This window comes from Chromobacterium fluminis (assembly GCF_011602385.1).
Taxonomy (GTDB): Bacteria; Pseudomonadota; Gammaproteobacteria; order Burkholderiales; family Chromobacteriaceae; genus Chromobacterium; species Chromobacterium fluminis.
The window spans coordinates 1-42,627 of sequence record NZ_JAAOMA010000044.1 but is presented as its reverse complement, the minus strand read 5'-3'; the positions used below and the strand labels follow the sequence as shown (position 1 = coordinate 42,627).

The window sequence follows — 42,627 nt, the reverse complement described above, 5'->3', positions numbered from 1 at the left end:
GCAAAATGGCGGGGGCTGGATTGGCGGGGCAGCTGCTTAAGGCGACGGGCCTGGCGTCCATGTTCGGTGACGACGGCGGCGCGGGTGGTCAGGGCTTCTTGCTTGAGCTCGCGCCGGCAAAGGGCGCGCCGTTCCGCTTTGAGTTGGGCAAGGCCGCGTATGACTCTTTCGCGCGGGACACGGGGTTCAATATCGCGGACCAAGAGCGGCTAACACGCCTGCCGGCACAGCAGGCAGTGGCGAAGGGTAAGGACACCATCAGTTTGCGCGGCGCGATCTACCTGGCGCGGCACGGTGCCGGCCACATAGACCGCTTGCGCGAACTGGGCGCCGCGTTGGAGCCGCTGACGGTAACGACCGGTTACGGCGACTACCTGGGGCGCTGGTATCTGTCCCGCTTGCAAGAAGAGCAGGGCTATCTATTTGCCGACGGCGCCCCGCGCAAGCAGGGCTTTACCTTGGAGTTGGTCCGCTATGGCGATGACTATCAGAACGTCTGACGGCGACATGTTGGACGTGTTGTGCCGGGCGCATTACGGCTACGACGAAAGCGCGGTGGAACAAGTGTTGGAGGCGAATCCGGGTTTGGCGGCGATACGAGAGCCTTATCCCAGCGGGGTGTCTATCTCGTTGCCGGATATCGAGGCGCCGGCCGGCGATGTTGTGACGTTATGGGAGTGAGCCATGAGGCCGATTTTTAAGGTGCTGCTGACCAGCTCCAAGACCAAGCCGGCGGCGGACATGGAGGGCAAGCCACAGGACATTACCAAGCTGTTGGCTGACCGTTTGATCAGTCTGCGCGTGACGGACAAGGCGGGGCTGGACAGCGACGAGCTGGAAATCACGCTGGACGACCGTGACGGCGCGGTGACGCTGCCGGAAACCGGCGCGGGTTTGGAGGTGAGCTTGGGCTATCAGGAAACCGGGTTGACCCGTATCGGGCAATTCCGGGTTGATGAAGTGGAGTCCAGCGGGCCGCCGCAAACCGTAATCATCCGCGGCCGTCCGGCCAATCTGGCCGGCTCCATTCGGCAGGCGCGGCGGCACTCCTGGGAGGGGGTGCAACTGGAACAGATCGTGAAGGACATCGCGGCGCGCAACAAGTTGAAGCCGGTATGTCGGATCAAGGCTACGGTGTCGCGGGTGGATCAGATGAATGAATCGGACTTGCACTTCCTGACCCGCATTGCGCAGCAGTACGACGCCACTGCCACGGTAAAGGGTGGCCAAGTGCTGGTATTGCCGCGCGGCGGGCAAGCCAAGAGCGTCAGCGGGAAAGCGCTGCCGGTATTGGTGCTGACCCGGCGCGACGTCACCAGCTGGCATTTTAAGCGCAGCGACCGCGCGGCCGCCGGCGGGGCGGTGGCGCGCAGTCACGACAAGAAGACCGGTAAAACCCTGTCCATCTATGTGCCGGATGCCGAGCACAAAGAGAAGTCGCCGCGCGTCATTCGTCACGGCGCCGCCAGCAAGGGCGCCGCTGGCGCGGCGGCCAAGGCGGCCAGCAACCGCGCGCGCCGGGCTGAACTAACGATGCAGCTGCGCTTGCCTGGCCGGGCGGAGGTGGTGGCGGAACGGCAATTGCGCACGCAGGGTTTGAAGGCCGGTATTGATCATTTGTGGACCGTGGACGCGGTGGTCCACGACTACAGCCGCAGCGGCTGGGAAACCAGCCTGGAGCTGGTGCTGAACAAAAAAGCAAAAGGGAAAAAAGGCGGCAAGAAGGGGCGCAAAACCAAAAAACCGGGCGTTGTACTGGCGCCAAACTAATAAGGAAAAATATGTCTGAGCCTGTTTCTAGCGGTGGCGCGGCGGTAATGGCGGGAGTGTTGGGCGCGGCGTCGCTGGTGCCGTATCTCAATGACGGGGTGTTGTTCGCGTCGTTTGCCGGTGGTGCCGTGTTTGTGCTGAGCGCGAGGGATTACAGTTGGGTCGAGCGCGTGGTTTATCTGTTCGTCTCGGTTGTCATCGGCACGATCTGCGCGCGCTTCGCTGCCGGCATCATCGATGCGGCGGTCGATGCGATAACCCAGCGCGACTTGACCGTGCCGGACAGCGCCGGCGCGCTGCTGGCTAGCGCGGTTTCTGTGCGCATTCTGCAAGGCTTCATCCGCCGTTTCGAGTCCGGCCCGCCCGTTGCGCCGTGGGAGATCAAAAAATGACCGCTATTGCTGTTGTAAATGCCGTGGTGTGCGTTGCGATCTGCGCCCGCTTGTTGATGTTCCGCCGCGAGGGTGCGCGGCATCGGCCATGGGCGTGCTGGCTCGCTTACGCGCTGATCCTGGCCAGTGCCTGGGCCGGCTTTGAGGGCGTGGTGGGGCGCGCGCAAGTCGGCCCGGCAGGGCTGGTAATCAACCTCTTTCTCTGCGTTGCGGTGTTCCGCTCGCGCGGCAATGTGTGCGACGTGCTGCGACGGCCGCAGCCGTACCGCTAAGCGCTTTCCATCCATTCAATCCAAGCCTCGCACTGCGGGGCTTTGTCATTTCTAGAGGGTAATAACATGAAAATTCTTGTATCTGCTGGCCATAGCAATGTTGATCCCGGTGCAGTGGCTAATGGCTATCGTGAAGCCGATATCGCCGCCGAATTCCGCAACCTGGTGGCGCATGAGCTGCGCCAGGCCGGCGCGGACGTGCTGACGGACGGCGAGGGCAGCGACAACAAGCCGCTGGCCGAGGCTGTGAAACTGGCCGGCGGCGTCGGTCTGGCGGTGGAGTTCCATTGTAATGCGGCGGTTAACCCCCAGGCGCGTGGCGTTGAGTCGATCTCGCTGCCGGGGAAGCGTGACGTTAGCCAGCGCATCAGCGCCGCGATAGCGGCTGTGCTGGGCAGTCCGTTGCGCGGTGAGCGCGGGTGGATAGATCAAGCCGCGACGCCGCGTCAACGGCTTGCATTCGTCAATGCCGGCGGCGTGATCGTCGAATTGTTTTTCATCAGCAATCAGGCGGAGATGGGGGTGTATCAAGCCAAAAAAATGGACCTGGCGCGGGCAGTCGCGGCGGCACTGCTGGAGGTCCGCTAATGCGTGCGCTGGCGTTCAAGGCGCCGCTGGGTCTGATCCGCCGGCGCATCTATGGGCAAGTTCTGCTCTTGGGGGGAATGAAATGAACTGGAGACTGATTCTTGTCGGCATTGTGCTTGCGGTAGTCGCTGCGGCGGGCTGGCACTATCGCGCCGTATTAGCTGAACGGGACGCGGCGAGCCAGCGCGCAGCGGCCGCAGAAAAGGCAGCGGCTGCGGAGAAGGCGGCCAGGGTGAAGGAGCAGGAAATCGCTCGTAGCGACAACGCGGCAGCCGCCGCTTATCAGAAGGAACTGGAAAATGGGAAACTTGAACAGCAGGGGGCTGTTGCTCGTCTACGTGCTGCTCTCCGGCTGCGCGACCAGCGCGCCGCCGGTGCCGGAAATCTGCCCGAAGCTGCCGCCGGCGCCGGCGGCCGTGATGGAGAAGCAGCCGCCGAATTTTCTGGAGCGCAGCGAGCAAAACTTGTTGAGGCTCTTGAGCGATTTGGGATTGAGCAGTACGCCATTGCCGGCGACGCCAACAAAGCGGCCGGGCGGCTCAACGCCTGCCAGGTGATCCTCAACTCAGATCGCGCGCAGTAATGCCGTGACACACCGCCATCCAGATATGATGCCGGACCGGCAGCGCCATGGGCTGCTGATTGCTGCCAGATGTAAGCCATTCTTGCAGGCGGCTGGCAGGCCACAGGCAAAGTTTGGACAGTGCAGCGTATGTTAGCGGCTGACCGGTGGCGGCCAGGTGGTGGGCGGATATGGCACGGTAGAAATCCGGCTGGCTCAAGTCCATGACGGTGTGCCATTCTGGCCTGACGCTTGCCGGGAGCGGCCGCGGTTTCTTCGATGTGCGGTAGCGCGGGATGCCCAACTGTTTGCGCTTGCGGGTGATGGTGCGAGCGGGAATGCCTGCCTCTCTTGCCAGCACGCTATCTTTGACAGACCCAAGCCGCTCCAAAATGGATGCAGGCCAGTTGATCGCTGTCTGCGATTCGGGGTGTGCGGGAATCCCGAGACGGGATCGCCGCTGTCTGACGAGGTCAAGACTCACGTTCAATTTAAGCGCAACGGTCTTGTCGCTGCTTTGGCCGAGCATGGCATCCATTTCCGGCGTCCATTTTGTGTGCGGAGCAAACGCAGGGATGCCAAGCCGCAAACGCTGGGCTCTAACCGCTCCCAAGGATCGGCCTAGTTTTTTACCCAGACTTGCATCGGGCATGGTCCCCAGCTGTGCGATTTCCTCGTCAGTCCATCGATACCACACGACCGGGACCGTTGCAGGGATGTTGAGGCGAAGCCGCTTTCGCCTCACCACGTCCAGGCTTACCCCCTTCAATTTGCCAAGCTCAGCATCGGACACCTTCCCCAGCAATGCCAGCTCATGATCGGACCACTCGATCTGACTGGCTGGGCGGTGTCTGTCCCCTGACAGGCCCAGGCTATTGGCCTTCGCTCGGATGGCCGGCGCCGAGCGCTGCAAGAGCGCTTGTAACTTTTCAGCCGGCATGCGCCGGTAGTGCTGGCGGAGGAGGGCTATTTCATCCGGCGTCCATGTGGCCTTCATTTTCGCCCGCTTTCCGGCAAGGTGGCCGCGTCGATCTGGTTGCTGAGCCATTCCATGCCCAGCGCCCGCAACTTGTCCCAGCGTTCCTGAGTGAGGCGAATACTGCCGGATTTAGTTGGGTTCTTCGATGCCTTGCGGCCGGCACCAGGGCGCGCGCCGCCATGCAGGGCTGCGCCTGTTTCATCGTTTGTTGCGCGGCTGACCTCTGGGGGGTGGTTGGATTTCATGCTGCCGCTACCTCTTTCAGTTCTTTTTCACGGCCCAGCATCTCCACCATATAGCTGGCGCCTTGTTCGTCGGACACGCGTACCGCGCGGAAACCGAGCAAAACGGCGGCGCGGGCGGTGGCGTGCTGGATGTCCCAAGCGGCGTCGCCCAGGTCTTCCGGTCCAACATTGGACTCGATATCGTAGATGGATTTGGACTCGTCGATTAGCGCCGCGGCGGCGTCTTCGTCGATGTCGTAGCGGGCGGCCACTTCAGCAACCAAGCTGTCCAGCTTGGCGGCGTCTTCGTGATAGAACAGCTCGCCGGCGCCGATGCATTCCGATTCGTCCAGCTCGATGGAGTAAGCTTTGTAGCTACTGGCGGTCATTGCATAGACATGGCTGGAGAAGAACAGGAAAGAGCCATAGTGACCGTGGGTGTTGATCTGGCTGATGGCTTCAGGTGAGGTGTGAAACAGTTCCATGTTCTGCTCCGTGTGGCGTTTTGTTGCTTGAATTATGTGTTACCAAATTCAAAAAAGCAAGAGAAATCTAGCAGCGATAGTTGGATGATCTAGCAGATCAGTGCTTGCAGATAAGGTGGCGTGTGGGCAATGCGTGCTGAGGGAGCGGGTTCTGGTCAATGTGATAGGAAGTGAGAAAAAATGAACTTTGTCAACTGATGTGGGGCCTATAGTGTAGGCATACTTGCAGTGGAAGCTGAGTGCGGTCGATGAAACTATGGTGTATGCATGATGCAACATCATTTGTGGCAAGTGCACATAACTGCTTGTTGGTTAGGGTATGTGAGTCCATACTCTGATGGTTCAATCGAAATGTCTATGTGGAAGTTGATGTTTTGATTGATCTTTTTGTTTACAGCGATTTCTTGTTGCAGTATCATTGACCGTTTTGTCTTATCTGACCGAGTGGAGATTATCATGGCAGCGAAGCCAAGAGTGTTTGAACGTACCCCTACACTAAGCCAGGGTGCGAGTCAGCGGCTGGTTAGTGCTGTTCTGAACAATCGGCTGTCTGAGTCGCGTCAAAATGATCTAACAAAGTACGCCCAGCTTGCTCAGCAAGCGTTTGTAAAAGGTGGTGACTATAGCAAGTAGATCATTAAAAAAGCGGTGTTCATGATATTTTCATGATTACATCAGTGTCTTTTTTTTGTAAAATGGCCAGTCTTGCCTATGCTGCGGACTGGCCATTATGTCGTTTGATTTTGTGTTCGTGCCTGTAATTGGAACTGAGGATGTTCAATTAGAGAGGTTCTCTTGTGGAAATGAGCCGTTAGATCAGTTTCTCAAACAAGAAGCGAGAGACTATGCGGAGCATGGTATTACTACTACGACAGTAGTGTGGGTTGAGGGAGATATGGCCAGTCCGGCTGCATTTTTCTCTCTGTCCAATGATGTTGTTCGGCTGACAGGAGGCGAGACAGGGGAGTTGGGTTTACCCTTTTTGCCTGTCACGAACAACTTCCCTGCGGTCAAACTGACAAAGTTTGCCGTGGCTCAAGCATATCAAAGAACTGGTCTTGGCCGTGAACTGATGAAGTATATTGAGGGTATGGTGTTTGTTGCGAAGGGTATGTCAGCTGTGCGCCTTCTTACTCTTGATTCATTGCCTGAAGATCATGTTCTAAACTTCTATGCTAGTAATGGCTTCATGAGGTGTGAGCATGAAGATAGGCAGAGAAGACACCAAAGACGGCGTCAAACAATCCCAATGTTTAAAGACTTGTATGTAGCTCCATGATGGGCTGATTTGTGGTTGGGCTGTCTGAGCTTCTGGCCTGAGCTTGGTGCAAGGTTAAGAGAAGCCCGTCGATGAAGGCGGGCTTTTTGTTGACAAGAATAATTTGCCTGCGTGGTTAATTTTTCAGGGCCGTATCTCCAGCGATCTGCTGGATAATTTCATTTGTCCAGGCAAGGGTAAGGCATAATCCTTTATTCCTTATTCCCCATTTTTTGCTTTCTCTGCCAGCATATCCGCCATAAATGTTATAAATGGCTTCCTCGTAAAAGTTCTCAAAAGCATCTGAATCGTCTCTTAAGTGCAGGCTGAGGTCCATTTCTGAGCTGCATTGAGAATTCAAATACCTCAGTAAAGATCGTTTCTCGATTGCTTTGTGAATATCGTCAATGGTGATGGAGTCGTGCTTTCCTGAGTCGATGGCGCTGTTGATCTGGAGGATGAGTAGAGTAAGGTAGCTGACTTTCATTGGTGTTCTTTCTGGCTATGGGTGTTCACCTGTGCGCCTCCTTGTGTTTGCTCTGTCAATAGGCTGTCTTCCAGAGGGCTTGGCGAAGCGTGCACGATTTAAGGGTGCTTCTTGAGGCGATAAGCCTTGCCTTCTATCATATCGAAAGCTGAAAAAAAATGACAATGGTGCAGCCGGTGCAGCCCAAAGTTCGCCAAGCAGATGTGTCATTGAGGCAGGCCGCTATTGTTGAGCCGTCCCCGGCGGCGCAGGATGGACGCATTGTTATTTTTCGGTAGGCTCGGGGGGGGTGAAAATTGTGTGGGAGTTTTGCAGGAACTGTGATTCTGTGTAATGCCAAGTAACGCCAAAATCTGGCTTGTAGCGGCAAGCGGCGATTTTGTAACTACTTGTTTTTTTAAGGGTTTATCTTTGGTTTTGCTGCACTCACCTACATGGGGTGCAGGGGGTCGGAAGTTCGAATCTTCTCGCCCCGACCAAAGAATTCCAAAAGTATCAAATATTTAAAGCTCTGCATTTGCAGAGCTTTTTTTATTTTCCCCTCCAAATATTAGAAATCCTTCTAATTCCATCCCCTTCAATGAGTCGAATTCGGCGGGCGATTTTTATTGCCCGATAGACGGCGGCGAACCATTTGTTTCGGCGCCTGCCGTATTCCTGTGGCCGCCGCGGATGCGCGCGGCGGCGTGTCGCCGACTTTATGTGAGGATTGCTATGTTGCATGTAGTTGCCGTGATTACCGCCAAGCCGGGACAGCGCGCCGCGATTTTGAGCGAGCTGAATGCGATCGTGCCCCTGGTACGCGAGGAAGAGGGCTGCATTGAATACGGCCCGGCTCTGGACCATGCGGATTCTCCGCAGTCGTTTGGGGCGGACAGCTTGGTGGTCATGGAGAAATGGGCAAGCAAGGCTGCGTTGGACCTGCATCTGGATGCACCGGCGCTGCGGGCCTTCATCGCCGCGACCGAGGGCGCGGTGGCCGGACTGTCCGTGCATGTGTTGAACCCGGCCTAGCCGGGCATACTCGTCCTCAGCCGGCTTTGCCGGCTATTTTTTTGGGCGGAGCTCGGCCAGCGGCGCTTCTATGGGCAGCCGTTGCAACTCGCCGTTGAAAAAGCTGCGTTCGCCGCGGCGCAAGGAGGGCAGTAAGGCTTGGAGGCGGGAGAGCGCGTCGGCGGCTTCCCGTCCGGCGCCCTGTTCATGCAGCAGGAACCAGGCGGCTTCCAGCAATAGATTGGCTTGTTGCAAGGGCGGGAAGGCGGCGTTGCCGGCTAGTTGCTCGTCCAGCGCCAGGACTGCCGCCGAGGACCAGCGGCTGAAGCCCTTGGCCGGGGACAGCGAAGCGTGCAGGGGGTGCAAGGCAGCGATGGCGGTTTCCAGCGCCAGCGGTTGTTGTGCACGGAAGGCGGCCAGGCTGCGCGAGCGCGGCGGCGGGCAGTTGCCGCGCGCGATGCGCAGGATGAAAATCAGGTTCCAGGCGGAGCCACTGCCGTAGCCGAAACGGTCGCAAATCCATTCGGACAGCCCGAGCCAGCGCATGGCTTGCAGTTGCACCGCGCCCACCTGCTGTTCTCGTTCCGGGTCGATCAAACCTTGCTGCCAGAACAGCCACAAGCACCAACCGATATTGGCGGCCACATGTTGGGCGGCGTCGATCGAATCCGCCTCGTAAGCCGCCTCCAGCGCGCCGCTCAGCGCTTGCAGGGCCGCTCCGGCCTCGTTTTGCTGACGCGCTATGCCCGCGCCGCTGGTGGCGGCGTGCTTGTGCAACAGCGCCATCAGATTCAGGCATTCGAAACGTACCCGCGGGTTGTAGCGGAATACCGGTTGCAGCTCCGGCGAGGTTTGCAGATGCTCCAGCATGGTCTGGGCCGCTTCGGCGTCGCCGTGGGTATAGCGTTCCCAGGCCCTGACGATGCAGGCCATCGCGGCGAAAGTCGGGTGGGCGTGGTGGACGCTGCCGGCGTCCAGCACGCGGTCCAGTCGCTTCAGTGCGCTGCGGCTGCCGTCCAACTGGGCGCTGCGGCGCCAGGCCAGGCTTTCCTTCATCAAAGCCAGCGCCTGTTGAAAATCGTCGCCGGCGAATTGGCGCGCAACGTGGAAGGATTCCGCTACCTGACGGCTGGGACGACGCCCGAAACCGTCGTATTCATCGCGGATCGCTTGCGCCATCTGTTGCCAGAAGCGCATATCGCGCATCAGGTAGGACAGGTCGCCGGCCGAGCTTTCCGGCCTCTCCCGGCGCAGGCCAAGAAAGTGTTCCAGCCAATCCCGTTCCACCTCGGCGCCGTCGGCGCGGAAGCGCAGCCGCGACGCCATACCGGCCGCCAGCCAGAACGGACCGCGGCTGCGCCCGTTCAAGGGCAGGGTGGAGATGGGCTGGCTGTGCGCGGCTCCCCAGCCCGCTTGCACGCCCCAGCGCGCGAAATCGGCGAAAGCGCGCGAGATCAGCATGCGGATATTGTTTTGTCCAGGGAAGCCGAGCCGCAAGGCGGCGGCGGACACCGAGCCGTCGCCGAAATGGTGGGCATGCCAGAGCCGGGCCAGCAGCCAAACGGACTGGCCGCGAGCGGCCTCGCCCTGGACTCGGTAGGGCGCGGATAACTCGATTTCGATGATGTCGGGCGTTTCGATCATGGTGGGGTTGGGTCGCTTGCGGATTGGGCCGAGCAGGGCTCCGGCGGGGCCTGAGGCTGGGGTTGCCGCGGAAGGAATGATTCTACCGCTCCTCATTGATGTTTTGATCGCGCCGGATCGTCGTTTGCTTCGGCCCGGCGGCGTCTCGCGGCTCACCAAAGCCTGTCGATGTCCCCCGGATGAAGCGCAATCTCGCAATGCTCGAAGCGCGCGGCCATTCGCTTGGCCTTGTCGCTGAAAAAGCTGGCCATCGTCGCTTTGTCGAATTGGCTGCTGGGAAACGGCGAGGCCGGCGTGCCGCCGATCAATACGGCGCCAGGCAGTTCGCTCCAGCCGCAACGTTGGTAAAAGCGCCGCAGGGGCCGGTCGCAAGTGAAGATGCCGAGATCGGCGCCGTTGGCTTGCATGGTTTCGCGCGCGGAGGCGGCCAGCAATCGCCCCAAGCCGCGGCTGCGATCCTCGGGCTGGGTGACCATGCAGCTGATGCCGCTGGCCTGGAAGTCTTCTCCCGCGTGGCTTAGCCGCTTGCTGAGGATGTCCAGCGCCGACAGTACCCGGCGGCTCTCCACCAGCAACAGCGACAGCGGGGCGAGCGCCGGATCGTGAATAGGCTCGGGGCTGGTCGGCGGCTCGCCGGGCCAGGCCAGATTTTGCAGCTCCAGCACTTGCATGCGCAGTTCGGCGGGCACTTCCGCTTCGGGAAAGATCAAAATCTCCATCGGCTGGCTCTCCTCGCAATGGACGGGTATGGTCGACCTTCATGATAACAGCGTTGGCGGCGCGGCCGAGCCTGAGTCGGTTGGCCGCAACAAGGAGAGCACATGTCCTCACGGTCTCAAGCCTGTTTATGGCTGGATCAAAGCCCAGCCGAGCCGTATTGGCCGCCGCTGACGCAATCGGCGCGCTGCGATGTGGCGGTGATCGGCGGCGGCTATACCGGCCTTTGGACGGCTTACTACCTCAAGCGGATGGCGCCGGAGCTGGATGTGGCGGTGCTGGAGGCCGAAACTTGCGGCTACGGCGCGTCCGGGCGCAACGGAGGCTGGCTGATCGGAGGGTTGGCCAATCAGGATGCCCATTTGCTCAGCCTGGACGGCGAGCTGCGCGAACAAGCGCGGCGGCGGCTGTTCGGCATCGTCGACGAAGTGGCCGAGATATTGGCGCGGGAGCGCATCGATTGCGACTTTGCCCATGGCGGGGTGTTGTACGCGGCGGCGCGCTACCCGGAGCAGGAGGCCATGGGACGGAGTTGGCTGCGCGAGTTGCGGCGGGCGGGGCACGGCGAAGCCGACTTTCGATGGCTGGACCGCAAAGAGGCGCAAGAGCAGCTAGGTGCGCGCGATGTGCGCGGCGGGGTGTTTTCGCCGCATTGCGCGGTGATCCAGCCGGCCAGGCTGGCGCAAGGACTTGCACGGGCCGTGGCGCGGCTGGGGGGGCGGATTCATGAGCGCAGCCCGGTGCGCCGGCTCGTTCCCGGCGTGGCGGGACTGGACGGCTGCGAGTTGCGCGCCGACGTCATCGTGCCGGCGCTGGAAGGCGCGGCCGGGCAGTTTTCGCGCTTGGGGCGTTGTCTGCTGCCGGTGCAGAGCCTGCTGTTGGCCACCGAGCCGTTGTCGCCAGCTCAATGGGACGAGATAGGCCTGACGGATCGGCAGGCTTTCGGCGATTTGAGCCGGATGGTGACTTACGGGCAGCGCAGCGCGGACGGCCGCCTGGTGTTCGGCGCGCGCGGAGGTTACCGGCTGGGCGGCCGCGAGCAATGGGATTTCGATCCGGGCAGCGCTGAGTTCGCTTGGCGCGAGCGTCTGCTGCGCCAGTTGTTCCCGGCGCTGGGCGCTGCGGAGGTTGAATACCGCTGGGGCGGCACCTTGGGCGTGGCGCGCGCTTTCACGCCCTATGCGCTTTACGACCGGCGGGCCGGCATCGCCATGGCCGGCGGCTACGGCGGCGAGGGCGTGGGGGCTGCCAATTTGATGGGGCGCACGCTGGCGGAATTGATCCTGGAGCGGGACGGCGATTTGACCTCCATGCCCTGGGTCATGTCGGAAGGGGGTTTGGAGCAGGTGCGCCGCTGGGCCCCGGAGCCGGTTCCCTGGCTGGGCTATCATCTGGTGCGCAGCGCCTACGCGCTGGAGGAGAGCTTGTGCGTCGGAGGCGCCGCGCCGGCATGGGTCAAGCGGAGCGCGGGCAAGTTGGCCGCGGCGATGGAGTCCTTGCTGGCTTGAGGGCGGGAATGCGATATGGCCGCCGCTCATGTTGCGACGCACTGCCCGTTGTCTGGGTCTGCCGTCAGGCGTTCTCCGTTGGGGGTGTTGTTGATCGATGCGTTGTCCGGGCTGTTCAGTCGGTTCAAGAACCATTGTTATCGCTGAAGGCGTCCGCGTACCCGCCCAGCAACTGGGTTGGCGTCTGGCCGAAGGCCTGGCGGAAGGCGGCGATGAAGGCGCTGGGGCTGTCGTAGCCGCAGCGCCAGGCCGCGACGCCGACTTTTTGGCCGGCCGACAGATATTCCAGCGACTTCAATAGCCGCAGCCGGCGGCGCCAGGCTTGGAAGCTGAGCCCGGTTTGTTCCGGAAACAGGCGGCTCAGGCTGCGCCCGCTGAGGCCGGCCCATTGCGCCCAGTCGTCGCGCGAGCGCGGGTCATCGGGCGCTTCCGTCAAGGCGTCGGCGACTCGGCGCGCGCGCCGGTCTTGCGGCAGCGGGAGGCTCAGACTCAAGGGCGGACATTGCTCCAATTCGTCCAGCAAGACCTCCAGCAGCCGCTGTTCCCTGGGGAGGGGCGGAACGGCGAAGTCCAGCGCGCGCCGCATGATGGCAGGGGGCAGCGCATCGCAGGCTATGGCTTGCGCGCAGGCAGGAAGCCGGACGCAGACCGTCGCGGCAAAGCGCAGGCTGATGCCGTCTATCAGGCCGTGGCGGTGCGAGGCGTGGCGCACGCCGGGAGGAATCCAGACCAAGTGGCCGGGCGGCAGCCAGAACCGGCCGCCGTCGGTGGCGATGCTCAGCACGCCGTGGCGCAGCAAGCTCAGCTGGCCGCTGTCATGGCTGTGCCAGGCGTCGGGGTCGGCGGTGTCGTGAAGGATGCGGTTGGCGGCGAGCAGCATAATTTTGGCCTGTTTGAGCTATTTATTGGCATTGTAGCGATAACGCGCCGCCGCAGCAGGGCGTGATACTGGCCATTGTGGCGGCGAGGCATGGGTCGCGCCGCCCTTTGTCGACATCATGTCCCCACTTAAAGAGCGTGCTCACGATCTCGCGAACATGAGCGAGACAAAGCATTGCGGCTGAGAAAGCGGAGTGTACCGGTGGTGCATGAGCATTTCGAAGGGGTATTCACCGTGCGATGTCTCACGCAGCGCGGCAGACCGTAAACAGGCTTAAGGAGCAAAATCATGCAAAACACCGCCATCTCTGTGGTGAGAGAATTATTTGAATGCGCATTGCTGTGTCCGGAACTGGACGAAAGCCGCTTGGCGCGACTAGTGCACCCGGACTACCGCCAACAGGCGGACGGCCGCAAGCTGGATTACGCGGATTTCGTCAAACACCTGCGCCATCTGAAGCAGGAGTGCAGCCGGGTCGGCCTTGAAATCCTGAGTTGGGCAGAGCAGGGAGAGCGGCTGTTCACCCGCCATTTGGTTACCGCGGACAAGCGGGACGGCGGTCAGGTGCGGATGCTGGTCATCGCCGAGTTCCATGTGCGCGACGGCGTGGTGCGCTCCTGCGACGAACTAAGCCATATGCTGGGCGGGGCGGCCGAGGATCGGGATCTGGGTTCTCGTTACTGACGACGGATTTGGCCGGGTATATGGCAGCCCGGTCACTTTCGGAGCGGCGGTTATCGATATTCAATGTTGCTTGGCCGCATGACTTTTAATTCAGGTGTGCGCGTTCCTTGAATCTCGGCCGTATTGTTTTGAATGCAATGGCACTCCGCTTATCTATTTCCAATGAGATGAATCTTGGAGGGAATGACGGCGCAGCGGTTTATCGGCAAGGATAAAAAAAATGGACCCGACGGGTCCATTTCGATATGGCGGCGATTGAATCAGGCTTCCGGAACGTTCAGCGAGTTGATGCTGAAGCCGGCGTCGACATAAGTGATTTCGCCGGTAATGCCGGAGGACAGATTGGACAACAGGAAGGCGGCAGTATTGCCCACTTCCTCGGTGGTGACGTTGCGGCGCAGACAGGACTGTCCGGCGGCCATGGCCAGCAGTTTGGAGAAGCCGGAAATGCCGGCGGCGGCCAGGGTCTTGATCGGGCCTGCGGAAATGCCGTTGACGCGGATGCCGTCCTTGCCCAGGCTGGCGGCCATGAAGCGCACCGAGGCTTCCAGGCTGGCTTTGGCCAGGCCCATCACGTTGTAATTCGGAATGGCTCGCACCGCGCCCAGGTAGGACAGGGTCAGCAGCGCGGCGTTGCGGCCTTGCATCATCGGGCGCGCGGCCTTGGCCAGCGCCGGGAAACTATAGGCGGACACATCGTGCGCGGTCTGGAAAGCTTCGCGGCTCAGCGTATCCAAAAAGTCGCCTTCCAGCGATTCGCGCGGGGCGAAGGCGATGGCGTGCACCAGGCCATCCAGGCCGTCCCATTCCTTGCCGAGATCGGCGAACAATTTATTGATTTCTTCGTCGTTCTGCACGTCGCAGCGGAAAACCAGCTTGGAGCCGAAATCCGCGGCCATTTCGCGCACGCGGTCTTCCAGTTTGTCCACCACATAGGTGAACGCCAGTTCCGCGCCTTCGCGATGACAGGCCTGGGCAATGCCGTAAGCGATGGAGCGGTTGGAGATCATACCGGTAATCAGAATCTTTTTGCCTTGCAGAAAGCCCATTTGGAGTCCTTCTCGGAATAAACAGCTGCGCATTATACCGAAGCCTGGGCGTTTCAGCAGCGGCATTGTCGGCCAGGTCAAGTGGTTCCAGGTGGTATATAAGGAAAGAGCGAAGGGCGGGCCCGGTCGCGCGCTCCGGATTTCCGGTTGCTCCGGCACTCCGCGCTTGCTACCATCACACATCAATTGCAGTAGATGCACCACCAAAATATTTAGCGAGGAAACCATGAGCGATCTCATCCACCACGTAAGCGATGACAGTTTCGATACCGATGTTCTGAAAGCCGACCTGCCGGTACTGGTCGATTACTGGGCCGAGTGGTGTGGTCCGTGCAAGATGATCGCTCCCATCCTGGACGAAGTGGCCAAGGAATACGAAGGCCGCCTGAAAGTGGCCAAGCTGAACATTGACCAAAACGAACTGACGCCGCCGAAATTCGGCATTCGCGGCATCCCGACGCTGATGATTTTCAAAGACGGTCAGGTTGCCGCCACCAAGGTGGGCGCGCTGGCCAAGAGCCAGTTGACCGCCTTCATTGACAGCCAACTGTAAAGCGTCTATTCTCCAGCAAAATCTCAAAACGGGTAGCGATTGACGCGTTGCCCGTTCCATTTTTACGCCACCCTCCGAATTCAGCGTTCCGCTAAATCGTTACCGAGTCGACCTACGGCTGCTATGCACTTATCTGATCTAAAACATCTTCATGTTTCCGAACTCGTTGAAATGGCCATTTCCAACGAGATCGACGGGGCCAATCGACTGCGCAAGCAGGACTTGATCTTCGCCTTGCTGAAAAACCAGGCCAAAAAAGGCGAGAGTATTTTCGGCGAAGGTACCCTGGAAGTGCTGCCGGACGGTTTCGGTTTCCTGCGCAGCCCAGACACCTCCTATCTGGCCGGCCCGGACGACATCTATGTCAGCCCGTCGCAGATTCGTCGCTTCAACCTGCACACCGGCGATTCGATCGAAGGCGAGATCCGCACCCCGAAAGATGGCGAACGCTATTTCGCGCTGGTCAAGGTGGACAAGGTCAATGGCGAGGCGCCTGAGAACTCCAAGCACAAGATTCTGTTCGAGAACCTGACGCCGCTGTTCCCGACTGAACAATTCAAGCTGGAGCGCGACATCCGCGCCGAGGAAAACATTACCGGCCGCATCATCGACCTGATCGCACCGATTGGCAGGGGCCAGCGCGGCCTGCTGGTGGCGCCGCCCAAGTCCGGCAAGACCGTGATGCTGCAGCACATTGCCCACGCCATCACCGCCAATCATCCGGACGCGGTGCTGATCGTGCTCTTGATCGACGAGCGTCCGGAAGAAGTGACCGAGATGCAACGCTCGGTCAAGGGCGAGGTGGTGTCGTCCACCTTCGACGAGCCTGCCACCCGCCACGTGCAAGTGGCCGAGATGGTGATCGAGAAGGCCAAACGCCTGGTTGAGCACAAGAAGGACGTGGTGATTCTGCTGGACTCCATTACCCGTCTGGCGCGCGCCTACAACACCGTGGTGCCGGCTTCGGGCAAGGTGCTGACCGGTGGCGTGGACGCCAACGCGCTGCAGCGTCCCAAGCGCTTCTTCGGCGCCGCGCGCAACGTGGAAGAGGGCGGCAGCCTGACCATCATCGCCACGGCGCTGATCGATACCGGCAGCCGCATGGACGATGTGATCTACGAAGAATTCAAGGGTACCGGCAACAGCGAAATCCATCTGGAGCGTCGCATGGCGGAGAAGCGCATTTTCCCGGCGCTGAACATCAACCGTTCCGGCACTCGTCGCGAAGAACTGCTGATTCCGCAGGATCAGTTGCAGCGGATCTGGGTGCTGCGCAAGCTGCTCTATCCGATGGACGATCTGGAAGCGATGGAATTCCTGCAGGACAAGATCAAGGCCACCAAGTCGAACCAGCAGTTCTTCGACTCGATGCGCCGCTAAGAGTGTTTCAAGCAGAAATGCTCAGCAATGTGCCAGGCTCGCCGCCTGGCATTTTTTTTGCCCGCGTTCGCCGGCGCCGCTTAGGCGGTTGGCGCGCGGGTTTTTTGTTAATAGCGATGGCGGCGCCGACAGAGAGGCCATGATTTGGCCTAAGATGGAGCAAGGATGTCGCCGGAGCGTTGGCCCGGCGAGTGGATGACGGCAGGGGACAATAATATGTGGTCGATGGAGGCGGGAGAAGCGGCCGACTGGATTGCCGGTCGGCTTTCGGCTTATGACTTTACCGGCAGGGTGGGCGATTTCAGTTTCCGGCCGGCCGATGGCGGGCTGCGGCCGGCGGCGGTGCTGGTGCCGCTGGTGTGGCATAGCGAGGGGCCGACGGTGTTGTTGACCCGGCGCGCGGAAAACCTGCCGGCGCATGCCGGCCAGGTCAGCTTTCCAGGCGGCAAGCTGGAGCGGGACGACGGTTCCGCCGAGCGCGCCGCCCTGCGTGAAACGCGGGAGGAGACCGGGCTGGCGGAGAGCCATGTCCGGCTACTGGGGCGTTTGCCGGACTATGTGACGATTACCGGCTTTGTGGTGACGCCGGTGGTGGGGTTGGTGTTGCCGCCGTTCGAGCTCAGCCCGGAGCCGGGCGAGGTGGCCGAGGTGTTCGAAGCGCCGCTGCCGCTTTTGATGGATACCGGGGCCTATGAGCGCCACAGCCATCAGGGGGACGACGGCCAGCTGCGGGCTTATCTATCGCTGGACTGGCAGAGCCACCGCATCTGGGGAGCCACCGCGGCGATGCTGTGGCTGTTGTCCGACGCCTTGGGCGTGGCGGGGCAGGATCGGCCGCCGTTCAGGTCATGTCCAGATCATTGAAGAGAATGTTGCGGCCGGCGACCTTGGCTTCGTAAAGCAGGCGGTCGGCGCGCGTCAGCATCAGTTCCGGCGTGTCGTGAGGCCGCCAGTCGGTCAGGCCGCCGCTGAAGGTCACGCTCTGGTCCACCAACGGGAAGCGTGTCTGACTCAACACCACTTGCACTCGTTCCATTACTTTTTGCGCGTCGCGCAGCCGGGTGCAGGGGAAAATCACTAGAAACTCTTCGCCGCCCACCCGCGCGCTGATATCGGTGTTGCGCGTGGTGTCGGTCAGCGCGTTGGCTACGGCCACCAGTACGTTGTCGCCGGCCTGATGGCCATGACGGTCGTTGAATTGCTTGAAGTGGTCAATGTCGAATACCGCTATGGTCATTGATTGGCCGTAGCGTTCGCAGCGGCTGATTTCGTCTTTCAGCATCATGTCGGCGTAGCGCCGATTGTATAGATGGGTCAGCGGATCGGTGGCCGCCATTTCGCTTAGCTGCTGGTTGCTTTCCTGTAATTGCTCCTCTAGCTGTTTGCGGCTGGAGATGTCGTAGAGCGCCACCAGCGTGGACGGAGGGGTGCGCTCGCCCAAGGGCCGCAGGGAGACAATGACCCAGAGCCGGCTGTGGTCCTCCAGTTCTAGCTCTATTTCCTGATTCTCGATTTCCTGGCCGGCTTCCAGCCACTGTTCCAGCGGCTGCAGTCGAAAAGGCAGGTTGAGAATGTCCGAATCTTCCTTGGTCCCCGGCGCGCGCGGCGGCAACTGCAGCATGGCTCGCGCCAGCGCGTTGGCGCGCTGGATGCGGCGTGTTTTGGGGTTGACCAAGAGCAGCGCCAGCGGCGCGGTGTCCAGGATCAGCTTGGCTTCTTCCTCGCTTTGCCGGATCAGGTCCGTACTACGGCTCAGCAAGGTGTGCTGACGCAGGTTGGATAGATAATTGCGCAAGGCCAGCAGCGTCATGCCGGCGATGAACAGCCAGCCCAGCAGCGCCAGCATCGCCTTTTCCTGCACCGATCGGGTGAAATCCTTGCGGGCGATGCCCACTGCCACTTGAAACGGGTAGCGACCCGTCTGGCTTTGGCTGTATAGGCGGGTGACGCCATCGATATTGGACGGCGCGCTGAATTGCGCCTGGTTGCCGTCGCGGCTGAGCAGTTTGGCCGGCTGTAGCGGCCGGAACTGCCGTTCCAGCCCCTTGGGCGGTTTGGGCCAGCGCGCCACCATCAGCTGGCGTTGGTCCAGCACCAGAATTTCCCCGTGTTCGCCCACAGTGACGCGTGAGACTTCGTCCTGGAAAAAATTGTTGGCGATGACGCCGGCGGCCATGCCTATGACATTTCCGCTGTCGTCGCGCAGCTTGCTGGCCAGGACGATGCCGTGTTGCTCGGGGTTGTGTTGGGCGGCGGTGTAATTGTTTTCCGGGTCTTCGTTTCGATGCAGCCAGCGGCAGAATTCATTGTGAGGCTGTCGCACGATGGTGGCCTGACGGCTGGTGAAGATGGCTTGGCAGGCGCTGTCTATGATTTCGATCCGGCTCAGATAGGGCGCCAGCTGCAGTTGCTGTTGCAGCTGTTGATACAGTTTTTGTTGTCCGTCCTCGCTGCTTTTTCCGGTGTGCAGCAGGGTTTGGACTTGTGGCAGTTGACTTGTGTTTTGCAGGATCAACCCGGCTTCGCTGACGCCGGCTGCCAGCCGCTCGGCCAGCAGTTGACTGAGGCCGTTGGCCTGTCGCAGCGCGTTTTCCTCTTCCTGGTGGTAGGTGTTGAGCAGTTCCAGGGCCACCAAGGTCAGAGTGGCAAGCAGGAAGAGGATGGAACCCCAGATCGCATAGCGTGCCGGGCGCTTGTTCCGTTTTCGGAGGTTGAAGTCCATGACGCTCGTTATTGGGGGTTATGAACCAGTTATAGCGCTAGGCGACGAAGTATGACAGGGGCCCACCGCCAGCGGGCGGGCCTGGGGAGCGTCAGGTCGCGGTGAAGCGCATCGAGAGATCGACGGCGCGGATGTCCTTGGTCAGCTTGCCCACGGAAATGCGGTCGACCCCGGTTTCCGCTATCGCGCGCACAGTGTCGAAGTCCACCCCGCCGGACGCCTCCAACAGCGCGCGGCCGGCGGTCAAGCGCACTGCCTCGCGCATTTGCTCCAGCGACATATTGTCCAGCAGCGCCAGCTTGGCGCCGTGGCGCAGCGCTTCCTCCAGTTGTTCCAGCGTTTCCACCTCGATCTGCAGGCTGACGTCGGCTGGGGCCAGCTGTTGCGCGGCCCGCAGCGCGGAGGCGATGCCGCCGGCGGCCATGATGTGGTTCTCCTTGATCAGGATGCCGTCGAACAGGCCGACGCGCTGATTGTCGCCGCCGCCCGCCGTTACCGCGTATTTTTGCGCCAGCCGTAGTCCGGGCATGGTCTTGCGCGTGTCCAGTATCCGGGCGCGGGTGCCTGCCACGGCGTCGACGTAGCGGCGGGTTTCGCTGGCGACCGCGGACAGGGTCTGCAGGAAGTTGAGCGCGGAGCGTTCCGCGCTTAGCAGCGCGCGCGCCGGGCCGGCGATGTTGCACAGCACGGCGCCGGCGGCGACTTGCTCGCCTTCTGCGGCCAGCCATTCCACTCGGCAACGGGGGTCGACCTGACGGAAGCACTCGTCGAACCAGGCCTGGCCGCACAGCGTAGCCGCCTCGCGCGCAATCACGCGCGCCGCGCCAGCGCTGTGTTCGGGAATCAGCAGGGCGGTCCAGTCGCAACGGCCGATGTCTTCGGCCAGGGCGGCGGCGACGTGCTGGGCGATCAGGTGAGGGGCGGGCAAAGCGGGCATGCGGGGCTCTCCAAGAAAACGTCATTGTACCCAATGGAGACGGGTTGGTGCGCATGCTCTGGTATCATTCGAAATGGATAATCAAGCCGATAGGTAGGTCATGGATTTGCCCGCATCGTTTTTTCCCGACGTCGCGCTTTGGCTGAGCAATGGCGCGGCTTTATCTTTGTTGGCGCTGGCGGCGCGGCGGGTGGCCTGGCGCGCTTTGCCCTTGCCAGCCTGCAACGCCTGGATGGGTGCCTGCGTGTTGGCGCTGGCCCTGTGGCTGTTGCGCGGCGGCGTGGCGCCGGGCTTGTCCTTCCATTTGCTGGGCGCCGGCTTGTTCACCCTGCTGATGGGGCCGTGGCTGGCTTTGCTGGCGCTGGCGCTGCCCTTGCTGGCGCTGGCTTTGAGCGGACAGGCCGATCCGCAGGCGCTGGGCCTGAATTATCTGAGCATGATTGTGCCGCCGGTGGCGCTGTCCGCCGCGGCGCTGCGCTTGAGTCAGCGCGCCTTGCCCAGCAATCTGTTCGTTTACGTCTTCGTCAACGGCTTCCTCGCCGGCGGGGCCGGCATGTTCACAGCCGGTTTGTCCGGGCTGTTGGCCTTGGGGCTGGCCGGCGCCTATCCCTGGGACCAGTTGCTGGAGGAGACGCTTCCGTTCTATTTTTTATTGTCATGGTCGGAGGCCTTCACCACTGGTTTGCTGGCGGCGGTGTTGGTGGTTTACCGGCCGGAATGGGTGGCCACCTTCGACGACGGGCGCTATCTGGGACATAGACGCCGCGCGCCGTGAGAAGGGGTTTACCATCCGCTGCGCGTCGCGAGCGGCGATACGGCGAGTACGGTTTCAGAGTGCTGATGAACCAACTGCGCATTCTGCTTCTTCAAGCGCAACGCCTTGTCTCGCTTGGCTCGCAATATCGTAAGCAGCCTCTGTTAGAGCCTGTTCAAAGTCTCGCGAGCTAGGGCGAGACAAGGCAAAAACGGCTGAAAAAGCGGAGTGTACACACGGTACATGAGCATTTTGAAGCCGCTTTCAACGCCGTATCGCTGAAGTGCAGCAGGCTATGAACAGGTTCTTAGATGCTGGATCAACATAGGAGAATGTTATGCCGTTTGCGTTATGGAGCATCTTGCTGGCGGCTTTGCTGCCATTGATCTGGGCCGGGGTGGCCAAGGCTGGTTCGCGGGTGGACAACCACAAGCCGCGAGAGGCGATGGCCCAAGTCAGCGGTTACCGACAGCGAGCCAATTGGGCGCAGCAGAACGCCTGGGAGGCGTTCCCGACCTTCGCCGCCGCGGTGCTGGTGGGGTGGGGTATGCATGCGCCGTCGGCGTTTCTGGACGCCGCCGCCGCGGTGTTCATCGCGGCGCGGGTGGCGCACGGCTTGTTGTATCTGGCCGACCAGGCCAGCCTGCGCTCGCTGTCCTGGCTGATTGGCCTGCTGACGGTGGTGGCGATCTTCTGCAAGGCCGGTGGCCTGTTCTAGCGCTAGACGGCGTTCAGCCAGCCGTTGGCGCGCAGCGCGGCCTGCACCTGGTCCAAGCCTTTGGTGTGAAAAGCTTGCCAGCCGGCGCGGCGGGCGGCGTCCACGCATTCTATGTTGTCGTCGAAAAAGGCGATGCGTTGCGGGGCCACGTCCAGTTCCTGCTGTACATGACGGTATACCTCGTCGTCCGGCTTGCGCAGGCCGATCAGATGGGAGGCGAATAGCCGGTCGAAATGGTGCAGCAGATCAAATTCGCGTTCGATTTTGTCCCAGTGCAGCGCGTTGTTGTTGCTGAGCACGGCCAGGCGATGGCGGCCAAGCTGGGCCAGCATTTCCGCCGCGCCGGGGAAGGCGCCGCGCAGCCAGCTGTCCAGTTGCGCGGTCATTTCCGCCGCGTCGATGTCCAGTCCCAGGTGTTCCGCCATCGCGGCGCTAAACGCTTCCGGCGTGCAGGCGCCGGTGTCCAGCTTGGCGATCCACGGCGTTTCCATCCAGAAGCGCCGGGCTTGTTCCGGGTTCAGCTTGCCCTTAGAAAGCCGCACTAGCGGATCGATGCCGTTCCAGTCCACCAATACCCCGCCCAGATCGAATACCAGCACATCTACGCTTGAATTCATCGTTTCGCCTTTTGTCGAGAGCGCGAGGGTTTCGCGCCAGCTGTTTTAGAGAATGATGGGTTCCGGCTCCAGCTCCACGCCAAAGCGCTGTCGGACCTCGGCGCGCACCTTGTCGGCCAGCGCGCGCATCTGTTCGCCGCTGGCGGCGCCGTGATTGACCAGCACCAGGGCCTGGCGCGCGTGCACGCCGGCGTCGCCGTCGCGATGGCCTTTCAGCCCGCATTGGTCGATCAGCCAGCCGGCGGCCAGCTTGACCTTGCCGTCGGCTGCGGGGTAGTGCGGCATCGCTGGATGGCGCGCCAGCAGCGCCTGCGCCTGTTCCGCCGGCAGCACCGGGTTTTTGAAGAAGCTGCCGGCGTTGCCCAGCTCGGCCGGATTGGGCAGTTTGCTCGAGCGGATGCGGATCACCGCGTCGCTGACGTCTTGCGGCGTGGGCGCGGCAATGCCGGCGGCGTCCAGTTCTTGCTGGATGTCGCCGTAGCCGGTGCGCAGCCGCGGCGCGCGCGACAGGCGGAAGCGCACCGCGGTGACCAGCAGGCGGCCGGCGGCCTCGTGTTTGAACACGCTGTCGCGATAGCCGAAGCGGCAGTCGGTCTTGTCCAGCGTCAGTTCGGCGCCGCCGTGATCAAGGTCGGCGCAGACCACTTGATGAATGTAGTCCTTGGCCTCGACGCCGTAGGCGCCGATGTTTTGAATTGGGCTGGCGCCGACGGTGCCGGGGATCAGGCTCAGATTTTCCAGTCCGTACCAGCCCTGGCTCAGGGTGTGGAGCACGAAGCCGTGCCAGTTTTCGCCGGCGGCCGCTTCGACGATCACGTCGTCGCCGCTTTCTTCCAGCAGGCGGATGCCGCGCAGCTCCAGTTTGACCACCAGGCCGGCATAGTCGCGGGTGAACAGCAGATTGCTGCCGCCGCCCAGCCACAGCACCGGGCCGGCGCGGTAGGCCGGGCTGTCCAGCAGCGCCGGCAGATCGGAGAGCGCGTCCAGTAGGCAGAAGTCGCGCGCGCGCGCGTCCATGCCGAAGGTGTTCAGCGATTTGAGCGGATGATGGTGGCTGTAGCTCAGGCTCATGGCGCCGGTTCCGTTTGAAGTTGTCGATGCAGGCGGCGGCGGCTTTCGCCCGCCAGGTAGCGGGTCAGGAACAGCGCGGCCACGCTCAGGCTGATCACCAGCGCGGTCCAGAAGCCGAACACGCCCATGGGCTTCTTGGTCAGCCAGTCGGTCAGGCCCAGGGTGATGCCCAGGCCCAGGCCTACGCACCAGAACGACAGGATGTGAATGACCATCGGCACCGTGGTCAGCTTGTAGCCGCGCAAGGCGCCGGAGGCGATGGTTTGGGCGGCGTCGGTTAGCTGGTAGACAGCGGCGAACAGCAAGAGGGTGGAGCCCATCGCGATCACGCGCGGGTCCGGCGTGTACATGCGCATGATGGGTTCTCGGAACAGCAGCACCACGAGCATCGCGCAGAAGGCCATGCTCAGACCCAGCAGCAGGCCTACTCCGGAACTGAAGCGGGCGGCGCGGTAGTCGCCGGCACCGACATGATGGCCGACGCGCACGGACATCGCGGTGGCCACGCTCTGCGGCAGCATGTAGATGATGCTGGAAAAATTGAGCACGGATTGGTGGGTGGCGACCACCACGGTGCCCAGTTCGGCAATCAGCAGTGCGATGAAGGAGAACAGGCTGACTTCCACGAAGAAGGACAGGCCGATGGGCACGCCCAGCTTGAGGAAGCCGCGGTACATGCGCCAGTCCGGGCCGCGCAGGCGTTCCAGCAGCCGGAACTGGCGGAAATTGCGGTGCCAGCTGACATAGGCGAGCAGGGCCAGACAATTGAACCAGAACACGATGCCGGTGGCCCAGCCGCAGCCGGCGCCGCCCAGCTTGGGCAGGCCGAACAGGCCGTGGATCAGGATGTAGTTGAGCGGAACGTTCAGCGCCAGCGCCAGCAGGCTGACCACCATGATGGCCTTGGGGCGGCCCAGGCTGGACGCGTAGGCGTGCAGCGCGCGGTGGGTCATCGCCGCCGGCATGCCCACCGCGGCGCCGGTGATGAACAGCATCACCTTGTCGATCACTTCCGGCGGCAGGTGCAGCCACAACCGCAGCGCCGGCTCCAGCGCCACCATCATCGCCGCGCCCAAGAGGCCGATCAGCAGGCCGAACCACAGGCCCTGGCGCGCGGTGTCCTTGAATTTGTCGTGCTCGCCGGCGCCCAGCTGGTGAGCCAGGATGGGATTGAGCGCGGTGACGATGCCCATCAGCGTGACGTAGAAGGTGATGAAAACGCTGGCGCCCAGGGAGACGGCGGCCAGATCGTCGGTGCTGACGCGGCCCGCCATCACGGTGTCGACGAAGGCGGTGGCCACCTGCGCGATCTGAGCGATCATCATCGGCAAGGCCAGCCGGCTGATTTGACGGGCTTCCAGCAGCACGGCCCCGCACGGGGCGCGATTGATTTCAAACAGCATGGGAGTAGGGCGGGATGGCTCGGAGAACTGGCCATTATACCGGCTGCGGGGCGGGCTTGTCTTTGTCGCGCCATGACAATGGGGCGGCAAGGAGCGAGACGGACGCGCGGAGCGCTCCCGGCGGAGCGGGAGCGGGCGGTGGTGTCAGATCAGAAGCGCGCGGGAGGGTCGCGGCGCAGATCGCAGCTGATCAGCAGTTCGCCGCCAAAGCGGGCGTTGATGCTGAGCGCGTCCACCAGCGAAATGTCCCGCACGGTCAGCTGTTCGCCGTTGCGTTCCAGTTCGTAGCCCAGTTCATGGGCGAAATCCGCCAGCTGTTGCAGGGCGGGGGCGTCGGCCGGCGTGAGCGGAGAGGCGCTCAGGCTGCCGCAAAGGGGGCGAGGTCTTCCCACGGCGTCGAAATTGGCAAAAGAGAAATCGGTATAGCTATCTTGCAGGCAGTCGTACATGGCGGTCTCCAGTTGGTTCGGTCGCGGTTGGCGCGCCGGTTCTGGGTTTCGCCGGCGACGCTTTAGCAGGATTTTTGGGCGCCCTGCAAGTTGTCTTTAACTCGGCGCCTGCCGCGCATGCCCGAAACAGAAACGGGGCGCGGCTCATGCATCGATCCGAAGCGATTGGTTTGCTTAACTGCCTGTACGGGTAAAACAAAACCCGCCTACGACTAAGAGCGCAAGCGGGTTGACCGGTTTGACGCTTTAGCTGGCATTTGTTAAGCGCCCGCAAGCTGTGTCAAATCGGCGCATGAACGTCAGCCTATGCCTTTGGCTTTTGGCTGTCAATCCCCTTGCGGGGCGTCCTCGCGCCAGTCGGCCAGCCAGCCGCGCCAGTGCGGTTCCGGTTGCGCGGCGACGGCGGCGCGCAAGCTTTGTCTACAGGCTTGATGGGTGGCCGGGGCCAGCGCGCCCTCCACCCATTGCTGGCGCAGCCACAGCAGATGGCAGCTGGCGGCCTGGCGCGCATTGTGTTCGGCGAGCGCGCCGGCGTTGCCGGCTCGGTACAGTTCCCAGCGTCGAGGACCGTTGAGTTCGGCTTCTCCGGGCAGGCCGCACAGACGAGCCAGCTCGCCCAAGGGAGTGGCCAGTTCGGCATGGCCGCCGCTCAGGATCTCGCTCAGCGCGCAATGCGCGTCCGGCGTCCGGCCGGCGCGGAGCTGTTCCGGCAGTTGCAAGCCCAGCGCCAGCGCGCGATGGAGCAACACCGGCAGTTCCAGCCGAGAGCCGTCCCAACTGATCAACTGCGCCCGGCTGTCGCGCAGCAGGGTTAGCCAGTCCGTCAGCATCGCGGCTTCGTCGCCGGCATCGACGGCGAGCCGTTGGACGAGGCGGGTGTGTCCATCCTGCTGCAGTACGCCGGCGATGGCGATCACGCGGTGCAAATGGAAGGGGATGAAGTCGGTGCCGCTTTGGGCGCGGCAGCGCTGCAGCACGAAATCGGCGACGTCGGCCTCCCCGATCTCGCCGTCCAGCTCATAGAGCTGGCGGATGGCGGGCACGTTGGGAATGGTCTGAAGATGGAAGCTGAGAGTAGGGCGCACGGGAGGGGTCTTGTCGGAGTCGGCGAATCGGCAGCGATTGTATGCCTATCGTCGATAGGGGGCAATTGGCGGCCGTGGAGGCGGCTATGGGGCGGTATATGGCGGCGAATTGTATTTTCTGCAAAGAATAGGGATATAATCGCCGGCTTGACTACCTACTAGTCTTGCGAATCCTGGCATTCCAAGTCGACTATCTTTCTCAATAATGATCCGCAAGTTTATCCGTAAAGTACTGGACCTGCCCGCCGGCATGGGCAAGCGCCGCACCAAGGCGCGCGTGATTCCTCTGCCGCAACACGGCATCCGCCGAGACCAGCTCAGCTCCGCTGCGCTGAAAGTCACCACCCGACTGCAGGAGGCCGGTTTTTCCGCCTATGTGGTGGGCGGAGCCGTGCGCGACTTGATGTTGGGCGTGTCGCCGAAGGATTTCGACGTCGCCACCAACGCGACGCCGGAGGAAGTGCACCGGGTGTTCCGCCGTTCCCGCATCATCGGCCGGCGTTTCCGCATCGTCCATGTGATGATGGGGCAGGAAACCATCGAGGTGACTACCTTCCGCGGCGGCTCCGTGGACGACACCAATGAAACCGGCCGCATCATGGCCGACAACAGCTTTGGCAGCCAGGAAGAGGACGCTCACCGTCGCGACTTCACCGTGAACGCGCTGTTCTACGATCCGTCCGACGAAACCGTCATCGACTATCACCACGGCGTCAAGGACTTGCGCGCCCGCAAGCTGGTGATGATAGGCCAGCCGGCCCGCCGTTATCAGGAAGACCCGGTGCGCATGCTGCGCGCGGTGCGTCTGGCGGCCAAGCTGGGCTTCGAGATCGACGACGCCACCCGCAAGCCCATCCGCACCCACGCTCATCTGCTGAAGAAGGAGCCGCCGGCGCGCCTGTTCGATGAAATGCTCAAGCTGCTGATGTCCGGCCAAGCCTACGGCTGCCTGAAGAAGCTGCGCGAAGAAGGCATGGCGCGCGGCGTGTTCCCGCTGCTGGACGCGGTGCTGGACGACAAGGGCGACGATTTGTTCTTGAAGTTGGGCCTGGAAAGCACCGATCAGCGCATCCGCGCCGACAAGCCCGTGTCGGTGGGTTTCCTGCTGGCCACCCTGCTGTGGAAGCAGGTGCACCAGCGCTGGCAGAAGCGTGTGAACGCCGGCGACCGCGCGGTGTACGCGCTGGCGCAAGCGATTGCCGACGTGGAGTCCGAGCAGGACAACGACTTTGCCATCCCGCGCCGTTTCAGCGTGACCATGCGCGAAATCTGGATGCTGCAGTCGCGTTTCGACAGCCGCAGCGGTCAGCGCGCTTATCGCTTCCTGGAGCAGCCGCGTTTCCGCGCCGCTTACGATTTCTTCGCGCTGCGCGGCGAAGCCGGCGAGGTGGATATGAAGTTGGTGGGCTGGTGGAACGACTTCCAGCGCGCGGACGAGGAAGAACGCGAGCAGCTGCTGGAAATCGCCAAGGCCAGCGGCGAGCCGGACCCGGCCAAGAAACGCCGCCGCCGCCGTCCCGCCAACCGCCGCAAAGCCGCGGGCGAATCGGGCGGAGAGGCCTAAGTGGCGCAGGCTTTCATCGCGCTGGGCAGCAACCTTGAACAGCCGGCGGCGCAAATCCGCGCCGCGCTGGCCGCGATCGCCGCCTTGCCCGACACCGAGCTGACGCGGCAATCCGCCCTGTACCGCACCGCGCCGGTGGGCTTTGCCGATCAACCGGATTTCATCAACGCCGTTGCGGAAGTGAACACCGCGTTGGCGCCGCGCGAATTATTGCGCAGCTTGCTGGCGATAGAGGCCGAGTTCGGCCGGGTGCGCACCTTCCGCAACGCGCCGCGGGTGTTGGATCTGGATCTGCTGTATTACAGCGGCGTCGCCCAGAGCGACGAAGACCTGACCCTGCCGCATCCACGCATGCATTTGCGCGGCTTCGTCATGATCCCGCTGGCGGAGATCGCCCCCGGTCTGGCGCTGCCGGCGCTGGGCACGGCCGGCGAATTGGCCGCCGGACTCGCGGATCAAGGCGTGGAGCGTCTCGAAACAACTAGCTAAGAGGAAGCGAGCGATGAGTCAATTGCGTTATGTCGTGGTCGAAGGGCCGATCGGCGCGGGCAAATCCTCTCTGGCGCGCCGACTGTCGGAATACTGGGGCGTGCGCCTGCTGGCGGAAGATCCCGCCGCCAATCCTTTCCTGCCGCGCTTCTACCGCAACCTGCCGGCTCACGGCCTGTCCACCCAGCTGTCCTTCATGCTGCAACGCGCCGATATGGCCAAGAGCATGCTGAACGGCGAACTGCTGGCCAGCCCGCTGGTGTCGGACTTCCTGTTCGAGAAGGACGCGCTGTTCGCCAAGATCAATCTGGACGAAGCCGAGCTGGCGCTGTACAAGCGCCTGGCGTCGCTGGCGATGCCGGAACATCCTGTGCCGGATCTGGTGATCTATTTGCAGGCTTCCGAGGAAAACCTGCTGAGCCGGGTGGCCGCGCGGGCGGCGGAGTACGAAGTCAATTTCCCCGAAGGCTATCTGAAGCGCGTGCATCAAGCCTACAGCGAATTTTTCCATCAGTACGAGGCCGCGCCGCTGCTGATCGTCAATACCGATCACCTGAATCTGGTAGACGGGGACGAAGACTTCGAACTGCTGATCCGCTGCATCAGCGAAGCGCGAGGCCAGCGCAACTATTTCAACAAGAGCGTCTGAGCCGCCGCGCGTTCAGAGCCTGTTTTCCGATCTAGCGAGCTAGAGCGAGACAAGGCCTTGCGGCTGAGAAAACGGAATGTACAAGGGGTGCGTAACCGTTTTCAACGCCGTATCGCTGATGCCCTGCAGATCGTAAACAGGTTTTAAGCGCCCCGCCGGTTGATATGGACGACTGAACGAGGAAGAACGGGCATGAAAATTACCGTCAACACCCTGCAGAAAATGGCGCAGGAAGGGCAGAAGATCGCCATGCTGACCTGTTACGACGCCAGCTTCGCCGCCTTGCTGGAGCAAGCCGGGGTGGAAATTCTGCTGGTGGGGGATTCGTTGGGCATGGTGGTGCAGGGCATAGATTCCACGCTGCCGGTGGCCGAAGAGGAAATGCTCTACCACGTGCGTTGCGTGGCGCGCGGCGCCAAGCAGGCTATGGTGCTGGGCGACATGACTTTCGGCGCTTATCAGGAAAGCCCGCAACAGGCGTTTGCCCATGCCGCCCGGATCATCCAGGCCGGCGCGCACATGGTGAAGCTGGAAGGCGGCGCCTATATGGCCGACACCACCCGCTTCCTGGTGGAGCGCGGCGTACCGGTGTGCGCCCACATCGGCCTGACGCCGCAGTTCGTCAACACCTTCGGCGGCTATCGAGTGCAGGGCAAGAGCGAGGCAGACGCGCGCCGCATCGTCGACGACGCCAAGGCGCATGCCGCCGCGGGCGCCAGCCTGGTGCTGATGGAGTGCGTGCCGGCGGAACTGGCGCGCGAGATCACCGAGTCGGTTTCCGTCCCCACCATAGGCATTGGCGCCGGCGTCGACGTGTCCGGCCAGGTGCTGGTGCTGCACGACATGCTGGGCGTGTACCCGGGCAAAAAGGCGCGTTTCGTCAAGGACTTCATGGCTGAAGCCGGCAGTATCCAAGGCGCGGTGCAGGCCTATGTGCAGGCGGTGAAGGACAAGTCCTTCCCGGCGGCGGAACATACTTTCTGATCGGCTCTGCCCAGGACATCAAACAATGGAAATCATTCGTACCGTGGCGGAGATGCGCGCCTGGCGTCGCCAGGCGGGCAAGCTCGCCTTCGTGCCCACCATGGGCAATCTACATGCTGGCCATCTGGCTCTGGTCAAGGCGGCGCGGGAACGCGCCGACAAGGTCGTGGTCAGCATCTTCGTCAATCGGCTGCAATTTGGCCAGGGCGAGGACTTCGGCGCTTATCCGCGCACTTTCGACGCCGATTGCGACAAGCTGCGCGCCGCCGGCGTGGATGCCTTGTTCTTCCCAGAGGAGCAGGAGCTGTATCCGCGCGTGCGCCAGGACTTCAACGTGGAGCCGCCGAATATCCAGAACGAGCTGTGCGGCGCCTTCCGGCCCGGCCACTTCCGCGGCGTCGCCACCGTGGTGACCAAGCTGTTCAACATCGTGCAGCCGGATCTGGCCTGCTTCGGCAAGAAGGACTTCCAGCAGCTGCATGTGATCCGCGCAATGGTGGACGACCTGAACTCGCCGATCGAGATCGTGCCGGTGGACACCGGCCGCGCCGACGATGGCCTGGCGCTGTCCTCGCGCAACGGTTATCTGAGCGCGGAAGAGCGCGCCGAGGCGCCGCGCTTGTACCGCAACCTGACGCAGGTGCGGCAGCGGCTGCAGGACGGCGACCATGACTACGCGGCGTTGGAGCAGATCGCGCGCGACGATCTGGCCCAAGCCGGCTGGATAGTGGATTACGTGGAAATTCGCCAGGCCGACACCCTGGCGGTGGCGCACGCCGGCGAAAAACGCCTGGTGGTGCTGGCGGCCGCCCGACTGGGGCGCACCCGCCTGATCGACAACATCGAAGTGTTCCGCTGATCAGCGGACGAAGGATGCAATCATGCAGCGCAATATGCTCAAATCCAAGCTCCACCGGGTAACCACCACGCACAGCGAGTTGCACTATATCGGTTCCTGCGCGATCGACGAGAACCTGCTGGAAGCGGCGGACATTCTGGAGTACGAAGAAGTGCAGATCTGGAACGTCACCAACGGCGAGCGTTTCGCCACCTACGCGATCAAGGCCGAACGCGGTTCCGGGACCATCTCGGTCAACGGTTCCGCCGCGCGCCGCGCCGCGCCGGGAGATCTGCTGATTATCGCCTCCTTCGCCCAGTACGAGGCCGTGGAGCTGAAGGATCACCAGCCCAAGCTGGTATTCGTGGACGCCGGCAACCAGATGACCGAGGTCAAGGGCGCAACCCCGACGCAGGCGGCCTGATCCATCTCCGGTTTCGCCCATTAGCGGCCGCCTCAGGGCGGCCGTTGCTTTTTTGTTGCGGCACAACATCAGCTTGGCGGCGGCGGCCCGCTTAATTTGCCGCTTGGGCTTGTCGTTGGCGGCGGCGGTGAATCATATTTAAAAAGCGGAGGTGTCTGACTGCCGGTTTGGGCTGGCGGGGGCCGCCGTTTCTGAATCCATCGTCAACCCCGCAGCGAGGGAAGCATCATGAGCGCGAGCCAGAATCTGACTGGAGGTTGTCTGTGCGGCGCGGTGCGCTACCGTTTGCGCGCCGAGCCTTACGATGTGGTGCACTGCCATTGCAAAAGCTGCCGCCGAGCCAGCGGGGCTGCCTTCGTTACCTGGTTCACCGTTCGCGTGGCCGATCTGGATTGGCGCGGTGAAAAACCGGTGCTTTATCACTCCTCGGCGGCGGTCAGCCGCGGTTTCTGTCCGCATTGCGGCTCCACCCTGACTTATCGCCATGAGTCTGATCCTGAGGAGCTCGACATCACCGTGTCTTCGCTGGACCATCCGGAATGGGTGGCGCCGGCCGGACATATCTGGTGGGAACATCACCTGCCCTGGGGCAGCCCCGCCGCGCAGCAAGAACTGCCCATCTATCAACGCAGCGAGGCTTGAACAGCGCGTTTACGATCCCGCGAGCAAGAGCGAAGAGGGCTGAGGAAGCGGAGTGCGCATCCGCTAGACCAGCCCTCTTGAGCGGGGCGCGTTTACCTGCCCGAGGCGGATCGCAAACAGGCTATGAACCCGCGCGTCACGGCGCAGGGTGCAGCGCGCCCGGCGCGACGACCACGCCGTCCTCGTCGGCGTACAACCAGTGGCCGGGGCTGAAGCGCACCTGGCCGAACTCCACGCTCAGATTACGCTGGCCTTCGCCGCGCTTCACCGATTTTCGCGGATGGACGCCTAGCGCGCGTATGCCCAGCGCCAGTTTGTTCAAAGCGGCGGAGTCGCGGATGCAACCATTGATCACCACGCCGGCCCAGCCGTTGGCCACCGCCAGCACGCCCAGTTGATCGCCCAGCAGCGCGCAGCGCAGCGAGCCGCCGCCGTCCACCACCAGCACCTTGCCGGCGCCGTTCTGACTCAGCGCTTCCCGGACCAGGCTGTTGTCCTCAAACAGCTTCAGGGTTTCGATGCGGCCAAAAAAGCGGGCCTGGCCGCCGTAGCGTTGCAGGGAGGGCATCAATACCTGAAGTTGCTCGTCGAACTGATCGCATAGATCGGCAGTGTGAAAGTCCATGGTGGCTCTCCTGTGGGCGGATGGCGAAAGCTTAATCCTAGCAGCGCGGGTGCGCGGGCGATATGCCGGAGAAATGAAAAAGCCGCCTGACGGCGGCTTTAGGCGTTGCGTATTGAGGCGGGGGTTTATTCCAGCCGCAGAGGCACGAACAATACGGCCTCGTTGCGTCGCACCAGCAGGGCGATATGGCCTTTGGCGCTGGCCAAGGCTTTTTCGAAGTTGGCGATGGTGGAGACTTCGACCTGGTTCAAGCCCAGGATCACATCGCCCGCCTGCAGGCCGGAACGGGCGGCGGGGCCTTGCGCTTTCTGGACCAGCAAGCCGCCGCGCACGCCCAGCTCCGAGCGCTGGTTAGGCGTTAATTCGCTTAGCGTCAGGCCCAGTTTGCCGAACTGGAAGCCCTGCGGCGAGCTTTCCTCCTGAGGTTGTTGCGTGCTTGGCGCGTCCTGCGCCAGTTCCGCCAGCGTGGCTTCCAGCTCCTTTTCCACGCCCTTGCGCCACACCGTCAGCTTGATCTTGGTGCCCGGCTGCAACGAGCCGACCTGCACCGGCAGATCCTTGGAGCTTTCTATCGCTTTGCCGTCCAGCTTCAGGATGATGTCGCCGGCTTGCAGGCCGGCGCGAGAGGCCGGCCCCTTGGGATCGACGCGAACCACCAGCGCGCCGCTGGGACGCTGAAGGCCGAAGGACTGCGCCAGTTCCTGGGTCACTTCCTGGATGTTGATGCCCAACTGGCCGCGGCTGACCTTGCCCTTGGCTTTGAGCTGATCGACCACGCTCATCGCCAAGTCTATGGGGATGGCGAAGGAAATACCCATGAAGCCGCCGGAACGGCTGTAAATCTGCGAGTTGATGCCCACCACTTCGCCGCGCAGGTTGAACAGCGGGCCGCCGGAGTTGCCGGGGTTGATCGCCACGTCGGTCTGGATGAAGGGAACGAAGTTCTCGTCCGGCAGGCTGCGGCCCTTGGCCGAGACGATGCCGGCGGTGACGGTGTTGTCGAAGCCGAACGGCGCGCCGATGGCGGCTACCCATTCGCCGACCTTCAAGTCCGCCGGGCTGCCTATCTTGACCACCGGCAGGTCCGCCGCCGCCACTTTCAGCAAGGCCACGTCGGTGCGCTTGTCCACGCCCACCAGCTTGGCGCGCAGCTCGCGCTTGTCGGTCAGCATCACCTTGACCTGCTGGCTGTCCGCCACCACATGGGCGTTGGTCAGAATGTAGCCGTCGGCGCTGATGATGAAGCCGGAGCCGAAGGAGACGCTTTCTTCCTGCGGCTGTTCGCGCTGAGGCGGATGATTGGGGATGAAGCGGCGGAAGAAGTCGTACAGCGGGTCGTCTTCCGGCACGGGAATCGGCAGGTTGCTGGCTTGGGCGCCGGCGCTCTCTTCGCGGCTGGCCTGGATGTTTACTACCGCCGGTCCGTCGCGGGTGACCAATTGAGTGAAGTCCGGCAGCAGCATGGCGACGCGGCCATCCTGCTGTGCGGGAATGGCGACCGGCGCGGGCTGGGAGTTGCCTTTGAAGAAGCGCTCGACCTTGTCGCAGCCGGACAGCAACGAGGCTGCGAGCAAGGCGCCAACCAGGGTGCGCAGATACGTTGTCACAGGCTATCCTTTTAGGTTGATGTCTATGCGGAAAATAAGGGCGGAACCAGAGTTTTTCCAGTATTTGATTCAGTTGTCTTTAATCATAACGGTTTTTGCCGGATATTCGCAGAGGTCGGCGATGACGCAGCGCTCGCATTCCGGCTTCCTGGCTTTGCAGACATAGCGTCCGAGCAGGATCAGCCAGTGATGCGCGTCGATTTTGAATTCGTCGGGGATGTATTTTACCAGCTTATCCTCGACTTCTCGCACGTCTTTGCCGGGCGCGATCCGGGTGCGGTTGGATACCCTGAAAATATGGGTGTCCACCGCGATGGTGGGCTGGCCGAAAGCAGTGTTCAGCACCACGTTGGCCGTTTTGCGACCGACGCCGGGCAGAGCCTCCAAGGCCTCGCGGGTTTGCGGCACTTCGCCGCCGTGCTTTTCCAGCAGCAGGCGACAGGTGGCGATCACGTTTCTGGCCTTGGTTTTGTACAGGCCTATGGTCTTGATGAAGTCCGCCAGCGATTCTTCTCCCAGCGCCAGCATGGCCGCCGGGGTGTTGGCCACGGGGTAGAGCCGGCGCGTGGCCTTGTTGACGCCGACGTCGGTGGCCTGTGCCGACAGCAGCACCGAGATCAGCAGTTCGAACGGGCTGCTGTACTCCAGCTCGGTGGTGGGGTGAGGGTTGGCGTCGCGCAGACGGGCGAATATTTCTTTGCGTTTGACGGCATTCACGGCTTGTCCTTGTCTGCTTGTTCGCGGGCGGCGCGCATCGCGGCGGCGCGTTCCATCGCCTTGCGGATCAATTCGTTTTTGTCGGCCGCCTGCACGGGGGCGGCCGCGGCGACCGGCGTTGCGGTCGGGGGAGGCGGCGCGGCGCTTACCGCGGCGCGCTCGGCCAAGCGTCTGGCCTTGTCCTCTTGATCGCGCGTTTTTCGCGCTTGGCGTCTTTCGTAGCGCATGCGGGCCTGGGCGGCGCGCGCCATCACGCGGTCGCGCTCGCCGTCGGCCGGGTCGGCCACCGGAACCAAGTCGATGCAGTCCACCGGACAGGGCGCGAGGCATAGCTCGCAGCCGGTGCATTCGTCGGCGATGACGGTGTGCATCTGCTTGGCGGCGCCTACGATGGCGTCCACCGGACAGGCCTGGATGCATAGGGTACAGCCTATGCAGCTGTCTTCGCGTATCACGGCCAGCGCGCGCGGTTTGGGCTGCGGGCCGTCGGCGGCGAAGGGAATGACGTTCCGGCCCAGCAGCTCCGCCAGCGCCCGGATGCCGTCGTCGCCGCCCGGCGGGCAGCGGTTGATCGGGTCGCGGCCTTCCGCCAGCGCCTCCGCATACGGTCGGCAGCCGGCGTGGCTGCATTGTCCGCATTGGGTCTGGGGCAGCAGGGCGTCGATCCTTTCGACCAGGGGGATAGCGGGCATGCTGTCGGATTCCACTTGAAAAACCGCTAATTATCGACGCTACGGCGAATGGCTTCAACACCCGGATGGCCGATGAGGGCGCGAAAGGAATGAAAAAGCCGTCGCTTGCGCGACGGCTCCTGCGGGTGAGGCCGACGATGGCTTGATCACAGCGGATGTTGGAGCTGCTCCAGAATCTGCGGGTTTTCCAGCGTGGACACGTCTTGGGTGATCTCCTCGCCCTTGGCGATGGAGCGCAGCAGGCGGCGCATGATCTTGCCGGAGCGGGTCTTGGGCAGGTTTTCGCCGAAGCGGATGTCGTCCGGCTGGGCAATCTTGCCAATCTCGTGCGCCACCCAGTTTTTCAGCTCGGCCGCCACTTTCTTGGCTTCCTCGCCCTGCGGGCGAGCGCCCTTGAGCACCACGAAGGCGACCACCGCCTCGCCCTTCACCTCATGCGGCTTGCCGACCACTGCGGCCTCGGCCACCAGCGGGTTGGCCACCAGCGCGGATTCGATCTCCATGGTGCCCAGGCGGTGGCCGGACACGTTCAACACGTCGTCGATGCGGCCCATGATCCAGAAATAGCCGTTCTCGTCGCGGTTGGCGGAGTCGCCGGCAAGGTAGTACTGGCCGTTGAATTCTTCCGGGAAATAGGTTTTCTTGAAGCGCTCCGGATCATTCCAGATGGTGCGCACCAAGCTGGGGAAGGGTTTCTTGATCACCAAGAACCCCCCGCGGCCTGGGTCCACCTGGGCGCCGGACTCATCGACGATGTCGGCCATGATGCCGGGCAGCGGCAGCGTGCACGAACCGGGCTTGGTGGCCACCGCGCCGGGCAGCGGCGAAATCTGGATAGAGCCGGTTTCGGTCTGCCACCAGGTATCCACGATGGGGCAGCGGCCGCCGCCCACGGTTTCGTGGTACCAGATCCAGGCTTCGGGGTTGATCGGCTCGCCCACGGTGCCGAGCAGGCGCAGGCTGGACAGATCGTGCTGCTTGGGCAGGTCCCCGCCCAGCTTGATCAGCGAGCGGATGGCGGTGGGCGCGGTGTAGAAAATGCTGACTTTGTGCTGCTCTATCATGCGCCAGAAGCGGGAAGCGTCCGGATAGGTGGGCACGCCTTCGAAAATCACCTGAGTGGCGCCGTTGGCCAAAGGGCCGTAGCAGATATAGCTGTGGCCGGTGATCCAGCCCACGTCGGCGGTGCACCAGAACACGTCGTTGGGCTTGTAGTCGAACACCCAGCGGAAGCTGTTGGCGGCGCCCAGCAGATAGCCGGCGCTGCTGTGCTGAATGCCCTTGGGCTTGCCGGTGGAGCCGGAGGTGTAGAGGATGAACAGCGGGTCCTCCGCGTTCATCCATTCCGGTTCGCATTGTTCCGGCTGACCGCTGGTCAGCTGGTGCCACCATACGTCGCGGCCCTCGCTCCAGGCGACCGCGTTTTGGGTGCGCTGATAAGCGACGACGTGTTTGACACTGTCGCAGCCGCCCATCGCCAGTGCTTCGTCCACCGTGGCTTTCAGCGGCACGCTCTTGCCGCCGCGCAGGCCTTCGTTGGCGGTGATCACTAGCTTGGCGCCGGCGTCCTGGACGCGGTCGCGCACCGCCCCGGCGGAAAAGCCGCCGAACACCACGGAGTGGATGGCGCCGATGCGCGCGCAAGCCTGCATCGCCACGATGGCTTCGATCACCATCGGCATGTAAATCACCACGCGGTCGCCCTTGGACACGCCCAGGCTCTTCAGGCCGTTGGCGAACTGGCAGACGCGGCGGTGCAATTCGGCATAGGTGACGCGGGTGACCGCGCCGTCGTCGGCCTCGAAAATCAGCGCGATGCGATTGGCGTTGACTGCCAGGTGGCGGTCCAGGCAGTTGTAGGAGATGTTGAGCACACCGTCGTCGAACCATTTGAAGAACGGCGCTTGGCTGTCGTCCAGCACGCGGGTGAACGGTTTTTTCCAGGTGATCAGGTCGCGCGCCAGGTCGCCCCAGAACGACAGGTAATCTGCGTCCGCCTGCTCGCACAGCGTGTTGTACGCCTCCATTCCGGAGATCGCCGCTTTCTGGCGGAAATCGTCGGAAGGCGGAAAGCTGCGGGTTTCCTTAAGGACGGATTCTAGCGTGGACATAAACTTCTCCTGGATTAGCTTTATTGTCATGCCGCCGCTCCGGAACCGCTGGAGCGGCGCGGTGGGTGTTTAAGGCAGGCCGACATCCTCGGCCCGGTCTTATGTCAATGTCAATGCTTGGAGGCCCCGGATGCGCCGATGCCGGTCATCGCGCGCACGAACTGGGCTTCGAACTTGGCTTTTTCCTCGTCGGCCTGACGGGATTTGTCCAGCACCGAGATCAGCCAGGTGGAAACGAAGGCCAGGGTCATCGAGAAGATGGCCGGGTTCTTGTACGGGAACACCGCGTGTTCGTGCTTGAGCACTTCCACCCAGACCGTCGGTCCCAGCACGATCAGCACCACTGCGGACAAGAGGCCGATGAAGCCGCCGATCACCGCGCCGCGCGTGGTCAGTCCTTTCCAGAACATGGACAGGAACAGCACCGGGAAGTTGGCCGAGGCCGCGATGGAGAAGGCCAGGCCCACCATGAAGGCGATGTTCTGCTTCTCGAACACCAGGCCCAGCACGATGGCCACCACGCCCAGCACCACGGTGGTGATTTTGGACACGCGGATTTCGTCGGCCTCGTTGGCTTTGCCTTTCTTGATCACGCTGGCGTACAGGTCGTGCGACACCGCGGAGGCGCCGGACAGCGCCAGGCCGGCCACCACCGCCAGGATGGTGGCGAAGGCCACCGCGGAGATGAAGCCCAGGAACATGTCGCCGCCCACGGCTTCGGCCAGGTGCACCGCGGCCATATTGTTGCCGCCGATCAGCTGGGTGACGGATTTGCCGTTCTTGACCACGGTTTCCATCATGCCCGGCTGGTTCAGCACCAGCATGATGGCGCCGAAGCCGATGATGAAGGTGAGGATGTAGAAGTAACCGATGAAGCCGGTGGCGAAGAACACCGACTTGCGCGCCTCTTTGGCGTCGGACACGGTGAAGAAGCGCATCAGGATGTGGGGCAGGCCGGCGGTGCCGAACATCAGCGCCAGACCCAGCGAGATCGAGTCGATAGGATCTGTTTTGCCTGGGGCCATGATGGCGATGCCCTTGCTATGCGCGGCCACCGCTTTCTCAAACATCAGTTCCGGGCTGAATCCCACGGTGGCCAGCACCATGATGGCCATGAAGGTGGCGCCGGACAACAGCAGCACCGCCTTGATGATTTGTACCCAAGTGGTGGCCAGCATGCCGCCGAACAGCACGTAGCACACCATCAGCACGCCCACCATCAGCACCGCGGAGGTGTAGCTCATGCCGAACAAGAGCTGGATCAGCTTGCCGGCGCCCACCATCTGCGCAATCAGGTAGATGGCCACCACCACCAGCGTGGAGGTAGCGGCGAAGCTGCGCACCGGCGTCTGTTGCAGCCGGTAGGAGGCGACGTCGGCGAAAGTGTATTTGCCCAGGTTGCGCAGGCGTTCGGCCACCAGGAACAGGATCACCGGCCAGCCCACCAGGAAGCCCATCGAGTAGATCAGGCCGTCGTAGCCTTTTTCGAACACCATCGCGGAAATGCCGAGGAAGGACGCGGCGGACATATAGTCGCCGGCGATCGCCAGGCCGTTTTGAAAACCGGTGATGCCGCCGCCTGCCGCGTAGAAGTCGCTGGCGGACTTGGTGCGGCGAGCTGCCCAATAGGTGACGCATAGCGTAAACGCCACAAACAGCAGAAACATGATGATGGCGTGCCAGTTGGTGGCCTGTTGTTTGACATCGCCCTCAATGGTCCCGGCCGCCATGGCCAAGGAGGGCAGTAGAACGCCGGCGACGCAGGCCAGTTGCGAGACGCGTTGCTTCATTGTTTGGACTCCTCGACGATTTGCTGGTTGAGCAGGTCGAATTCGGTGTTGGCGCGGCGGACGTAGATGCCGGTCAGCACGAAGGCCGAGAGGATGATCAGCACGCCGATGGGTATGCCTATGGTCATGGTGGCGCCGGCGCTGATCGGATGGCCCAGCGTGGCCGGCGAGAACGCCAGCACCAGGATGAAACCGTAATAGATGACCAGCATGATCAGGGTGAGCTGCCAACCCAGGCTGGTTTTCTTGTGCACCAGTTCCTTGAATTTGGGATTGGACTGCACTTTCTTGAGTATGTCCTCGTTCATTGCATCCTCCTTTGTAGTCGCGACTTAGGGTGCCGCTGCTAAAAACATAAGGGAGGCTGTGGCGGCGAATCTAATCGCTTTTTTTGATGCGTAAAATTATTCAGACCGATGGTGCGGTGCAAAAATCAAATTAAATCAATATGTTGCATTAGAATTTTTGCTCTCTATTCGGTGTGAAATTGTTGTGCTGTTGTTTGTGCGGCCGGGGTTTGTCCTACTTGTCTTGGTGGCCGAACGCCTTGGCGCAACGGCTTGGACAGAGTGGCGGCGAGGCACAAAACGCTTGTTATTTAGCCGGCATTACGCTGAAAATGGCTCGCACAAGAAAAACCCGCCATCGGCCTCAGGCCGCCATGCAGCCGCATTGCGCGGCCGTGCTCAAACGGGCGTCGGAGCCCTGCCGTCATGTCGCCCATGACCGTCGCACGCGGCGATCCGGCCCGCTGTCAGGCATCCAAGTCAGGGGAGAACATGGAAATCTATCAGTTGCGCACCTTTGTCACCGTCGCTCAGCAAGGGCACCTGACACAGGCCGCCGAATTGCTGCATCTGTCGCAGCCGGCGGTCACCGCGCAAATCAAGGCCCTGGAAGAAGAAGTGGGCATGCAGTTGTTCGAGCGCAGCGCGGGAGGCGTGTCGCTGACCCGCATCGGCCAAGAGTTGTTGCCGCAGGCGCAGGCGATACTGGGCGCGGCCAGCGGCATCATCAACCATGCCAGGCAATTGAAGGGCCAGTTGTCCGGCAAGGCGCGGATAGGCATCACGCTGACGCCGGACACGCTGAAAATCGGGCCTTGGGTGGCGGGTTTGGTGGAGCGCTATCCCTTGCTGGACATCCAGCTGCGCCACGGCGTGACGGTGGATGTGCTGAACCTGGTGCGCAAGAAGGAGCTGGACGCCGGCTTCTACCTGGGTAAGAACCCTTATGTGAATGTCTCCACCGTCAAGTTGGCGGAGTTGCCGTTCCGCATCGTTTTGCCCGCCGCCTGGGCGCCGCGTTTGGCCGGTGGCCTAAAGGAATTGGGCAAATTGCCGTGGATAGGCATTTCGCAATTCTCCAGCCTCTCCAAAATCACCGCGGAGTTGTGGCGCGAACTTAATATTTCGCCTAAGAAGGTAGCGGAGTGCGATCATCTCGACGCTATCCTTGAACTGGTGGCCTCCGGAGTGGGGGTGGCGCTGGCGCGGGAAGACGCGGCGCAAGCCTGGCGGGACGCCGGCAGGTTGACAGTACTGCCGGATGTGCGCAAATTGGCCGAGTTGCAATTTGTTTACCCAGCGGACCGGGGAGGCGACCCGGTGCTGGAAACCTTGTTGCAAGAGTTGCTGCAAGTGTGGGGTTTGCCCGCCGTTGCGGCTTAGAACCTGTTTACGACGCTTGCGCCTTTTACTCAGCCGCAACGCTTTGTCTCCGTAAACAGGCTCCTGAGGCGCTTGCCGCGCGAAAGCGCGCTGGTCGCCTGGTTTGACCGAAGGAGTGGCAATGACCCGTAGTTGGTTGATCGGCGCGGTGGAGAGCTACCGCAACGCGGTGGAGCGTGGCCAGCAGCGCTTGTTGGACGCGCAGCACGAGGCCTGTATCGGCTGGTGGTCGGCTTTTGCGCCGGCTTATCCGATGTCGCAGGGCGATCTGGAGCGCAGGCTGGACGATACCCTGTTGGTGGGCGCCAATCTGTTGCAAGCGCAAGCCGATACCCAGCGCGACTGGATGTTGCTGACCGAGCGCTGGCTGTCCGAGGTGAACCGCGACGTGCAGGCGCGGTTGGACGCCGCCAGCGACGACTCGCCCTCGCTGCACCCGCTGCGCCATGCCTGGCAGGTGGGCAGCTTGTCCGGTTCCGCCTTGTCCAAGGTTTCACGCCAAGTGGGGCATTTCGCCGCCACCAGCCTGTCGTCCACCCCCCTGCGCGCCGCTTGCGACGCCAGGCGGGTGTGGAAACGCCAAAAAGCCTGATCCGGCATTAGCGGGCCGGGCTCCTTCTTCTCTGGAACCCGGCGGCCGGCTCAAATCCGCAACAAGGCGTCGCTGTCCTCCGCGTCCATGCTGTGCGGTTCGCCCACCAACAGCGGGTCCGCCGCTCTGGCGACGTGCGCGTCCTTGCCCGGGTAGTCCAGCCGGGACAGGAAGTAGCGGATGCAGTTAAGCCGCGCGCGCTTCTTGTCGTCGGACTTCACCACCGTCCACGGCGCGTCGCCGGTATGGGTGTGGAAGAAGGTCGCTTCCTTGGCCGCGGTGTAGTCGTCCCATTTGTCCAGCGACTGTATGTCGATAGGCGACAATTTCCAGTGCTTCAGCGGGTCGTCGCGGCGCGAGATGAAGCGGCGCAGCTGCTCTTCGCGGCTGACCGAGAACCAGAATTTGAACAGGCGGATGCCGCTATTGACCAGCATGCGTTCCAGCTGCGGCGTCTGGCGCATGAACTCCAGATACTCGTGCGGATGGCAAAAGCCCATTACCCGCTCCACGCCGGCGCGGTTGTACCAGGAGCGGTCGAAGAACACAATCTCGCCCGCGGTGGGCAGATGTTCGATATAGCGTTGGAAGTACCATTGGCCGCGCTCGCGGTCCGACGGCTTTTCCAGCGCCACCACGCGCGCGCCGCGCGGGTTCAGATGTTCCATATAGCGTTTGATGGTGCCGCCCTTGCCGGCGGCGTCGCGGCCTTCAAACAGGATCACGATCTTCTGGCCGCTCTCCTTTACCCAGTTCTGCACTTTCAGCAGCTCAATCTGCAGCGCCTGTTTCTGCTGCTCGTACTCCGGGCGGCGCATCCGCGTACGGTAAGGATAGCTGGCAGGCAGTTCGGCGCTGACGCTGTCCTCCGCGCTGCCCTGCGGCGCGGCGGCCACTTGCAAGGCCACCGGCTGTTGGCTGACGGTTTCGATGGCTTGCACCGATTCCTGATGGGCGCGTTCCACATTGGTGCGGCGGTGGGCGGCGGCTCGGCGCGGCGGCGGCTTGACGGCCGGCGGGTGTGCGTCGGCGACGGCTTCCGCGGGCAGGGG

At 62.4% G+C, this 42,627-nt stretch carries 48 protein-coding genes; 25 read left to right on the top strand and 23 right to left on the bottom strand.

The features are described from left to right. The 7 genes from HA052_RS22165 to HA052_RS22135 form a co-directional block, all read left to right on the top strand. The coding region (locus HA052_RS22165) for a phage tail protein (protein WP_166453627.1) at positions 1 to 500 on the top strand (500 nt) is incomplete at its 5' end. Next, entirely contained in the window at positions 475 to 681 is a 207-nt protein-coding gene (locus HA052_RS22160) for a tail protein X (protein WP_206118999.1), read from the top strand. The genes HA052_RS22165 and HA052_RS22160, both read left to right, overlap by 26 nt. Before the next feature lie 3 nt (positions 682 to 684). Further along, entirely contained in the window at positions 685 to 1,770 is a 1,086-nt protein-coding gene (locus HA052_RS22155; RefSeq protein ID WP_166453626.1) for a contractile injection system protein, VgrG/Pvc8 family, read from the top strand. 11 nt (positions 1,771 to 1,781) lie between these two features. After that, the gene (locus HA052_RS22150; protein ID WP_166453625.1) at positions 1,782 to 2,162 is read left to right on the top strand and encodes a putative holin; all 381 of its coding nucleotides are present in this window, start codon (positions 1,782 to 1,784) and stop codon (positions 2,160 to 2,162) included. Beyond that, entirely contained in the window at positions 2,159 to 2,434 is a 276-nt protein-coding gene (locus tag HA052_RS22145) for a phage holin family protein (RefSeq protein WP_166453624.1), read from the top strand. Before HA052_RS22150 ends, HA052_RS22145 begins: the two co-directional genes overlap by 4 nt. A gap of 66 nt (positions 2,435 to 2,500) precedes the next feature. After that, a complete protein-coding gene (locus HA052_RS22140) occupies positions 2,501 to 3,022 on the top strand; it encodes an N-acetylmuramoyl-L-alanine amidase (RefSeq protein ID WP_166453623.1) in 522 nt (173 codons plus the stop codon). An 82-nt stretch (positions 3,023 to 3,104) separates the two neighbouring features. Continuing rightward, a complete protein-coding gene (locus HA052_RS22135) occupies positions 3,105 to 3,605 on the top strand; it encodes a hypothetical protein (RefSeq protein WP_166453622.1) in 501 nt (166 codons plus the stop codon). Here HA052_RS22135 and HA052_RS22130 read toward each other — a convergent pair. Genes HA052_RS22130 through HA052_RS22120 form a run of 3 tightly spaced genes read right to left on the bottom strand, consistent with a single transcriptional unit; the run spans position 3,583 to position 5,272 of the window. Further along, positions 3,583 to 4,581, bottom strand: a complete 999-nt coding sequence (locus HA052_RS22130) for a hypothetical protein (RefSeq protein WP_166453621.1) — start codon at positions 4,579 to 4,581, stop codon at positions 3,583 to 3,585. The genes HA052_RS22135 and HA052_RS22130 overlap by 23 nt on opposite strands. After that, the gene (locus HA052_RS22125; RefSeq protein ID WP_166453620.1) at positions 4,578 to 4,808 is read right to left on the bottom strand and encodes a hypothetical protein; all 231 of its coding nucleotides are present in this window, start codon (positions 4,806 to 4,808) and stop codon (positions 4,578 to 4,580) included. The genes HA052_RS22130 and HA052_RS22125 overlap by 4 nt, the downstream gene beginning before the upstream one ends. Beyond that, entirely contained in the window at positions 4,805 to 5,272 is a 468-nt protein-coding gene (locus tag HA052_RS22120; protein ID WP_166453619.1) for an AcrIF11 family anti-CRISPR ADP-ribosyltransferase, read from the bottom strand. The genes HA052_RS22125 and HA052_RS22120 overlap by 4 nt, the downstream gene beginning before the upstream one ends. Positions 5,273 to 6,002: 730 nt before the next feature. Here HA052_RS22120 and HA052_RS22115 point away from each other — a divergent pair. Next, the gene (locus tag HA052_RS22115; RefSeq protein WP_166453618.1) at positions 6,003 to 6,551 is read left to right on the top strand and encodes a GNAT family N-acetyltransferase; all 549 of its coding nucleotides are present in this window, start codon (positions 6,003 to 6,005) and stop codon (positions 6,549 to 6,551) included. A 115-nt stretch (positions 6,552 to 6,666) separates the two neighbouring features. On the opposite strand, the gene HA052_RS22110 is transcribed toward HA052_RS22115, so the two are convergent. Continuing rightward, a complete protein-coding gene (locus HA052_RS22110; RefSeq protein WP_166453617.1) occupies positions 6,667 to 7,017 on the bottom strand; it encodes a hypothetical protein in 351 nt (116 codons plus the stop codon). Between the two features lie 714 nt (positions 7,018 to 7,731). On the opposite strand from HA052_RS22110, the gene HA052_RS22105 reads away from it, so the two are divergent. Next, positions 7,732 to 8,031 (top strand): putative quinol monooxygenase, encoded by a 300-nt coding sequence (locus tag HA052_RS22105; protein WP_166453616.1) that lies wholly within the window; start codon positions 7,732 to 7,734, stop codon positions 8,029 to 8,031. 33 nt (positions 8,032 to 8,064) lie between these two features. On the opposite strand, the gene HA052_RS22100 is transcribed toward HA052_RS22105, so the two are convergent. Beyond that, the gene (locus HA052_RS22100; protein WP_166453615.1) at positions 8,065 to 9,654 is read right to left on the bottom strand and encodes a hypothetical protein; all 1,590 of its coding nucleotides are present in this window, start codon (positions 9,652 to 9,654) and stop codon (positions 8,065 to 8,067) included. 152 nt (positions 9,655 to 9,806) lie between these two features. Next, entirely contained in the window at positions 9,807 to 10,373 is a 567-nt protein-coding gene (locus HA052_RS22095) for a GNAT family N-acetyltransferase (protein ID WP_166453614.1), read from the bottom strand. A 102-nt stretch (positions 10,374 to 10,475) separates the two neighbouring features. Here HA052_RS22095 and HA052_RS22090 point away from each other — a divergent pair, with 102 nt between their 5' ends. Next, on the top strand, positions 10,476 to 11,879 hold the full coding sequence (locus tag HA052_RS22090) for an NAD(P)/FAD-dependent oxidoreductase (RefSeq protein ID WP_166453613.1): 1,404 nt from the start codon (positions 10,476 to 10,478) through the stop codon (positions 11,877 to 11,879). A gap of 124 nt (positions 11,880 to 12,003) precedes the next feature. Here HA052_RS22090 and HA052_RS22085 read toward each other — a convergent pair whose 3' ends face one another. Continuing rightward, on the bottom strand, positions 12,004 to 12,759 hold the full coding sequence (locus HA052_RS22085) for a helix-turn-helix transcriptional regulator (protein WP_166453612.1): 756 nt from the start codon (positions 12,757 to 12,759) through the stop codon (positions 12,004 to 12,006). Between the two features lie 288 nt (positions 12,760 to 13,047). Between HA052_RS22085 and HA052_RS22080 the strand changes: the two genes are divergently transcribed. Continuing rightward, positions 13,048 to 13,443 carry a nuclear transport factor 2 family protein gene (locus HA052_RS22080; protein ID WP_166453611.1) on the top strand — a complete coding sequence of 132 codons (396 nt, stop codon included), beginning with the start codon at positions 13,048 to 13,050 and terminating at the stop codon, positions 13,441 to 13,443. A gap of 260 nt (positions 13,444 to 13,703) precedes the next feature. Here HA052_RS22080 and fabI read toward each other — a convergent pair whose 3' ends face one another. Then, a complete protein-coding gene (gene fabI / locus HA052_RS22075) occupies positions 13,704 to 14,492 on the bottom strand; it encodes an enoyl-ACP reductase FabI (RefSeq protein WP_081545550.1) in 789 nt (262 codons plus the stop codon). Between the two features lie 226 nt (positions 14,493 to 14,718). Here fabI and trxA point away from each other — a divergent pair, with 226 nt between their 5' ends. From trxA to HA052_RS22060, 3 genes are all read left to right on the top strand, one after another. Beyond that, the gene (gene trxA / locus HA052_RS22070) at positions 14,719 to 15,045 is read left to right on the top strand and encodes a thioredoxin TrxA (protein ID WP_081545549.1); all 327 of its coding nucleotides are present in this window, start codon (positions 14,719 to 14,721) and stop codon (positions 15,043 to 15,045) included. 123 nt (positions 15,046 to 15,168) lie between these two features. Beyond that, positions 15,169 to 16,425 (top strand): transcription termination factor Rho, encoded by a 1,257-nt coding sequence (gene rho / locus HA052_RS22065; RefSeq protein WP_081545548.1) that lies wholly within the window; start codon positions 15,169 to 15,171, stop codon positions 16,423 to 16,425. A 165-nt stretch (positions 16,426 to 16,590) separates the two neighbouring features. Further along, positions 16,591 to 17,289, top strand: coding sequence for a CoA pyrophosphatase (locus tag HA052_RS22060; RefSeq protein ID WP_240937482.1), 699 nt, complete (start codon positions 16,591 to 16,593; stop codon positions 17,287 to 17,289). Here the strand turns inward: HA052_RS22060 and HA052_RS22055 are convergent. Together HA052_RS22055 and nadC are read right to left on the bottom strand one after the other, a co-directional pair. Further along, positions 17,267 to 19,147 (bottom strand): sensor domain-containing diguanylate cyclase, encoded by a 1,881-nt coding sequence (locus HA052_RS22055; protein ID WP_166453610.1) that lies wholly within the window; start codon positions 19,145 to 19,147, stop codon positions 17,267 to 17,269. The two genes, HA052_RS22060 and HA052_RS22055, sit on opposite strands and share 23 nt — an antisense overlap. A gap of 91 nt (positions 19,148 to 19,238) precedes the next feature. Next, positions 19,239 to 20,084, bottom strand: a complete 846-nt coding sequence (gene nadC, locus HA052_RS22050; RefSeq protein ID WP_166453609.1) for a carboxylating nicotinate-nucleotide diphosphorylase — start codon at positions 20,082 to 20,084, stop codon at positions 19,239 to 19,241. 100 nt (positions 20,085 to 20,184) lie between these two features. Here nadC and HA052_RS22045 point away from each other — a divergent pair, with 100 nt between their 5' ends. Next, positions 20,185 to 20,859 carry an energy-coupling factor ABC transporter permease gene (locus tag HA052_RS22045; protein WP_166453608.1) on the top strand — a complete coding sequence of 225 codons (675 nt, stop codon included), beginning with the start codon at positions 20,185 to 20,187 and terminating at the stop codon, positions 20,857 to 20,859. Between the two features lie 316 nt (positions 20,860 to 21,175). Continuing rightward, positions 21,176 to 21,556 (top strand): MAPEG family protein, encoded by a 381-nt coding sequence (locus HA052_RS22040; RefSeq protein ID WP_166453607.1) that lies wholly within the window; start codon positions 21,176 to 21,178, stop codon positions 21,554 to 21,556. A 2-nt stretch (positions 21,557 to 21,558) separates the two neighbouring features. On the opposite strand, the gene HA052_RS22035 is transcribed toward HA052_RS22040, so the two are convergent. From HA052_RS22035 to HA052_RS22015, 5 genes are all read right to left on the bottom strand, one after another. Continuing rightward, complete coding sequence (locus HA052_RS22035) at positions 21,559 to 22,173, bottom strand: HAD family hydrolase (protein ID WP_166453606.1); 615 nt, start codon at positions 22,171 to 22,173, stop codon at positions 21,559 to 21,561. A gap of 45 nt (positions 22,174 to 22,218) precedes the next feature. Continuing rightward, on the bottom strand, positions 22,219 to 23,244 hold the full coding sequence (gene murB / locus HA052_RS22030) for a UDP-N-acetylmuramate dehydrogenase (RefSeq protein ID WP_166453605.1): 1,026 nt from the start codon (positions 23,242 to 23,244) through the stop codon (positions 22,219 to 22,221). Beyond that, complete coding sequence (locus tag HA052_RS22025; protein ID WP_166453604.1) at positions 23,241 to 24,647, bottom strand: MATE family efflux transporter; 1,407 nt, start codon at positions 24,645 to 24,647, stop codon at positions 23,241 to 23,243. The genes murB and HA052_RS22025 overlap by 4 nt, the downstream gene beginning before the upstream one ends. Positions 24,648 to 24,796: 149 nt before the next feature. Beyond that, positions 24,797 to 25,096, bottom strand: coding sequence for a hypothetical protein (locus HA052_RS22020; protein ID WP_081545540.1), 300 nt, complete (start codon positions 25,094 to 25,096; stop codon positions 24,797 to 24,799). 326 nt (positions 25,097 to 25,422) lie between these two features. Next, positions 25,423 to 26,181, bottom strand: coding sequence for a hypothetical protein (locus tag HA052_RS22015; RefSeq protein ID WP_166453603.1), 759 nt, complete (start codon positions 26,179 to 26,181; stop codon positions 25,423 to 25,425). A 205-nt stretch (positions 26,182 to 26,386) separates the two neighbouring features. Between HA052_RS22015 and pcnB the strand changes: the two genes are divergently transcribed. From pcnB to HA052_RS21980, 7 genes are all read left to right on the top strand, one after another. Next, positions 26,387 to 27,745: a polynucleotide adenylyltransferase PcnB gene (pcnB, locus tag HA052_RS22010; RefSeq protein ID WP_166453602.1), complete on the top strand. Its 1,359-nt coding sequence runs from the start codon at positions 26,387 to 26,389 to the stop codon at positions 27,743 to 27,745. After that, positions 27,746 to 28,234 (top strand): 2-amino-4-hydroxy-6-hydroxymethyldihydropteridine diphosphokinase, encoded by a 489-nt coding sequence (gene folK / locus HA052_RS22005; RefSeq protein ID WP_166453601.1) that lies wholly within the window; start codon positions 27,746 to 27,748, stop codon positions 28,232 to 28,234. Between the two features lie 13 nt (positions 28,235 to 28,247). After that, entirely contained in the window at positions 28,248 to 28,883 is a 636-nt protein-coding gene (locus HA052_RS22000) for a deoxynucleoside kinase (RefSeq protein ID WP_166453600.1), read from the top strand. Between the two features lie 192 nt (positions 28,884 to 29,075). Further along, entirely contained in the window at positions 29,076 to 29,867 is a 792-nt protein-coding gene (panB, locus tag HA052_RS21995; RefSeq protein WP_166453599.1) for a 3-methyl-2-oxobutanoate hydroxymethyltransferase, read from the top strand. A 25-nt stretch (positions 29,868 to 29,892) separates the two neighbouring features. Then, positions 29,893 to 30,726 carry a pantoate--beta-alanine ligase gene (gene panC / locus HA052_RS21990; protein WP_166453598.1) on the top strand — a complete coding sequence of 278 codons (834 nt, stop codon included), beginning with the start codon at positions 29,893 to 29,895 and terminating at the stop codon, positions 30,724 to 30,726. 22 nt (positions 30,727 to 30,748) lie between these two features. Next, entirely contained in the window at positions 30,749 to 31,129 is a 381-nt protein-coding gene (panD, locus tag HA052_RS21985; protein WP_166453597.1) for an aspartate 1-decarboxylase, read from the top strand. A 228-nt stretch (positions 31,130 to 31,357) separates the two neighbouring features. Then, entirely contained in the window at positions 31,358 to 31,771 is a 414-nt protein-coding gene (locus HA052_RS21980; protein WP_240937481.1) for a GFA family protein, read from the top strand. Between the two features lie 136 nt (positions 31,772 to 31,907). Here HA052_RS21980 and rraA read toward each other — a convergent pair whose 3' ends face one another. The 7 genes from rraA to HA052_RS21945 all read right to left on the bottom strand — a co-directional run bounded on the left by rraA (position 31,908) and on the right by HA052_RS21945 (position 39,621). Further along, on the bottom strand, positions 31,908 to 32,396 hold the full coding sequence (gene rraA, locus HA052_RS21975; RefSeq protein WP_081545532.1) for a ribonuclease E activity regulator RraA: 489 nt from the start codon (positions 32,394 to 32,396) through the stop codon (positions 31,908 to 31,910). 125 nt (positions 32,397 to 32,521) lie between these two features. Beyond that, positions 32,522 to 34,003, bottom strand: coding sequence for a Do family serine endopeptidase (locus HA052_RS21970; protein WP_166453596.1), 1,482 nt, complete (start codon positions 34,001 to 34,003; stop codon positions 32,522 to 32,524). A gap of 69 nt (positions 34,004 to 34,072) precedes the next feature. After that, positions 34,073 to 34,720 (bottom strand): endonuclease III, encoded by a 648-nt coding sequence (gene nth / locus HA052_RS21965; RefSeq protein WP_081545531.1) that lies wholly within the window; start codon positions 34,718 to 34,720, stop codon positions 34,073 to 34,075. Further along, positions 34,717 to 35,412: an electron transport complex subunit RsxB gene (gene rsxB / locus HA052_RS21960; RefSeq protein WP_166453595.1), complete on the bottom strand. Its 696-nt coding sequence runs from the start codon at positions 35,410 to 35,412 to the stop codon at positions 34,717 to 34,719. The genes nth and rsxB overlap by 4 nt, the downstream gene beginning before the upstream one ends. 146 nt (positions 35,413 to 35,558) lie before the next feature. Further along, a complete protein-coding gene (acs, locus tag HA052_RS21955; RefSeq protein WP_081545529.1) occupies positions 35,559 to 37,523 on the bottom strand; it encodes an acetate--CoA ligase in 1,965 nt (654 codons plus the stop codon). A 110-nt stretch (positions 37,524 to 37,633) separates the two neighbouring features. Beyond that, positions 37,634 to 39,313 (bottom strand): cation acetate symporter, encoded by a 1,680-nt coding sequence (locus HA052_RS21950; protein ID WP_166453594.1) that lies wholly within the window; start codon positions 39,311 to 39,313, stop codon positions 37,634 to 37,636. Then, positions 39,310 to 39,621, bottom strand: coding sequence for a DUF485 domain-containing protein (locus HA052_RS21945; protein ID WP_081545527.1), 312 nt, complete (start codon positions 39,619 to 39,621; stop codon positions 39,310 to 39,312). The genes HA052_RS21950 and HA052_RS21945 overlap by 4 nt, the downstream gene beginning before the upstream one ends. Positions 39,622 to 40,092: 471 nt before the next feature. Between HA052_RS21945 and HA052_RS21940 the strand changes: the two genes are divergently transcribed. After that, the gene (locus HA052_RS21940; protein ID WP_166453593.1) at positions 40,093 to 40,983 is read left to right on the top strand and encodes a LysR family transcriptional regulator; all 891 of its coding nucleotides are present in this window, start codon (positions 40,093 to 40,095) and stop codon (positions 40,981 to 40,983) included. 121 nt (positions 40,984 to 41,104) lie between these two features. Next, entirely contained in the window at positions 41,105 to 41,575 is a 471-nt protein-coding gene (locus HA052_RS21935; RefSeq protein ID WP_166453592.1) for a hypothetical protein, read from the top strand. Between the two features lie 50 nt (positions 41,576 to 41,625). Here the strand turns inward: HA052_RS21935 and ppk2 are convergent, their stop codons facing one another. Beyond that, a complete protein-coding gene (ppk2, locus tag HA052_RS21930) occupies positions 41,626 to 42,507 on the bottom strand; it encodes a polyphosphate kinase 2 (protein WP_346774578.1) in 882 nt (293 codons plus the stop codon). Positions 42,508 to 42,627: the final 120 nt, after the last annotated feature.

Bases quoted from the DNA above. Each gene is read 5' to 3' on its own strand.
- HA052_RS22140 (WP_166453623.1), top strand. From the start codon at position 2,501: ATGAAAATTCTTGTATCTGCTGGCCATAGCAATGTTGATCCCGGTGCA.
- rraA (WP_081545532.1), bottom strand. From the start codon at position 32,396: ATGGACTTTCACACTGCCGATCTATGCGATCAGTTCGACGAGCAACTT.
- HA052_RS21945 (WP_081545527.1), bottom strand. From the start codon at position 39,621: ATGAACGAGGACATACTCAAGAAAGTGCAGTCCAATCCCAAATTCAAG.
- HA052_RS22025 (WP_166453604.1), bottom strand. From the start codon at position 24,647: ATGCTGTTTGAAATCAATCGCGCCCCGTGCGGGGCCGTGCTGCTGGAA.
- HA052_RS22155 (WP_166453626.1), top strand. From the start codon at position 685: ATGAGGCCGATTTTTAAGGTGCTGCTGACCAGCTCCAAGACCAAGCCG.
- panC (WP_166453598.1), top strand. From the start codon at position 29,893: ATGGAAATCATTCGTACCGTGGCGGAGATGCGCGCCTGGCGTCGCCAG.
- HA052_RS22120 (WP_166453619.1), bottom strand. From the start codon at position 5,272: ATGGAACTGTTTCACACCTCACCTGAAGCCATCAGCCAGATCAACACC.
- HA052_RS21950 (WP_166453594.1), bottom strand. From the start codon at position 39,313: ATGAAGCAACGCGTCTCGCAACTGGCCTGCGTCGCCGGCGTTCTACTG.
- nadC (WP_166453609.1), bottom strand. From the start codon at position 20,084: ATGCCCGCTTTGCCCGCCCCTCACCTGATCGCCCAGCACGTCGCCGCC.
- HA052_RS22090 (WP_166453613.1), top strand. From the start codon at position 10,476: ATGTCCTCACGGTCTCAAGCCTGTTTATGGCTGGATCAAAGCCCAGCC.
- HA052_RS22150 (WP_166453625.1), top strand. From the start codon at position 1,782: ATGTCTGAGCCTGTTTCTAGCGGTGGCGCGGCGGTAATGGCGGGAGTG.
- HA052_RS22035 (WP_166453606.1), bottom strand. From the start codon at position 22,173: ATGAATTCAAGCGTAGATGTGCTGGTATTCGATCTGGGCGGGGTATTG.
- HA052_RS22020 (WP_081545540.1), bottom strand. From the start codon at position 25,096: ATGTACGACTGCCTGCAAGATAGCTATACCGATTTCTCTTTTGCCAAT.
- HA052_RS21980 (WP_240937481.1), top strand. From the start codon at position 31,358: ATGAGCGCGAGCCAGAATCTGACTGGAGGTTGTCTGTGCGGCGCGGTG.
- panD (WP_166453597.1), top strand. From the start codon at position 30,749: ATGCAGCGCAATATGCTCAAATCCAAGCTCCACCGGGTAACCACCACG.
- rsxB (WP_166453595.1), bottom strand. From the start codon at position 35,412: ATGCCCGCTATCCCCCTGGTCGAAAGGATCGACGCCCTGCTGCCCCAG.
- HA052_RS22095 (WP_166453614.1), bottom strand. From the start codon at position 10,373: ATGGAGATTTTGATCTTTCCCGAAGCGGAAGTGCCCGCCGAACTGCGC.
- HA052_RS22040 (WP_166453607.1), top strand. From the start codon at position 21,176: ATGCCGTTTGCGTTATGGAGCATCTTGCTGGCGGCTTTGCTGCCATTG.
- murB (WP_166453605.1), bottom strand. From the start codon at position 23,244: ATGAGCCTGAGCTACAGCCACCATCATCCGCTCAAATCGCTGAACACC.
- HA052_RS21940 (WP_166453593.1), top strand. From the start codon at position 40,093: ATGGAAATCTATCAGTTGCGCACCTTTGTCACCGTCGCTCAGCAAGGG.
- HA052_RS22085 (WP_166453612.1), bottom strand. From the start codon at position 12,759: ATGCTGCTCGCCGCCAACCGCATCCTTCACGACACCGCCGACCCCGAC.
- HA052_RS22135 (WP_166453622.1), top strand. From the start codon at position 3,105: ATGAACTGGAGACTGATTCTTGTCGGCATTGTGCTTGCGGTAGTCGCT.
- HA052_RS22000 (WP_166453600.1), top strand. From the start codon at position 28,248: ATGAGTCAATTGCGTTATGTCGTGGTCGAAGGGCCGATCGGCGCGGGC.
- HA052_RS22130 (WP_166453621.1), bottom strand. From the start codon at position 4,581: ATGAAGGCCACATGGACGCCGGATGAAATAGCCCTCCTCCGCCAGCAC.
- HA052_RS22100 (WP_166453615.1), bottom strand. From the start codon at position 9,654: ATGATCGAAACGCCCGACATCATCGAAATCGAGTTATCCGCGCCCTAC.
- HA052_RS22045 (WP_166453608.1), top strand. From the start codon at position 20,185: ATGGATTTGCCCGCATCGTTTTTTCCCGACGTCGCGCTTTGGCTGAGC.
- HA052_RS22105 (WP_166453616.1), top strand. From the start codon at position 7,732: ATGTTGCATGTAGTTGCCGTGATTACCGCCAAGCCGGGACAGCGCGCC.
- HA052_RS22055 (WP_166453610.1), bottom strand. From the start codon at position 19,147: ATGGACTTCAACCTCCGAAAACGGAACAAGCGCCCGGCACGCTATGCG.
- fabI (WP_081545550.1), bottom strand. From the start codon at position 14,492: ATGGGCTTTCTGCAAGGCAAAAAGATTCTGATTACCGGTATGATCTCC.
- pcnB (WP_166453602.1), top strand. From the start codon at position 26,387: ATGATCCGCAAGTTTATCCGTAAAGTACTGGACCTGCCCGCCGGCATG.
- HA052_RS22125 (WP_166453620.1), bottom strand. From the start codon at position 4,808: ATGAAATCCAACCACCCCCCAGAGGTCAGCCGCGCAACAAACGATGAA.
- trxA (WP_081545549.1), top strand. From the start codon at position 14,719: ATGAGCGATCTCATCCACCACGTAAGCGATGACAGTTTCGATACCGAT.
- HA052_RS21935 (WP_166453592.1), top strand. From the start codon at position 41,105: ATGACCCGTAGTTGGTTGATCGGCGCGGTGGAGAGCTACCGCAACGCG.
- HA052_RS22080 (WP_166453611.1), top strand. From the start codon at position 13,048: ATGCAAAACACCGCCATCTCTGTGGTGAGAGAATTATTTGAATGCGCA.
- HA052_RS22060 (WP_240937482.1), top strand. From the start codon at position 16,591: ATGTCGCCGGAGCGTTGGCCCGGCGAGTGGATGACGGCAGGGGACAAT.
- HA052_RS22160 (WP_206118999.1), top strand. From the start codon at position 475: ATGGCGATGACTATCAGAACGTCTGACGGCGACATGTTGGACGTGTTG.
- HA052_RS22110 (WP_166453617.1), bottom strand. From the start codon at position 7,017: ATGAAAGTCAGCTACCTTACTCTACTCATCCTCCAGATCAACAGCGCC.
- HA052_RS22115 (WP_166453618.1), top strand. From the start codon at position 6,003: ATGTCGTTTGATTTTGTGTTCGTGCCTGTAATTGGAACTGAGGATGTT.
- panB (WP_166453599.1), top strand. From the start codon at position 29,076: ATGAAAATTACCGTCAACACCCTGCAGAAAATGGCGCAGGAAGGGCAG.
- rho (WP_081545548.1), top strand. From the start codon at position 15,169: ATGCACTTATCTGATCTAAAACATCTTCATGTTTCCGAACTCGTTGAA.
- acs (WP_081545529.1), bottom strand. From the start codon at position 37,523: ATGTCCACGCTAGAATCCGTCCTTAAGGAAACCCGCAGCTTTCCGCCT.
- HA052_RS22145 (WP_166453624.1), top strand. From the start codon at position 2,159: ATGACCGCTATTGCTGTTGTAAATGCCGTGGTGTGCGTTGCGATCTGC.